Genomic DNA, 54,795 nt, shown 5'->3' with positions numbered 1-54,795 from the left:
CCTCGTGATCTGGGTTGCGGAACCCTCAGCGGCGCGGATGCTGCGGCGCTGGCTCCATGCCCCGGCCCTGCGCCACCGCAGGAAGCTCGTGGCGGCACCTGCCCTCTGGCGGGCCCGCACCGTGTTGCAGGACAAGCCGGGATCACTGCAGAAGGTCACGCAGGCCCTGGCAGCGCTGGAGACGAACATCCTGAGCATCCACGTCCACCCGGTCGCCGGCGGGGTCCTCGACGAGTTTGTGCTCTCCGCGCCGGGGGAGCTGACGGAAGGCGAACTGCTCCGGGCCCTGAAGGCCGGTGGCGGGGCCGAGCCGCACGCCTGGCCCACCACGGCCTTGGCCATGGCCGACGGACAGACCGGGGCGCTGAGCCTCGCCGCCCGGATAGCCGGCAACCCGGATGAACTGCCGCTGGCGGTCGCGGAACTGCTCCGGGCGCGGATCTGGACGGCACCGGCCTCCGGCGCCCCCGAAGCGAAGACTCCCCCGGCCAGGGACGCCACCTTCCTGCGGCTCCCGACCGCCTGGCACGGCCCCCTCACGTTTGTCAGGCCCGGCGAACCGTTTACGCCGGCCGAGTCAGCACGCGCGCACCGGCTTGCGGAGCTCGCCGAGATACTGGCCCACCGCCCGGCCGTCTCGACGGGCCCCTGATGGCAGGACGGAGGCGTCAGGCCGCCGTCATCCGGACGGCGAGAGCTCCGTGGTCTACGGAGACTTTGAGGTGCTTCGCCTTGCCGAGGTGGTCGCCGTCGAGCTGGAATTCCTGTTCGTGGTCCAGTTCGATTTCCGCGGATTTGCCCGTGAAGTACTCCACGGACTGGTTCTTCCTGCCCTTGCGGCCAAACACCCCGGCCAGGACGTTCAGCCAGCCGAGCCGTCCGATCGGAGCCAGGATCACGACGTCGAGGATGCCGTCATCGACCTTGGCGTCGGGGAAGATTTCCACACCGCCCATGATCTTGCCGCAGTTTCCGACCATCACGCTGCGGAGCCGGCGGCGCACGGGGTGCTTCCCGTCGACGCTGATCTTCGCCTTGACCGGTTTGCCGGGCAGGTGCCGGATGCCCGCCTCCACATACGCAAGCCAGCCCACACGGTCCTTGAGCCCGTCAACGGTATTTGCCATGATCGCGGCGTCATAGCCGAGCCCGGCCATGACCAGGAATAGCTGCTGCTCCTCGGCGTGGTCAAGGCTCGCCCGGACGACGTCCACCTTGACGTCGCTGCCGTTCAGGATGTCGTAGCTGGCGGCTACCGGGTCGGTGATGTCGACGCCGATGTTGCGGGCCAGGAGGTTCCCGGTGCCCAGCGGAACCAGGCCCATGGGCGTTCCGGTGCCGGCGAGGACCTCGGCCACGCAGCGGACAGTACCGTCGCCGCCGGCGGCGATGACGACGTCGACTCCGGCCTCAAGGGCCTGGCGCGCCTGGCCCAGTCCGGTGTCCTCTGCCGTGGTTTCGAGCCAGAGCGGTTCGGCCCAGCCTTCTGTCTCGCAGAGCCGGTGGAAGGCGGCCTTGAAGTCCTCGCCCGAGGATTTCATGGGGTTAATGACGACGGCGGCGCGCTTGGCCTGTGTGCTCTCAGGCGCGGGGTTGTTCTCTGTCATGGCGTCCTTCGGAGGCAAGGGGGCGGGAGGTGTCCCGAAGTGAAATCTTATCCGCAGTCCTGCGTAACTTCCGCAGCGCCGGGCCGGATCGTGGACGTTCCATCCGCGGGGTCACTAGACTGGGCATGCTTATGTACTGGAGCATGCCGGCCGCTGTTCGCGCCCGGCGGCCTGTCCGGATCATCCTGCCGGGCCCGCTTCAGACGTCGAAAGCGGGGGGCACGTGACTGAACAAGAGAAGTACTCGGCCGAGGCTGAGGCATCCAGCATGGATCCCCATGACTGGGGCAGGGCAATGGCACTGGCGGTCACTCGGCTTGCTGAACAGTTGGCGCCCGAGGACAGCGAGGACATTCACGCCTCCCTCGTCGGCAGGGATCTGCACTTGAAGATCAGTGACGATCCCGACGGGGTCACCATCAGGGTTTCAACGGGGCCGATCTCCGGGTCCTGAGCCTGGGCTCCGTAGTTAACGGCCCGAGGACAGGTCGTCGGAGATGATTTGCGCGGTGGCCACGGTGGCCCGGCGCACCGAGTCCAGGTAGGCCTCCGGGTCCGTTTGTGCTGCCACGGACTGGGCCTGCAGCGAGACGTTGATGGCCGCTACGACTTGGGACCCGTCACAGACCGGCGCCGCGATGGACATCAGCCCGAGTTCAAGTTCCTGGTCCAGCAGGCACCAGCCCTGTGTGCGGACGGTGTCCAGCTCGGCCATGAGCTCCGCCGGCGTGCCGATGGCCCGCGGGGTGAGCGGACGAATCTCGACGGCAGCCAGGTATTCCTGTAGTTTCGCGGCCGGGAGGGCGGCGAGCAGCACCCGTCCCATCGAGGTGGCGTACGCCGGGAAACGCGTTCCCACCGTGATGCCGACGGTCATGATCCGTCGGGTCGAAACGCGGGCGACATACGCGATGTCGGTGCCCTCCAGCACGGCCGCCGACGTCGATTCCCCCAGCTCGTGTGAGAGTTCCTCAAGGTGCGGCTGGGCGAGCTGGGGCAACGACAACCCGGACAGGTAGGCATAGCCGAGCTGCAGCACCCTGGCGGTCAGCGCGAAGATCTTGCCGTCCGTGCGGACGTAGCCGAGTTCCACGAGGGTGTGCAGGAAGCGCCGGGCGGTGGCCCGGGTCAAATCCGTCCGGGCAGCCACTTCTGTCAGCGTCATCTTCGGATGCTCCGTGTCGAAGGCACGGATCACGGCCAGCCCGCGAGCCAGCGACTGGACGTACTGGTCACTGGCAGGGGGTGTGCTGTTCGACGTGGCGGCCTTTGCTGCGTCAATCATTTCTCGCCTCTCGGTTCCGCATCACTGTATACGCGCGGGAGGGGGTGTCAGCTTCCGGCGGCGGAGGCGGCCCTGAGCGGCACCGGCACCATGTCCTGGAGTTCCTCAAGGGTGCAGCCGAAGGTTTCCCGGACCTCGACGCCGTCGGGGCCTGTCAGGAAGACGGCCTTGTCGGTGTAGACGCGGGTGACGCAGCCGATCCCGGTGAGCGGGTAGGTGCAGGCCTCCACGAGTTTGGACACGCCTTCGCGGGTCAGGAGCGTCATCATCACGAAGACGTCCTTGGCCCCGGTGGCGAGGTCCATCGCTCCGCCGACAGCGGGAATCGCGTCCGGGGCGCCGGTGTGCCAGTTGGCGAGGTCGCCGGTGGCGGAGACCTGGAACGCGCCGAGGACGCAGATGTCCAGGTGCCCGCCGCGCATGATTGCGAACGAATCGGCGTGGTGGAAGTAGGATGCGCCGGGCAGCTCGGTGACCGGGATCTTCCCGGCGTTGATGAGGTCTCCGTCGATCTGGTCCCCGGCGGCTTCGGGGCCCATGCCCAGCATGCCGTTCTCGGTGTGGAGCGTGATGTTCTGCTCCGGCTCGAGGTAGTTGGAGACGAGGGTCGGCTGGCCGATGCCGAGGTTCACGAAGGAGCCGGGCTTGATGTCGCGGGCCACGAGGCGGGCCAGGTCGTCGCGGCCCAGCGGCTTGTCGGCGCTCTGGATACTGGTCCGGACAGCCGCATGGTCATTTGTCGGGATGCTCATCTCAGGCCACCTTCACAATGCTGTCGACGTAGATTCCGGGAGTCACGATGATCTCCGGGTCGAGGCTGCCGGTGGGGACGATCCCCGACACCTGGGCCACGGTGTGCTTGGCCGCGGCGGCCATGATCGGCCCGAAATTCCGGGCGGTCTTGCGATAGACGAGGTTGCCCTTGCCGTCGGCCTTGAGCGCCTTGATGAGGGCGACGTCGGCGTGGATGGGGGTCTCGAAGACCTGGCCGCGGCCGTCGAGGATCCGGGTTTCCTTGCCTTCGGCAAGCATGGTGCCGTACCCCGTGGGGGTGAAGAAGCCGCCGATCCCGGCGCCCGCGGCACGGATCCGCTCGGCCAGGTTGCCCTGCGGGACGAGCTCGAGCTCGATCTCACCGGCGCGGAACTTCGCGTCGAAGTGCCAGGAATCGGCCTGCCGCGGGAAGGAGCAGATCATCTTCTTCACCCGGCCCTCCTTGATCAACAGGGCGAGCCCCTGGTCGCCCTGGCCGGCGTTGTTGTTGACCACGGTCAGGTCGGCGGCGCCGCACTCCAGCAGGGCGTCGATGAGTTCGAACGGCTGGCCGGCGTTGCCGAAGCCGCCGATCATGACGGTGGAGCCGTCCTTGATGCCGGCGACGGCCTCGCCGACCGTGTCAATGAAATTCAGCATGGCCTAGCCCTTTACTGGTTGTGCCGGCAGGTTATGCCCACGGGCGGTGGTGACGTTCTCGAGGACGACGGCCAGGCCCTGGCCGACGCCGATGCAGATCGCGGCGACGCCCCAGCGTTCACCGGAGGCCTGGAGACTGCGGGCCAGGGTGCCCAGGATCCGGCCGCCGGAGGCGCCGAGCGGGTGGCCCATCGCGATCGCGCCGCCGTGCCGGTTCACGATCGAAGGGTCGATGCCCCAGGCGCTGATGCATGCTAGGGACTGCGCGGCGAACGCCTCGTTCAGTTCGACGGCGCCGACCTGGTCCCAGCCGATGCCGGCCTTCGCGAGGGCCTTGTTCGCGGCCTCCACCGGGGCGTAGCCGAAGAACTGGGGATCGTTGGCGTGGACGCCGCGCCCGGCGATCCTGGCCAGCGGGTCCAGGCCCAGGATCCCGGCGGCGGCCTCGGATCCGAGCCACGCCGCGGAGGCGCCGTCCGAGAGCGGGGAGGCATTCCCGGCCGTGACCGTCCCGCCTTCGGCGCGGAACACGGTCTTGAGCCCGGCAAGCTTCTCCGCCGAGGACCCGGGACGGATGCCCTCGTCCCGGACCAGGTCCGTGCCCGGGACCGGTGCGACGAGGGTGTCGTAGAAACCATCGTCCCAGGCCGCGGCGGCCAGGTTGTGGGAGTTGGCGGAGAACTCGTCCTGCGCCTGGCGGGTGATCCCGTACTTTTCGGCCAGGCGTTCGGTGGCCTCGCCCAGGGAGATGGTCCACTCCGGGCGCATGGCCTTGTTCACCAGGCGCCAGCCCAGCGTCGTGGAGACCAGGGAAAGGTCCCCGGCCGGGTAGGGCTTCTCGGTCTTGGGCAGCACCCACGGCGCCCGGGACATGGACTCGGCGCCGCCGACCAGCATCAGCTCCGCGTCCCCGGTGCTGATCTGGCGGGAGGCGATGATCGCCGCGTCCAGCGAGGACCCGCAGAGCCGGTTGACCGTGGTCCCCGGGATCGAGACCGGCAGCCCGGCCAGCAGGGTGCCCATCCGGGCGATGTTGCGGTTCTCCTCACCGGCGCCGTTCGCGTTGCCGAACACCACCTCATCGATCCGCTCAACATCGAGCCCCGGCGCGCGCTTGACGGCCTCCCCAATCACATGCGCGGCGAGGTCATCCGGCCGGACCGCGGCCAGACCGGAACCGAACTTCCCGAACGGAGTCCGCACGGCGTCGTAAATAAAAGCCTGGTTCATAACTGTTCCTCAAATTTCCGTCTGGGAATCCCACCTAGCTAGCAGTTAAGGCCGTTCTGGACGTCCAAAACGGCCCCTGCTGCCAGCTAGTTGGGAGGTGTGGCTGCGTCAAACGCCGTGTTGTCCATTTCGGTGTTGTCCATGGAATGGAAGACCTGCTGGGCGGTCTTGAAAGCGGTGTTGGCCGAGGGGACCCCGCAGTAGATCGCGGTCTGCAGCAGGATTTCCTTAATTTCATCCCTGCTCAGGCCGTTGGTGGTGGCAGCGCGGATGTGCATGGCGAGTTCTTCCCAGTGCCCGTGGGCCACCATCGCGGTGATGGTGACAGCGGAGCGCATCTGCCGGCTCAGGCCCGGGCGGGTCCAGATCCCGCCCCAGGCGATCCGGGTGATCATGTCCTGGAAGTCCTCCGTGAAGGAGTCCTTCTTAGCGTTGGCGCGGTCCACGTGCGCTGCGCCCAGGACCTCGCGGCGGACGATCATGCCGCCGTCGTAGATCTCCTGGCTCGTCGCGCCGGGCTGGACCACGCCGTGGCGCTGCGGCCCGTTGAGCTCGGGGCTGCTGAGCTGGGGTCCGGTCATTCGCCCTCTCCTTGGGTCTCGGTCCAGCTGATGAGGCTCTTCAGCAGCTCGGCGACGTGGCCCGGCGCCTCGAAGGGGGCCAGGTGTGCCACGCCCTCCAGGCTGACGGCCGTGGCGGTCCCACCGCCGGAGGTGATGCCCGCTGCCACCTCCTCGGCCATCGACGGCGGGGCAACGGCGTCCAGGACGCCGGCAACGACCTGGGTGGGGACGCGGATGGTGCCGAGCTGGTCCCGCACGTCGAAGCCGGCCAAGGCCTCGCAGCAGAAGGCGTAGCTGAAGCGGTCGGCGTCCCGCAGGGTGTGCAGGAGCCGGCCGCTGAGCTCCGGCTGGCGGTCCATGAACCCCGGGGCGAACCAGCGCTCCGCGGAGCCCTGGATCATCACCGGCGTGCCCTGCGTGCGCACGGTTTCGGCTCGCTCCAGCCAGCCCTCGGGCGTGCCGATCTTCGCGCCGGCGCACTGCACGGAGAGGCTCTTGAGCCGGTCGCCGTGCTTAATGCCGAGCTGCAGGCCGGTGGCCCCACCGAGGGACACCCCGGCGTAATGGAAGCGCGCACCGGGGGCGATCGAATCGACCAGGCCGATCACGGCGTCGGCCAACTCGGCGACGGTGAATGTCTCGTGTGCCGCGGGCGAGACGCCGTGCCCGGGCAGGTCCCAGGCGACGACGTCGACGTCGACGCCCAGGATGGCGCTGGCCTGGCTCCAGAGCAGCGAGGACGTCCCGAGCGAGGGGCCCACGACGAGGAGGGGCTTGTCGCCGAGCAGGCGCTGGGGCGAGAGCAGGACTGCTTTGACGGCGGGTCTAGCCACGGGAGGCTCCGTTCTGGAGTGGGTGGGCGGCGGCACGGTCATATTCAGGTGAGGCCGGGCCGGCGGCGTAGTCCGGATACGCCGCGAGGATCCGGCGGGAGATCTCGGCGGCCTGACCGAGGTATTTGGCCGGGTCCAGAAGCTCCTCAAGCCGGGCATCGGAGAGCAGCTCCGCGGGCACGGCCGCCCGGAGCAGACGGCGGTAGGTGGCCGCCTGTTCGGCCGCCGGGGCCTGGAGCGTCTGGTCCACGACGGCCTGCAGTCGCTGCTTGCCGCTCTTGCCTGAACCGTCCGGGCTGTTCATGCCGTCGAGCAGAGGCGCCACGGCGGCGGTGACAGCCTCGGACAGCAGCAGCGGACCGGAGAGGCCCAGGTTGCGGCGCATGGCATCAGGGAAAACCTGCAGCCCCTCGGCGAGTTCGCGCAGCTGCCCGGCGGCGCCAAGGGCGAGACGGAGCAGCTGGCGCAGGGCCGGCCATTCGCTGTGCCAGGCGCCGTCGGGGCGCTCGTCATTGAAATTGGCGGCCGCCAGGTGCAGCTGTGCAGCAAGGTTTGGTGCCTGCAGGGCGGCACTGCGGACCAGCACGGACAGTACGGGATTCTGTTTTTGCGGCATGGCGGAGGAAACACCGCGGCCGGCTGCGCGCGGTTCTGCCAGTTCGGCCACCTCCGCCCGGCTGAGGAACAGCACGTCGGAGGCGATCTTGCCGGCAGCATCGGTCACGGTGGCGAGGGCATCGCCCAGGGCCGTCACGGGAAGCCGGTTGGTGTGCCACGGCGCCGGCACCGGGGCGAGGCCCAGTTCGACGGCCAGCCGGTCCGACAGGTCGAAGGGGGTGAGCGGCGAGCCTGCGGTCAGCCCGGTTCCGGCAGCGAGGGTTCCCGCCGCACCGCCGGTTTGCACCGGCAGTTCAAGGGACTCGAGCCGGCGCCCGGCCGCCGCGAGTCCGTGGAACCATTGCGCTGCCTTGAGGCCGAAGCTGAACGGCAGTGAGTGCTGGGTCAGGCTGCGGCCAACGCACAGGGTGTCCTTGTGCCGGTTGGCAAGGGCGGCGAGCGCCGCCGTCGCGGCCGAGAGCTCGGTGAGCAGTCCGCGGATGGCGCCCTGGGCCAGCAGCATGAGGGCCGAGTCGAGCACGTCCTGGCTTGTCAGCGATGTGTGCACGGCTTTCCCTGCGCCGATGCCGCCGGTATCGAGCGCCTTAACCTGCCGCCGGAGGTCAGCGAGGAGCGGAATGACCGGGTTGGCCCCGCCCTGGGCGCGCACGGCGATGTCCGCGACGTCGTAGCGGTCCACCCCGGCTGCCTCCGCCACGAGGGCTGCGGAACCGGCCGGTGCGAGGGCAGCATCCTGCAAAACCGTGGCCCAGGCGGCCTCGACCCGGAGGATGGCAGCCAGCACAGCGCGGTCCCCGGTCAGCGCCGCCACGAGGGGCGACGCCGACACGGGGCTCAGCAGACCGAAATCGCCCTGCAGGGCCGCGGCGCCGGATTCGAAGGAGGTCACTTCGAGGCATCCTCGAAGTCAAGGAAGACGGTCTCGTCCCCGCCCTGGAGCCTGATGTCCCAGGTGAGGCCGCCGTCGGGATCCCGGCGTGCGATCAGTGTCTTGCGGCGTGCCGGTTCCAAGGAGCTGAGCAGCGTGTCCTTGGCCAGGGCCTCTTCGTCTTCCGGCAGGTAGACCCTCGTGAAGAGCCGGTTCATGAGGCCGCGCGCAAACACGGCCACGGAGATGAACGGCGCGGCCCCGGGTTCAGTGGGGCCCGGGTTCACGGTGGTGAACGTGAAGACGCCCGTGTTGCCCACCGCGCTGCGGCCGAACCCGGTGAAGGTATAGCCGTCCCGGACCAGGGAGCCCGTGTGGTGGGGGACCAAGCCGTGCGCGTCGGCCTGCCAGATTTCCAGGATCGCGTCCGGGATGGGGTGGCCCGCGCCGTCGTACACGGTGCCCTGGAGCCGGAGGGAGCCCGGGGATCCGGGGGCCAGGAGCTCACGGTCCTTCGCGTAGGGCAGCGCGTAACCGTAGAAGGGCCCTACGGTCTGGCCAGGGGTGGGGGTGAGTTTACTCATGGTCATCGCCGTCTGCTCCCAAAGCCTCGTTTTCGGTCCAGGTCCGCTTGGACCCGGTCAGGACAATGTCCCAGTTGTACGCCAGGGCCCATTCGGGCTTGGTCTGTTCGTGGTTGTAGGTGGCCACGAGCCGGTCCCGCGCGTCCCGGTCCACGATCGACTGGTAGATCGGGTCCAGCGGGAAGAGCTGGTCGCCGGGGAAGTACATCTGGGTAATGATCCGCTGGGTAAATTCCTGGCCGAACAAGGAGAAGTGGATGTGGGCCGGGCGCCAGGCGTTGAGGTGGTTCTTCCACGGGTATGCGCCGGGCCTGATGGTGGTGAAGCTGTAGGAGCCGTCGGCACCCGTGATGCAGCGGCCGACGCCAGTGAAGTTGGGGTCGAGCGGCGCCGGGTGCTGGTCGCGCTTGTGGATGTAGCGGCCGGCGGAGTTGGCCTGCCAGATTTCGACGAGCTGACCGGCGACAGGGCGGCCGTCGCCGTCGAGCACGCGGCCGGAGACAATGATGCGTTCGCCCAGCGGTTCACCGTTGTGCTGGATGGTGAGGTCGGATTCGAGGGCGTGCACGTCCATGTGCCCGAACGCCGGGGAGTACAGTTCGATGGTCTCCGGGTCGGCATGGTGCAGGTCCTTGGTGGGGTGGCGCAGGACGCTGCTGCGGTACGGCGCGTAGTCCAGCCGGGGCTGGGTCTCGACCGGGGCACCGTTCTTGAGCGCCTGGGCGTAGGCCTCGCCGAGGGCTTTCATTTCGGCGCTGAGGTCCGCCTGCGCCTCCGCGGCAGTATCCAAGGCATGGCCTGCGGGCGCATACGTCTTTGGTGCGGCTCCGGTTGCGGCCTGTGGCGCCGCGTCCGACACGTCTTCGGTGATCGGGTCGGCGTTGAAAATTTCGAGGTTGATATCTTCAGGCACAGCAGCCTCCTTTCGTTGATGTTGGTGGTGCGGGATGGGTCAGCTGGTGAGATTGAGCTGGTGCAGGTGGTCGTACTGGACCGTGTGCCGCACCGGGGCGTTCGGGGCGCCATAACCGTCGTAAGCTCCGCGGCGTTCGACCATTTCGAAAAACACGCTCCCGACTGTGGCGGTGTAGAAGTGCAGGAACCCGCCGTCGGCGTCGCGGTCGTACAGCAGGTTCAGTTCCCGGAGCGTGGCCAGGAAGTCCGGCTCCAGCGCGAACCGCGCGTCAAGGTCCTCGTAGTAGTTCGCCGGGATCTGCAAGAAGTCCAGGCCGCGGTCCCTGGCGGCGCGCGCCGTGGCGACAAGATCATCCACCGCGAAGGCAACGTGTTCCTGGTACGTCCGGCACTGTCCGGCGCCGCCGGATTCCGTACCGCCGTCCTGGTGGAGGAGCGGCGCCAGGTTCAGCACGAGGCGGACGCTCCGGTCCGCCGTGAGCATCACCTGCGAACGGACCAGCCCGGTAGGGCTTGCGACTTCCGCGTACGGCTGAGGCTCCAGGGCCAGTGCGCTCGTGTAGAACAACACGGCCTCGTCGAAGTGCTGCCAGGGCTGCGCCAGGTTGACGTGGTCGATCACGGCGCCGGTACCGCCCGCAGGGCCGGGCGCTGGCGGTTCCAGCCCTTCGCCAAATTCCCGGGTCCAGGCAGCCGTGCCGTCCGGGCTGCCCTGGCACAGGAAAATCTCGGTGGAGTCAGGTGCGGCGAAGCCCTGGAAGACTTCCTCGTCGGCCTGGCTCTTGCGGGGAACCGCCGGGGCCTTGAGCTGCTGGGCGCGGGCGGCGGCAATGACGGGGGAATCGACATCGAACCCCACGGCGGAAATGGCAGGCGTGGACCCGTCCCCGGAGCTCCCGGCCGGTTCCTCATTGATGATCACGCGCGCGTGGCCCATGGTCCACAATTGCACGTCCTTGGTCCGGTGGCGCCCGTTAAAAGCGAAGCCCAGCTGGCCCAGCAAAGTTTCCAGTCCGGACGTGTCCGCGGCCCGGACCTCGGCGAAGTTGAAGCCCGCCGGTTCCGCCACCTGCGGGAGGGTGGCCAGTTCCATCGGGTAGCGACGGCGGGTGGCCCCCGAGGCGTTGCCTGCCCCGCCAGTGCCAGGCGCAGGGTTCTCCTGGAGCCAGTGGGCGCCCTGCTCTTCGAGCCAGATCAGCGACCGCATGGCATCGACGGCGGTGCGCTCGACGTCGGACTGGCGGAAGACGTCGTTGAAGACCTCGAGCGAGACCGGTCCGGCGTAGCCCGCCCGGACCACGTGGCCCATGAACTTGGCGAGGTCGAACTGCCCCTCGCCCGGGAAGACGCGGTAGTGGCGGCTCCACGACAGCACATCCATGGACAGCTTGGGGGCATCGGCCACCTGGACGAAGAAGATCTTGTCCGGGTTGAACGCCTCGATGGGCGCGGTGTCCCAGTCGCGGGACAGGATGTGGAACGAGTCCAGGCACGTGCCCATGTTCGGGTGGTCCACCATGTCCACGAGGCGATGGGCCTGTTCGTAGTCGTTGACGTACTTGCCCCAGGCAAGAGCCTCATAGGCGACCTTCACTCCGTGGTCCCCTGCGAGGGCGGCGAGCCGCGCGAGCTGGTCGGCCCGGAGTTCGTCGTCGTCAATGGTCGCGGTGCCCACGTTTGAGCAGACCAGGATGGTCTCCATGCCCAGGCGTGACATCAGGCGGAATTTGGCGTCGGCGCGGCGCAGGTTGGCGGCGAGGAGGTCCTCCGGAACGCTGTCGAAGTCGCGGAACGGCTGGTAAAGGTCCAGGCCGAGACCGAGGTCGGCGGCCAGCTTGCGGACATCTTCCGGGCTCAGCGCGGACGTGACGAGGTCCTGCTCGAAGATTTCGATCCCGTCGAAGCCGGCGGCCGCGCAGGCCTGCATCTTTTCCCGGAGCGTGCCGGAGAGGCAGACGGTGGCGATTCCGGTGCGCATCAGGCCGCCACCTCTTCCGTGGCCACGAGTTCCAGGAAGTGGGCGCGCATCCGGTCCGCGTCGGCGTCCAGTCCGGTGAAGATTCGGAAGCTGTCCGCCGCCTGCCCCACGGCCATGCGGCCGCCGTCGAGCACCTCGCAGCCCCTCGCCCGGGCACCCCTGACGAGTTCGGTGTCGATCGGCCGGTAGACGATGTCGGCGACCCAGTGCCTGGACTCGACGAGGGACATGTCCAGCGGAACTCCGGGATGGGCGGCCATACCCACCGGGGTGCAGTGCACCAGGCCGTCGGCCTGCGGCATCAGCTGCGGCAGCTCCGCCGTCGTCCGGGCCGTGATCTTCTGGTCCGGGAAGAAGCCCGAAAGTTCGGCGGCGCGTGCCGCGCAGCGGGCGGCGTCGGTGTCCACGAGGTCCAGTTCGCGGACGCCGGCGGTGAGCAGGGCGTAGGCGACGGCGGAACCGGCGCCGCCCGCGCCCAGCTGGACGACGCGGCTCAGCGCCGCGCCGGGGAGGCCGGACGCCAGTGCCGCCGCGAAGCCGGAGAAGTCGGTGTTGTGGCCGATGAAGCGGCCGTCCCGAATGACGACGGTGTTGACCGCGCCAAGGCGCCGGGCATCGGCGGTGACCTCATCCAGGTGTTCCAGGACGAGCTGCTTGCAAGGGTGGGTGATGTTGAGTCCGTTGAAGCCGAGCTGGCGGGCTCCGGCGAGGAGCGTCCCCACGGACTGGCCGGGCAGGCCGAGTTCGAGGAGGTCGATGGGCCGGTAGAGGTACCGGAGGCCCTGCACATCGCCTTCGCGTTCGTGCATGTAGGGCGTCAGGGACGGCATGACGCCGTCTCCTACCAGGCCCACGAGGAAGGACTCTGCTCGATTGCTCATCCGTTTAGCTCCTTTGACAACGGCACCTGGCAGGCCGGGACGCGCAGTGCGACGGCGGCGGGCCGGGTGATAGGAATGACAGTACAGGAAATGTTCACATGTTGCACTGATGTTCTTATTGCGAACAAGGCATGACGACGGCGGACACCGTCGCCCGCCTCGGCGGGCGTATCCGGGGCCCCACTGCCGGGCCGCTCACCGCTGGGGCAACCGCGCGGACAGCTCGGCCGCGGCCGACTGGAGCAGCGGAACCAGTGCCACGAGGGCTTCCATGCTCATCCGGAACACCGGCACGGCGGTGGCGAGGGACGCGAACGCGTGGCCCTGGGAATTGAAGACCGGCACCGCGATGGCGCGCATGCCGAGCTCGTTTTCCTCATCCATCGTGGCGTAGCCGCGGCGCCGGATCAGCCCAATCTCGGCCCGGAAGGCGTCGCGGTCGGTAATGGAGAACTCCGTCAGCGGCTCCAACTCCAGCTCTTCCTCCAGCCGGATGCGGGTGGCATCATCGGCAAAAGCCACGAGCGCCTTGCCCACGGACGTTGTGTGCAGGGCGCCCAGGTGCCCCGGATCACTCGTGACACGGAAGGTCTGCGGCCCGTCCACCTTGTTCACGGTCAGGTGGTGGTTGCCGTCGCGGACCGACAGGATCGTGGCCTCCCCCGACTGTTCCGTCACGCGCCGCAGGATCGGCAGCGCAGTGCCGGCAAAGCCGTGGTGGTTGGAGACCCGCTGGCCCAGCTGGAAGACGCGCAGCCCCAGGTGGTACCGGCGGCCGTCGGGCTCGTAGTCCACGAACCCGTCCCGCGTCAGGGAACCGAGCAGGCGGTAGGTGGTACTGAACGGCAACTCGGCCCGGCGCGACAGCTCCGCAGCACTGGCGCCGCGCGGCTCGTCACCCAGGAGGACGAGCAGGCCCAGGGCCTTGCCCACCATGTCCGTCCGGTTGTCCTCCCTGGCCGGCCTGGGCGCCTCCGGAACGGACCCGCGGGGGTGGCCGGCGGCCTCGGCAGCTTCTGTGTCTTGATTCACACTCATACGTCGATGTTCTCACATGGTGAGAGCTATTTCTAGGTGGCGATTATTTTTCTTGACAAGTGATCGCGCTCACAGCCATTATTGCTACATCGCACAAGTAGCTCCCACCATGCGGCTACTAGTCCGGGTTCGTCCACGGACTCCCGCTGTCCCGGACATAGGCCGGTGGCAGCCGGGACCTTCCCGATCCATCCGCGACAACGTCGTCACACATAAGGAACACCATGAGCCAGACACTGCCGTCCACGACGCCGGGTACCGTCACCGGCGGGACGCCAAAGAAGGCGGCCCTCGCCAGCTTCCTCGGTAGCGCCGTCGAGTATTACGACTTCTTCATCTTCGGTTCGGCGGCAGCGCTGATCTTCCCCAAGGTCTTCTTCCCCGATGCGGACACCAACGCGTCGATCATGTCCTTCGCGACCTTCGGTTTCGCCTACGTGGCCCGCCCCATCGGCGCCGTCATCCTCGGACACTTTGGCGACAGGGTGGGCCGCCGGAAGGTCCTCATGTTCACACTGCTGCTGATGGGCGCCTCCACCTTCGTGATCGGCTGCCTGCCGGACTTCAAGACCGTGGGCTGGTGGGCTCCGGTGCTCCTGGTCCTGGCGCGCGTTTGCCAGGGCCTGTCCGCAGCCGGCGAGCAGGCCGGGGCGTCATCAATGACGCTGGAGCATGCTCCGGACAACCGCCGCTCCTTCTTCACCTCCTGGACCCTGACCGGAACCCAAGGCGGCCAGATCCTTGCAGCCCTCGTCTTCATCCCGGTGCTGGCACTGCCCGACGAGGTCAAGTACGGCATCGGCTGGCGCATCCCGTTCTGGCTCAGCGCCGTCGTGGTCATGGTGGCGTTCTTCATCCGGCGCACCCTGCACGAGCCGCCGGCGTTCGAAGAAGCGCAGAAGTCCGCACAGATCGCCAAGCTCCCGGTTGCCGACCTCCTTAAGGACCACTGGCGCGACGTCCTTCGCGTCATCGCCTGTGCGTTCATCGCCGCAGTCTCCACCGTCTTCGGCACCTTGGCCATCAGCTACGCCAAGAACGTCGCCGGCGTGGACGGGACCACGACGCTGTGGCTCGTGGTCGGCGCCAACCTGGTGGCACTGGGCACGCAGCCGCTCTTCGGCAAGCTGGCGGACGGGATCGGCCGCAAGCCGGTCTTCATCTACGGCGCGCTGTCCAGTGCCGTCCTGACACCCGTGTTCCTGCTGAGCCTCGAATCCCACAGCACCCCGTTGATGTTCCTGGCCGCGATCGGCTTCTTCTCCTTCGGCTACGCGGCCTCGAACGCGGTCTGGCCTTCCTTCTACGCCGAGATGTTCAGCACGAAGGTCCGCTTCTCCGGCCTTGCGATCGGCACCCAGCTTGGCTTCCTGATGGCCGGGTTCGCACCGACGATCGTGGCAGCCATGGGCGGCATCCAGCGTGGCGGCTGGGTCCAGATCAGCGTCTTCACCGCCGTCATCTGCGTCATCGCAGCCGTCTCGGCGCTCACCGCCAAGGAAACCTTCAAGGTTCCGACCAAGGAACTCGGCCTGCGCTAAGCCGGCCGCCGCGTTCCTTCCCGCTTGCCGGCCGGATTGCCCGGTGTGTCCACAGGACACGCCGTGCTTTTCGGTGTGTCGGGGCACTCCCGGATAAGCAACCGGGAGGGAGCGCAGGGGGACCGGCCGCGCCTAAGTGCTGCCGGCCCCCAGCACCTCGGCGAGCTCGTAGCTGACCGGCTCCTCAAGCTGCCCGTAGGTGCACGAGCGCGGATCCCGGTCGGGCCGCCAACGCACGAACTGCGCCGTGTGGCGGAACCTCGGTCCTTCCATATGGTCGTATTTGACTTCCACAACCCGTTCCGGCCGGAGCGGCGTGAACGCCAGGTCCTTGCCTCCGCTCCACCTGCTGCCCTCGGCGTTCCGGGGTGTCCGGATGCCCTCCTCCTGCCGGGCTGCGGCCCAGGGATGCGCATCCGAGCCGGTGACCAGCGGCTGGAGTTCCTCGAAGAGCTCTTTGCGGCGCTGCAGCGGAAAGGCTCCCGCAACCCCCACGCTGGCGAGGCCGCCGTCCTCGTCATAAAGGCCCAGGAGCAGGGAACCGATCCGGTCCGGGCCGGAAGCGTGCACCCGGTAGCCGGCCAGGACACAGTCAGCGGTGCGCTCGTGCTTGAGCTTGAACATCGCGCGCTTGTCCGGCTGGTAGGGCCCGTCCAACGCCTTGGCCACAATCCCGTCCAGGCCCGCCCCCTCAAACTGGCGGAACCACAGCCCGGCCATGTCCCTGTTCCGGGTCGCCGACGTCACGTGGACCGGCGGGGAGCTGTGCGCGAGCACGCGCTCCAGCGTGTCCCGCCGCTCGGCGAAGGGACGGGCAGTGAAGTCCTCGTCATCGAGGGCCAGCAGATCGAAGGCGACGAAGCTCGCCGGGGTCTGTCCGGCGAGCAGCAGGACCCGGCTCGCCGCGGGGTGGATCCGCTGCTGGAGCGCATCGAAGTCGAGCCTGTCCCCCGAAGCGCCGACCAGGATGATTTCGCCGTCGAGCACACAGCGCGGTGGCAGGTTCGCCTTCAGTGCGTCCACGAGCTCCGGGAAGTAGCGGGTCAGCGGCCTGCCGTTGCGGCTGCCGATCTCCACCTCCTCCCCGTCGCGGAAGATGATGGACCGGAATCCGTCCCACTTGGGCTCGAAACTTAGCGGCCCCTCGGGCAGCGCGCTGACGGCCTTGGCCAGCATCGGCGCGATTGGGGGCATCAGAGGCAGGCGCATAGGGCCTATTCTGGCCCGGGCTCGCCCCCAAGTCGATGCCCCGGCGGGCTGAAACCTCGCCGGCCCGGAAAGCTAACCCACCCCTTACCTTGGCGAAACGCGGCCGCAACATTGGCACCGGACACTGGAAGGGCCGGCAATAGCAGGCACCAGCTCCAGCTCGGGAGGCCCGCCATGTTAAAGGAAGCCAAAGCCCATGTGACCCGTATCCGCGCCCTGGACCAGCTGCACCGCGGCGACGAGATCGAAGCCCGCCTGCGCGTGGGCCCGAACTACGACGACGTCGTGATCCGCCGCGGCCGGGTCCAGGAGACGGCTCCCGGGATCGGCGTCGTCTGGATCATGGACCGGCACTCCGGCCTGCGGAAGGCCATCAACGCGGACGAGTGCACCGTCTGGCGGGTGGCCTGAGGCGTCAGCCTCCCGCGACGGACTGGATAATCAGGACCTCCTGGCCCGGTACCACCGCTGTCTCGAGGCCCTGTAACCGCCGGATTTCATTCCCGTTGACGTATATATTCACGTAACGGCGGATGGTCCCGGTCTCGTCCCGAAGCCGCCGTGAGAGCGCCGGATAATCCCCCGTCACCGCGTCCAGCAGGCGCCCCACCGTCACGGCCTCCTCGGCGGGCGCAGTCAGCAGCGACTGCCCGCCGGCGAGTGGCTGAAGGACGCTCGGCAGCACCACAGTGATCTCTGCCCCGCTCATGCGGTCACGGAAGAACCGGAAGCACGGCAGCCGAGACCGCGGCCGCCCGGACGCACAGCACGTCCGGCAGGTGCGAGGCCACCTCGGTGAAATGTTCGCCCTCGTCGGCGCTGGCGTAGACGGTGCCGCCGCGTGTCCCGAAGTAGACGCCGGTCGGTTCCGCCGAATCGACGCAGGCGGCATCGCGCAGCACCGCGTTGTATTCGGCAGCGGGAAGGCCGGCGTCGAGCCGCTTCCAGCTGCCCCCGGCGTCATCGGTACGGTGGACCGCCAGCTTGCCGTCCGGCGGAATCCTTTCGCCGTCGGCCTTCAGCGGAATCACCCACGCCGTGCCCGCGCGGCGCGGATGCGTCAGCATCACGAAACCAAAGTCCGCGGGGAGCCCTTCGGCAATCGATTCCCAGGTCTCGGCGTCGTCGTCGCTGCGGTAGACGCCGTGATGGTTTTGGGCGTACAACCGGCCGTCAACGGCGGCATCAGCCGCGATCTTATGGACGCACTGGCCGAATTCGGGGTAGGGGTCCGGCATGAAGCGCGCGGAGATCCCCTTGTTGCGGGCCATCCAGGTGGAGCCGCCGTCGAGCGAGCGGTAAACGCCGCCGGTGCTCATCGCAATGTGCACCTTCGCCCCCGAGGGGTCCACGACGATCGAGTGGGCCGCGGCACCGCCGTAGCCCGCACCCCATTCGCTCCGGTGCGGATGGTCCCAGAGGCCCCGGTTGAGTTCGAAGTGCTCACCGCCGTCCGTGGATTTCCAGACGGAGATCGGCTCGCAGCCGGCCCACACCACGCCAGGACGCGATTCGGCGTCCGGGTAGATCTGCCAAACACGCTCCAGCGCGGATTCCGTGTCCTCGGGGAACCGGATGGCGCCCTGCTCGGGCTCATTCCACGTCCCGCCCAAGTCATCGGAGTGGAAGACGGTGGGGCCCCAGTGCTCGGAACGGACCCCGACCAGGATCCGGGTGCGGCCGCCGCGGGTGTCGATGCCGATGCTGGGGATCTCGCTCATCAGGAAATGCGGGCCGGAAAGGGACCAGACCTTTCGGTCCTGGCTTGTGGCAAGCCACAGCCCCTTTTTGGTTCCGATCGCCAGGACATAACTCTCTGCGGTAGACATGCCCCCCATGCAACCACTCCGGCACGGACGCCGCAATGGTTAATCTGCGGCAATCGTCCCGCCGGCCCGGCAGCGGAAATCAGTCCACGAACTCCGACTGCGTCTCGACGAAGTCCCAGTCGGCGTCAGTGAGCACCCCGGCGACGTTGTCCGGGTGGGGTCCCCCGGCCTCCGCGATGCCCTGCAACACCGTGAGCGGCATTTCGCTGGCGCGCAGGTTTTCGCGCAGCCACTCCTTGCACCCGAGATCCAGATCCAGCCACCACATGAAGATCTCCACGACAGCACCTCTTCCTTTGCCTTCAACGTTAGGCACCGCCCCGGAAGTCTTCAATAGCTGTCCCGCGCCCCTCAGCCTCGATGCGGAGCCGGCGGCCGCGCCACCCGCCCGAAGATCGGGAAGTATGGCCCTGTTCAGGCCCGGCAACCCGCCCAACAATTGAGTATGTCTTCAGAGCACATCGCCGGCCCGTCCCCCATAGTCGTGGGCGTGCTTCCCGGACAGCATACGGAGGTGCTGCAGACCGCGACATCGCTGGCACAAAGCCTCGCGGTGCCCATGATCTGCGCCTTCGTGGATGAGGCCAGCTACCTCGTCGAGTGGGACCCGGCGCGGTCCGCCCACCGCCTGTCCCTGCATCCGGACGCCGACGACGACAACATCCGGGCAGTGACCCAGGAGCTGCGGTCCACCATAGAGGCGGCCTGCGAAGGCTTGGGAATCGACTGGACACTCCGAACCCTGGCCGGGGACCCCGCCCGTGCGATCGGGCGCCTGGCGGCCGAGACCAACGCCGGTATGATCATCGTCGGAACCCCGGAACACGGGCTTGGACACCGCATCACGGCGGCGCTCAACGGTTCCGTGGCCGCGTGGCTGAGCCACCATCAACAGCATCCCATTTTGATTGTCCCGGCGCCCGCTACGCATCACCGCCGTGCGGCACCGGGCGACTGACCCCGCGCCCCCTGCCGGCAGGCCCCTGGCCCAGCGACGGCGTCCCCCGCCGGCCCCGGGATCGGAGTCGGGTTCCGGCACCGAACCCGGCACGGAAAAATAAAGCGAAAGTAGTTATTCGCCGTGCTGGCGCTATCCCCTTACCGCCGAGTAAGCTCGAATTCGTAAGCGAGCTTCACCGCTTACCCCATAGCTGCTCCGGAGTGCGTATCCCCCAATAACGCACTCCGGAGCTCTTTAACGTCCGGGGCGCTGCAGCCAGTTTACTCGGCGCCACTCTCCCCGGGCGCCCGGTGCGCTCCTTGAAACATACCCCTAGGGGGTATATGTTGGGGACATGAACGAGTCCAAAGCTCCCGCAGCGGAACCCGGGGACACCGAGCTGCATCATGGCTACTCCCCCAACAAGGACGCCTACCTGCTGCGCCTGAAGCGGATCGAAGGCCAGGTGCGCGGCATCGCCAGGATGGTCGGGGAGGACAAGTACTGCATCGACATCCTGACCCAGGTCGCAGCCGTCACCAAAGCCCTCCACGCCGTCAGCCTGGGCCTCGTGGAGGATCACATCGGCCACTGCGTCGTCGGTGCGGCCTCCGAGCCCGATCCGGCATTGCGGGCGGCGGCCATCGAATTCAAGGTCAAAGAGGCAACCGACGCCATCGGCCGCCTGCTGCGGTAACTGCACCCCCACACACCACCGGGCCGGTGAACCACAGCCGGCCCAACGACAAGGAGCCAGCCATGAGCACCGTTTCCACCACCGTCAGCGTTTCCGGCATGACCTGCGGCCACTGCGTGTCCTCGGTCAGTGAAGAACTCGAGGCGCTGGCCGGCGTCGACAAGGTGGACGTCGACCTCAATGCCGGCGGAATCTCCACCGTGACCATCACCTCCAGCAATGCCCTGTCGTCGTCCGAGATCGGTGAAGCCATCGCCGAGGCGGGCTACATGGTGGTCGCCAACGAAGCGTAGGAACCGGGCCCGCCACCGGCCGGCACCCCTTGAGGACAGGAGGAACCATGAGCAACGAGCAACTGCTGGACCAGGCCCGGAGCCGGGTGATTGAACTCGATATTGAGGGCATGACGTGCGCGTCCTGCGTCAGCCGGGTCGAGCGGAAACTCGGAAAGCTCGACGGTGTCAAAGCCTCCGTCAACCTGCCCCTCGAGTCGGCCCACGTCACCGTCCCCGCGGCGATCACGGACGAACAGATCACCGCAACGGTCGCCGCAGCCGGTTACAGGGCCACGGTCCGGCCGGCCAAATACGCCGGGCCGAGGGTCGGACCTGCCGAAAGTCCGGCTGGTACAGCCGCCTCCACAACGGGAACAGCCGCCATGCTGCGCCCGCGGCTGATCGTTGCCGCAGTCCTGACCGTCCCCGTATTCCTGATCTCGATGCTCCCGGCTTTCCAGTTCGCCAACTGGGGCTGGGCGGCGGGCGCCCTCGCGTTCCCAGTGGTCAGCTGGGCGGCATGGCCGTTCCACCGGGCTGCGGCGGTCAACGCCCGGCATTTCGCCTCCACCATGGACACCCTGGTGTCGATCGGCGTGACTGCGGCGTTCGTCTTCTCGGCCTGGCAACTGCTCGCCTCGCCCATGCTGACGGCCGACCCGGGCATGGCAGGCACGGAGCCGGGGGCCGGCGGCCTCTACTTCGAGGTCGCGTCGGTCGTCACCACGTTCTTGCTGCTGGGCCGCTATCTTGAGGCCAGTGCCAAGCGGAAGGCCGGCAACGCCCTCAAGGCACTGCTGGATCTCGGCGCAAAGGACGCCACTGTTCTCCGGGACGGCGGCGAGTACAAGATCCCTGCGGCCCAGCTCGGGGTGGGAGACGTGCTTGTGGTCCGTCCAGGGGAGAAGATCGCCACCGACGGCGTCGTCATCGAAGGCGCGTCGGCCGTGGACGCCTCCCTTGTCACCGGCGAATCCGTGCCGGTCGAAGTCGGGCCGGACAGCCCTGTCATTGGCGCCACCATCAACACCTCCGGCCGGCTCCTGGTCCGCGCCACGCGCGTCGGCGCCGAGACCACCCTGGCCCAGATGGGCCGGCTCGTCTCCCAAGCCCAGACCGGAAAGGCCCCTATCGCGCGCCTCGCGGACCGCATCAGCGCCGTCTTCGTGCCCGTGGTGCTGGCGATCTCCGTGGTCACCTTCGGCGCATGGCTGCTCACGGCCGGACCGGTCATCACCGACGCCGGACTCCGCGCCGCCTTCACGGCCGCCGTTGCCGTCCTGGTCATCGCCTGCCCCTGCGCCCTGGGCCTGGCCACTCCCGTGGGGATCCTCACCGGAACCGGCCGGGGAGCCGAGCTGGGAATCCTGATCAAAGGCCCCCAGGTCCTCGAAGACACGCGGACGGTGGACACTATCCTGCTGGACAAGACCGGCACGGTCACCACCGGCCACCTCGCCGTGGACACTACGCAGGCGTTCGGCACGTTCGGCCAGGACGAGGTCCTGCGGCTTGCCGGGGCCGTGGAGTCCGCCTCCGAGCACCCGATCGCCCACGCCATCACGGCGGCGCCCCGGTCCCCGGGAAGCCGGCCCGACGACGGCGGCCGCCTCCCCGTCGTCGCCGGCTTCCGCTCCGCCCCCGGCGGCGGTGTCCAGGGCACCGTGGAAGGACACCTCGTCACCGCGGGCCGCACAGGCTGGCTGCAGGAGAACGGCGTCACGCTGTCCGCGGGGCAGCAGGCTGCCTTCCGCGCAGCAGAGGACTCCGGGGCCACAGCGATCTGGGTTGCCGTGGACGGGGAAGCCGCGGGCATCATCACCCTCCGGGACACGCTCAAGCCCGGCTCGGCGGCCGCGATTGGCCGCCTCCGCCGGCTTGGGCTCCGGCCGATCCTGCTCACCGGAGACAACGCCGCAGTGGCCGCCCGGGTGGCCGCCGCCGTCGGGATCGCACCTGTTGATGTCTTCGCCGGCGTGCTGCCGGAGGCCAAGGTGGAGGCTGTACGGAAGTTCCAGGCGGCTGGCGCCATTGTGGCGATGGCCGGCGACGGCGTAAACGACGCCGCGGCGCTGGCCCAGGCCGATCTGGGGATCGCGATGGGCTCGGGCACGGATGTCGCCATCGAGGCAGCCGATCTGACAGTCATGGGCAATGAGCTCGGACAGGTGGCGCAGGCCATCGAACTGTCCCGCCGCACCCTGTCGACCATCAAGACGAACCTGTTCTGGGCCTTCTTCTACAACGCTGTGGGCATCCCCGTGGCCGCCCTGGGGCTGCTGAATCCGATGGTCGCGGGCGCCGCGATGGCCGCCAGCTCCGTGCTCGTGGTGCTTAACTCGCTGCGGCTGCGCAGTTTCGGCAAGTAGCCACCGCTTCTCCATTTGTCGACTGTCCGGCATCTTCGGGATGGGCAGGGGTGCCCATCGACACTTTTTTGCCGGGCACGGTAGCTTGGGGGCAATGGATCTTCCGGAGACGCCGGAGGCCGCTGGGGATGCCGACCTCGTTCGGGTCCGTTGACATTGAAGGAGTTATCGAATGGCTATTTGGGGTGCAGACATTGCGCAGCTGAAGACCTTGGGGACCAAGCTCCAGGCGGGCTCGTCGGAGATCGACAAGCAGAAGTCGCTGCTGACCAAGGTCCTTGCGGGCACGGAATGGCGGGGCCCGGATGCGGATAAGTTCCGCAGCGAGTGGAACGGCCAGCACGTCGCGGCGCTGGCGAAGGTCTCCCAGGCGCTGCAGGAGGCCAGCCGGCTGGCCGGCCGCAATGCCACCGAACAGGAAAGCGCCTCCCGCTGAGCGCCCCCGCACATTCTCAGGACCGGCCCGGACGCAGCAGCGTCCGGGCCGTTCCTGTGTAAGCCGTTAAGGCACGGGTTCGACGTCGTTCGCGTGATCCAGCGAAGCCGGCACAACCGCCGTGCGCAGTTCATCCACGCGGACCAGCACCACCCCGCCGACAATCAGGAGCCCGCCCACAAGCTGGATGGGTCCCGGCAGTTCGCCGAGCAGGATCCAGGCCCAGAGGACGGCAAAGAGCACTTCCGTCAGCGACACGAACGACGCCACCTTCGATCCCAAGGCCCGCGCCGCCACAATGCCGGAGACATAGGCAACGACAGTGGCAAGGACAACGAGCCCGCCCAGCGCCACCCACCAGGGCGCCACCCACGGGCCCAGCCTGGTATCGGCCGCGCTGAACGCCATCGGCAGCAGCCCGGTGGCAGCCGCGAGCCACATGACGACGGCGCCGACCATCAGGCCTCCGGATGCCAGGACCATCGGCGGGAGCGTGTCATTTTGCCTCGCTGTGATGAAGAAATAGACGGCGAGACACACCGCAGCAGCGATCCCCCACAACACGCCGATCAGGTCGATCGTCACGGCACCTGTGAGGTCCAGGACCAGGACCAGCCCGCCCAGGGACAGGAGGGTGCCCGCGATGGTGAGCGGCCTGGGCCGTTTCCTGCTCGCCGCCCAGAGCCAGAGCACGATCAGAACGGGCGCAAGGTACTCCAGCAGGAGTGCGACGCCGACCGATAGCCGGGACACAGCGTTGAAGTAGAACAGCTGGCAGGCCGCGACGCCAACAAGGCCGAAGAGGACGATGGTCAGCCGGTTGTCCTTGAGCTGGTGCCAACGCCCTCGCAGTGCCCGGACGGCCGGGACCGCCAGGATGAGTGCAGCGCCGGTCAGGCGGGCGGTCACCGCGGCGCCGGGGGTCCAGCCGGACTCCAGAAGTGCCTTGGCAAACGAGCCGGACAGCCCGAACACGGCAGAGGAAAACAGGGCGACACCCAGACCGGAAGCCATGAAGCCGGACGCGGCCTGGACCTGCGTGGCGCCCGGCCTTGCGGCAAGATCAGCAACCTGGGCTTCGGTGTGGTGGCGTGCGGCAGACACGGGCTGCCTCCTGTCAGGAGTAAAGTGGGTTTATGGTCATGACAGTACGCCCGGGCAAGGTAAGGAGTCAAGATGGTTTTTGCCCCTGACACGGAAATTGCCTTGCGTTCGGTGGTGAACCTGATCAACACCGCGGCCAACGGTGAAGAGCATCTGGCCACGGTGGACGACCTGGACCGTTTTCTTGCGGCCGAGGGATTCTCGGGCTGGCGGGCGCGGGATGTGGACGAACTGGCCAGCGTGCACCGGCTCCGGGAACAGCTCGCCAGGCTCTGGCTCGCCGATGAGAACAGTGCCGTGGAGACCGTCAACCGGCTGCTCAGGGACGCCCGCGCGCTCCCCCAGCTGGTCAAGCATGACGAGTGGGACTGGCATCTGCATGCCACCACGCCGGAGGCTCCGCTGGCGGACAGGATGAGCACCGAGGCGGCAATGGCTCTCGTCGACGTCATCCGCAGCAAGGAGATGGACCGCCTGCTGGTGTGCGCAGCCGACGACTGCGACGCCGTCGTGCTGGACCTCAGCCGCAACCGCTCGAAGCGGTACTGCGACATCGGCAACTGCGCCAACCGCGCACATGTAGCCGCCTACCGGGCCCGGAAAGCCGCTTCGTAACGACGCACGCTACTAGCGGCGGCTACCGGCGGCGGCAGGCCCCGGCGGCGGACAGGCCGGACTAGCGCGCGTCGTCGGGAGTCCCGTCAGGGGCGCCGTCAGCTCCGGTGCCGCGCTGCGCGGAGTAGCCGCCGTGACCGGAAGACGGGCGCTTGGAGCTCAGGTTGACCCCGGATCCCTTGCCCAGGTGCTCGGCGTTGTCCTTGTAGCTCATCGAGAGCATGGCGGCGATTACGAGCGTCACGATGAATGCGATACCAGCGCCGGTGAAGGCGAGGTCGAACCGGGGCGAGCGTGAGCTGCCGCCCGAGGCGAAGATCAGGACGCCGAAAAAGGCGAGCACTGCCCAGAACGCGGAGAACATGAGCGGTCCCTTGACCGAGGTCCGCAGGCTGCGCGGTTCTCCGGATTTCTGCTGTGCCAAGGTACATTCCTCCTGCAGCCAGCGCCCGGCAGGCGTGGCAGTAATGATGCCGCAATTGTTCTACGCAGGGTAGAACCTGTCGGTACTAGTTTACGGCCTCCACGGATTCGCCCCGCCCATCGTGCCGCAGGGTCAGTCCGGCGAGCATCCACAGCACGCCGCCGATGATGGCGCCGCCGCCCATGACGCCCAGGAGCGCGTGCGCCCTCAGGCCGATGAAGAACGGCAGCGCTATCGCAGTGCCGAGTCCGATCACGCCGGAGTAGATCCAGTCACGCGCCAGCACGGAACGGCCGCGGCCGGCGATGCCCGCACAGACCTCGGCCGCGCCCGCAACGCCCAAACCCACGGCCCCTATGGTTCCGAAGACAAGGGCGCCGGGGATCAAAGCCGCTGCCGCGCCGGCTCCCGCCAGAACGGCACCGCCGGCGGCGAGGGCCCGGCCCGGGAACGCCCCGGGGTGGAGTCCGGCCTTTTTGAGGCTCCAGATCAGCACCACGCCGGTGGCCAGCAGGTAGAGTCCGCCGGACCAGCCCATTCCCGCCTCGGAGGGAGCGGCCCAGAACACCGTCACGGCACCGAATACCAGCGCAACGGTGGCGCGGACAAGCACGGGCTTCCAGAGGTCCGTCGCGGCGGGCAGGACAGGGGACGCGTCAGGGGCTGCGGGAAGAGTCACCCGTCCAGTTTAGTGTGCGGCGGATCCGGTGCGGGCCGCCCGTCGGCACCCGAAGCCAGCGGATCCGACTCCAGCACGCGCCCCGGTCAATGGGAACCAAGCACCATCCACCGGTCTGTTCGGGCCCGGAGGCCCAGTGTGAGCGCCCTGGCCAGCATGTAACCGAGCGAGAATGCCGCCCACAGCCACAGCAGCCCCGCGCCTCCCTCGGCGCCGGAGAGGCGGACAGCCAGCAGCAGCGGCAGGTAGACGGCCAGGTTGACGACCCCGGCGATGGCCAGGTAGCGCGCATCGCCGGCGCCGATCAGGACGCCATCGAGGACGAAGACATATCCGGCGATCGGCTGGCCGGCGGCGAGGACCCAGAGTGCGAGCGTCAGCGCAGACCCGACCCCGGCGTCGGAAGTGAACACCGGCCCGACCCACGGGGCCGCCAGTGCCAGAAGGAGTCCGGCGAGGGCCCCAAAGCCGACGCCCCAACGGATCATGGTGCGCGTCAGCGCCCGGGCCATGTCCGGATGGGCGGCGCCCAACTCCTTACCGATCAGCGCCTGGGCGGCCACCGCGAGGGCATCCAAGGCGAACGCGAGGAACGTGAAGATGGTCATGGCGAGCTGGTGGGCGGCCAGGTTGACGGGCCCCTGGGCGGTGACGACGGCGACCGTGGCGAGGATCGCAATGCGCAGGCTGAGCGTCCGCAGCATCAGCCATGAACCGACCTTCGTCATGGCGCGGATGCCGCTCCAATCCGGCAGCAGGGAAACGTTGTGGCGCCGGGCGTTGCGCTGGACCATCACGACATAGACGAGCGCCATGGCCCACTGGGCGATGCTGGTGCCGCCGGCGGACCCGGTAACGGACCAGTGGAATCCGTAGACCAGAACCAGGTTCAGCACGATGTTCAGCGTGAAACCGGCAGCAGCAACGGCCAGGGGGGTCCGGGTGTCCTGGAGTCCCCGCAGCACGCCGGTCCCGGCGAAGATGAGCAGCATTGCCACCAGCCCGGGCATGGACCAGCGCAGGTAATCCACGGCGTAGACCCGCACCGTGCCGCGCGCTCCCATCAGGTCCAGGAGCGGCTCCGCGGCGAGGAACCCGGCCACGGCCAGGACGGTTCCCAACAGGAGGGCCAGCCAGACGCCGTCGCGCCCGGCCGCGAGGGCTTTGGGGAGCTGGCCGGTGCCGATGGCCCGGGCGACGGCCGGCGTTGTGGAATAGGCAAGGAACACCATGAGCCCCACCGCCGTGTGAAGCACCGCGGACGCGAGTCCGACGCCGGCCAGCTGGGCTACTCCGAGATGTCCGACGATCGCCGAATCGGCGAGCAGGAACAGCGGCTCCGCGATCAGGGCGCCCAGGGCCGGCACGGCGAGGCGCAGGATTTGCCGCCTGTGGCCGGCGAAGGCAGGCAACGTCACTGGGGGCGGAGAAGATGCGTGCACGGACCAACCCTAACGGGCCGGGCAGCGCTGCACCGGCACACAACCCAACGTCATTTAGTTGACTATTCAACTAAATGACGGAAAACTCGTAGTTGAACCTACAACTTGTTTCCTTCCGGGGCCCTGCCCCGGCAGTACCCCGACTCCTGGACGGCACATCACATGAATCAGCCCGCACTCACCACCTCGGCGCGCACCATCCTGCGCGTGATCACCGGATTCCTGTTCGCTGCCCACGGCTGGCAGAAATTCAACGAATTCACCATCGCCGGAACCCAGGCCGCGTTCTCACAGATGGGCGTTCCGGCCGCCCAAGTGGCGGCGCCGGTCATCGCCACGCTCGAACTGCTCGGCGGGCTCGCGCTGATCCTGGGTGTGCTCACCCGGGTCTTCGCCGTGCTTCTCGCCGCGGACATGCTGGGGGCCTTGTTCCTGGTCCACGCCTCCGCCGGCGTCTTCGTCGCAACCGGAGGCTACGAACTCGTACTGCTGCTGGCCGCCGCAGCCCTGGCCGTTGCACTCGTCGGCGCCGGAACGTTGTCCGCAGACCGCGCGCTCTTCGGCCGCGCCACTTCCAAGCTCAGGATCCTTGCCTAGCCGCCGGCTTCAGCGACTCTGCTGACCCGGACGCCGTCCCGGACCGCATATGGCGGCCGGGGCGGCGTTTGTGTCCTTCCCCGCCACGCCGCGCGCGGCGTGTCAGTAAACTCACAGCATGAGTGAGACCTCCGCCAATTCCGTGACCCTGCGCTTCCTGGCGGCCCCCACCGACGTCGGCCACAGCGGGTCGGTCGATGCCGGCACAGTGCTGGAGTGGGTGGACAAGGCCGCCTATGCCGCGGCTGTCGGCTGGGCCAAGTCCTATTGCGTCACCGCGTACGTAGGGAACATCCACTTTGCCGATCCGGTCAACAGCGGCGACATGGTCGAGGTCACGGCAACGATCGTCTACACAGGTCGCTCATCGATGCATATCCGCACCGTGGTCTCCTCCAGCGATCCGAAGGGAGGCCCGGCCACCATGCGCAGCCAATGCATGGTGATCTTCGTGGCAGTAGCTGAGGACGGCAGGCCCATTCCGGTGCCGCAGTTTGAACCGACCACTGCCGGGGAGATCGAGCAGCGGGACCATGCGCTGGCGCGGATCAAGGTCCGCGAGGACATCGTCAAGGCCATGAGCAGCCAGGAATATACCGGCGCCGGCACCGCCGAGCGCGTGGTCCTGCGGTTCATGGCCGCCCCGACGGACGTCAACTGGGGTGGAAAGGTCCACGGCGGAATTGTCATGAAATGGATCGACGAGGCCGCCTACGTGTGCGCCTCGCGCTATTGCGGGAGGGACACGGTGGCCGTCTTTTCCGGCGGCGTCCGGTTCTACCGGCCGCTGCTGATCGGCCATGTGGTGGAGGTCGAGGCGCGGCTGGTCTACACCGGCACCAAGGGCATGCACATCGCCGTCCACGTCCGATCAGGCGATCCAAAGGGTCGCCAACTTGACCTCACCACGTACTGCCTGACCGTGATGGTGGCCCGCGATGCGGGCGGCAACTCGATCCCGATCCCGCAATGGGTTCCGGTATCGGAGGAGGACAAGCGGCTGCATGCCCACGCCCGCGAGCTGCTGGAAATCCGCGGCCGGGCGCCAGGGAACAGATTGCCCACCCACCTGCTGGCGGCGGGCAGACACCAGCCTGGTTCGCTACCGGGGATCGGCTAGAAGCCGCCGCCACCGGCGTCGGCTGCCATGTTGGCAAACCGCGAGTAATGGCCCTGGAAAGCCACCACAATGTCCTTTGTCGGGCCGTTGCGGTGCTTGGCGATCAGGATGTCGGCCTCACCGGCACGGGGCGATTCTTTGTCATAGACGTCCTCACGGTGCAGCAGGATCACCATGTCGGCGTCCTGCTCGATGGAACCGGATTCGCGGAGGTCCGAGACCATGGGCCGCTTGTCCTGGCGCTGTTCCGAACCACGGTTCAGCTGCGAGAGCGCAATGACGGGCACCTGGAGTTCCTTGGCCAGCAGCTTCAGCGCACGGGAGAATTCGGAGACTTCCTGCTGCCGTGACTCGACTTTCTTACCCGAGCTCATCAGCTGCAGGTAGTCAAGGATCACCAGTTTGAGGTCGTGCTGCTGCTTCAGGCGGCGGCACTTGGCCCGGATTTCCATCAGGGACATGTTGGGGCTGTCGTCGATGAACAGCGGGGCATCATTCATGCGGCCCATCGTCGTGGCGATTTTCGACCACTGCTCGTCCTTGATGGTGCCCTTGCGCAGATCCTGGAGGCCGATCGTGGCCTCTGCGGACAGCAGGCGCATCGCGATCTCGTTCCGGCCCATTTCCAGCGAGAACATGACGGTGGCGAGGTTGTTCTTGATCGCGGCGGAGCGGGCGAAGTCGAGCGCGAACGTGGACTTTCCGACGGCGGGACGGGCGGCAATGACGATCATCTGCCCCGGATGCAGGCCGTGCGTCAGCTCGTCGAGCTCGTAGAAGCCCGTAGGGACGCCCACCATGCCCTCGCCGCGGTGGCCGGATGCTTCGATCTCGTCCACTGTGGCCTCCATGACGTCCTTGAGGACCACGTAGTCTTCAGCGGTGCGGCGTTCTGCTACGGCGTAGACCTCGGCCTGGGCCTGGTTGACCAGGTCCTCGACCTCGCCGTCCTGTCCGTAGCCGAGCTGGACGATTTTGGTGCCGGCGTTGACGAGGCGGCGCAGGATCGCACGCTCTGCGACAATTTCGGCGTAGTACCCGGCGTTGGCAGCGGTGGGGACGGTCTGGATGAGCTCGTGCAGGTAGGCGGGGCCGCCGATCCTGTTGATTTCACCGCGCTTGGTCAGTTCATCCGAGACGGTTACGGCGTCGGCCGGCTCGCCGCGGCCGTAGAGGTCGATGATGGCCTCGTAGATGGTCTCATGGGCCGGCCGGTAGAAGTCCTGGCCGCGGAGGATTTCGACGACATCGGCGATGGCGTCCTTGGAGAGCATCATGCCGCCCAGCACAGACTGCTCGGCGGGGATGTCCTGCGGCGGCTTGCGGCTGCCTTCGGATCCCCGCGTGCCCTCGATCGAGTCCAGATGCGTAACTGACAAAACTGCCGTCCTCCATTGTGTGCCGCGGCGGATCACTCTTCGCCGCAGCGCGTAAGCCATGTGCCTTGGTGGCCATTAGCGTCAAACCAGGCCCACCGTCCGCCTAATTACTATCAGCCGGCACCGACAGGATCCGGCCGCGCTGTGTGAAATCATCGTGCAGCTACGAGCGCATTTCCGTATCCGGAGCTCGATACCCAGCTACGCTATCCCCCGAGTCCGCTGACACCAACCCGGTCGGCGCGCCCCCTTGTGGATAACCTGTGCACTAGTGCGTGCTGCTTGTGCACAGCCTGTGGGAACACCTGTGGATAGAAAAATAATTCACCGCGAAATCCGCGGTTGACCTGCGGATACACACGATCGACCTTGTGGACACAAAACTATTTTGGCAGACGTTCATCCACAGCCTCTGGCGCGAAGCTGGGGATACCGGCGCGGATCGCGGCCACATCTTCTGCGAAATTGCCGCATTTTATGACCGTCATCACGGGCGGCGGGCAATATTGACTACTGGCGTGTACCGCTGTATGGCATCATCGGAACATGCTGTGGATAACTGCTATCGGGCATAAGCTCTAGTCATGGGCGATGTACTGCTGGTCATCTTTCCTGCCCTCGTTCTGACGGCAGTTCTGTGGGGGTTCGCCACGGCACTCAAGCCACGGGATTTTGGCATCTCGGACGCTGAGCGGTATCAACAGGAACTGGCTGTGCGGTCCCAGGCCCACTACGCAGCACAGGTCCAGGCCGCAACGGCAGCGCGGGCCCGCGTCGATGCGGCCACACGGCCCAGCCAGAACGAACAACAGCAGTCACAGCAAGCGGATCATGCCCGTGCGGCCCTGCGGGCCCAGGGCGCCTCCTCGCCTGCTGCAGGGCAGCCCGGCTACCAGGGCGCGGTATTGCCCGGCGGGACGCTGAACCCCCAGTTCGCCCTCCAACTTCAGTCGCTGGCGCGGAGCGGCAAGAAACTCCAGGCCATCAGGCTGCTGCGCCAGGCAACCCGTTCAGATCTTTTGACCGCCAAGAATTACGTAGATCGGCTGTAGTACATGGAATCCCTGCTCATTCCCATCCTGATCCTGGCACTCGTCGCCGCCGGTGTGCTGATGGCGGCCAGGGCCTGGGGCCGCCGTCGCGACCGGCCACGGACCGAAGCCATGCCGGAACCGGGGCGGGACCCCGGCGAGCTCGCCCGCACCGCGGCGGCCAAACTGAACCAGGAGCAGCACCGCCGCCTGTACGCGTTGATCGCCCAGGGACAGGCCATGGCCGCCATCAAGCTCTACTTCGAGGCCACCGGGGAGGGCCTGCGCGCCTCCCGCGACGCCGTCGGCGCCCTCGCAGCGCACCCGCAGACCTTCCGCACACCGGAGGCCCCCGAGCCCGACACGAGCGACGACGACGACACCCCGCAGCGTTTCCCCTACCGCTACCGCGCGATCGCCAGCAAGGGGGATGTCACCCGGGAAGTGAGCAGCAACATGCTCAACGACGAGATCTACGGCCGGATCCGCACCCTCGCCAAGAGCGGCGACACCGAGGCGGCCGCAACAGCGCTCACCCGCCACTCGGATATCTCCATTAAGCAGGCCAGGGAATTCATCGCGCTGCTCGACGACTAGGGCAGTTCATGTCGGTATCCCCGACGACAGGCCCGGGCTACTGCCCGCCCGATATCCCGGCGAGCAGCTGTTCGAAGGGCAGCGACTCCAACGCCGCCGTCTTCTGCTGCGGCTGTGCGTCCTGCAGCAGGCGGACGAACTCCCCCGACGCGCGGTCGATCCTCACCGAGAGCGGCGAGCCGCCGCCGTCGTTGTTTCCCCAGTCCTGGGCGCCGGCAAAGACCGCGGTGGCCGCGATGCGGGTGCGCAGGTAGGTGAACAGGGGCCGCATGGCGAAGTCCAGCACCATCTGATGACGGTCCGTGCCGGCTGTCGCTCCCAGCAGCACAGCCTTGCCTTCCAGGGACTTAGGGTCCAGGACATCGATGAACGACTTGAACAGACCGCTGTAGGAGGCGCTGAACACGGGGCTGACCGCAATGATGCCGTCCGAGGCGTCCACGCCGGCGATCACTTCCGCCAGCCGCGGGGCGGCGTAGCCGGCCACGAAGTTGTTGGCAATGTCCACTGCGAGGTCCCGCAGTTCCACGACGTCGATCGTCACGGCGTAGCCGGCTGCCGCGAGCTGGCGTTCGGCAGAGGCTGCCAGCTGGTCCGCCAGCAGGCGGCTCGACGACGGGACGCCGAGTCCGGCGGAGAGGACGGTGATGCGGCGGGATTCCACGGAGTGCTCCTAGTGTCAGGCATATCTAACAGTAATACATGCATTTGCATCTACCTGTAGAAGCGGGGACCGGCGTCCTTTATTCCCGCCGCATTCCCGCCGCTTCCCCCGCCCGTTGTGCTATCACGTCCGGTCCTTAAATTGTCCCCAAACGGCTCGAATGACAAACACAGGACAGCGGTCTTAACGCAGAGGGCCCCCATCTCCGGTTCCTTGAAAGGAATCCGAAGGCGGGGGCCCTCGAGCAGTTCAGGACTGCGCAGCCGGTAAGGGCTACTTGCCTGCGACTACGTCGAGTTCGATCACTGCGGCAACGTCGTCGTGAAGACGGACGTTGGCCTGGTAGGAACCGACCGACTTGATGTGTGCCGGCAGTTCAACCTTGCGCTTGTCGATGCGGCCAAGGCCAGCGGCCTCAACTGCGTCGGCCACGTCGGCCTGCTTGACGGTGCCGAACAGGCGTCCGGTCTCGCCAGCCTTGACGACGAGCTTGACCGGCTTGGCGGAGAGTGCAGCGGCCTGCTTCTGAGCGTCTTCCAAGGAAGCGTGCTCGCGGGCAACGCGGGCAGCCTTGATGGACTCAACCTGCTTCTCGCCGCCCTTGGACCAGGTCAGGGCGAAATTGCGGGGCAGCAGGTAGTTACGTGCGTAACCGTCCTTGACCTCGATAACGTCGCCAGCAGCACCGAGACCGGTTACTTCGTGGGTCAGAATGAGCTTTGCCATGTTAGTTAATCCCTTCCTTAGCCGCGGCCAGCGCCGGAGTAAGGCAGCAGAGCAACTTCGCGGGCGTTCTTGATTGCCTGGGCGATCTTGCGCTGTTCCTGCACCGTGACGCCAGTGACGCGACGGGCGCGGATCTTTCCGCGGTCGGAGATGAACTTGCGCAGCAATGCTACGTCCTTGTAGTCGATGACAGTGATGTCAGCGGCCTTCAAGGGGTTGGACTTTGGTTTGGGCTTACGGAGTTCAGCCTTAGCCATCGTGGAGCTCCTATTCGATGGAGCCCGTGGATATTGATCCACGGGATGGTGGTGATCCGACGTCGGTCTGCACCCGTCCGCCTTGCAGCGTCCCGGCGGTTCCGTCAATCGAACCTTAGATGTTGTTTAGAAGGGAGGTTCGGAGTCCGGGCCGTTGCCCCAGCCGCCACCTGCATTGCTGACACCGGGCGTGGCCCAGGGGTCATCCTGCTGTGCGGGCTGGTTGCCGCCCCAGGTTCCACCGGAGTTGCCGCCCTGGTTTCCACCAGAGCCGCCACCGAAGCCGCCACCGCTGTTGCCGCCGCCGAAGCCGCCCTGGGCGCCGCTGCCGGCACCCCCACCGCCGGAGCGCTGGGTGCGGTTGACCTTGGCATTGGCGTAGCGCAGGCTCGGGCCGATTTCATCGACCTCGAGCTCGATAACGGTGCGCTTCTCGCCTTCTTTTGTTTCGTAGGTACGGCTCTTCAGGCGACCGGAAACGATCACGCGCATGCCCTTTGTCAGGGACTCGGCGACGTTCTCGGCTGCTTCCCGCCATACCGACGCGCGGAGGAACAGGGTTTCCCCATCCTTCCACTCGTTGGACTGGCGGTCGAAGGTGCGGGGCGTAGAAGCGATGGTGAAATTCGCTACTGCCGAACCTGACGGTGTGAACCTCAGTTCGGGGTCATTGGTGAGATTACCGATGACCGTAATAGTGGTTTCGCCTGCCATCTACTGCCTCCTTGTTCGTTCCTGCGGGGATGAAGAGTGAAAATCGAAGCTGAAATTACTCAGCAACAACTTTCTGTACTTCGGGGCGGGTGATCTTGGTGCGCATGATGGTCTCATTGAGACTCAGCTGGCGGTCAAGTTCCTTGGCGGTAGCCGGCTCAGCGGTGAAGTTCACCACGGCGTAGATACCTTCAGACTTCTTCTGGATTTCGTAAGCCAGGCGACGACGGCCCCAGATGTCAACCTTTTCGATGGTTCCACCATCGTTGGTGATGACACTCAGGAACTTCTGAAGCGTTGGCTCAACGGTACGCTCTTCGACCTCGGGGTCGATGATTACCATCAATTCATAAGGACGCATATGTGAACCCACCTCCTTTGGGCTAAGCGGTTACGGCATTTCCGTAACAGGAGGTTCATTTGCGGTGCCGCGCGTTGCCCGGCCACCGGAACGGGGACAGGGCGCAGCACAGACTTCAATATCCTAGTGCATCCGGGCCCATTTCGGCGATTCCGTGCCTGTCCACGGTAGGCGCCGCCGCCGACGGGCGGGAAGCTGCGCAGGCCTCCATGTGGATAACCCGGACCGGCGTGTCCGGAGCACGGATGTCCGGTGCGCGGGACACGGGCCCGCTCTGTGCCATGATCGGGGAATGAACTCCGGATCACCGCGCCTTGGCACCGTCCGCACCCGGCGGAGCCGCCTGCGTTTTGCCGTGATGCTGCTCGCAGGGGTGCTGGCAGCAACGGCGGCGGCCCTGAGCGGTCACTTGGTGCAGGCTCCGGCGATTGGCTGGAGCAGCGCCGCCTTGACGTACATGGTCTGGGTCTGGCTGGTGATCGGGCGGCTGGAACCCCCGGCGACCCGGTCCCACGCCACTGCCGAGGACCCGTCCCGCAGCACCACTGACCTGCTGATCCTGGGCGCTAACGTCGCCAGCCTGGCCGCGGTGGCGGCCGTCGTCGTCGACTCCCACAGCAATACCGACGGCGCGTCCCGGCTCGGCGGCGGGCTGCTGGCGCTGGCCTCGGTGGCCCTGTCGTGGATGCTGGTCCAGACCCTCTTCACGCTCCGCTACGCCCAGCTCTACTACAGCACCGGCCCGAAGGCCGGCGCCGAGGTCGGCGGCATCGACTTCAACCAGACCCGGCCGCCGCAGTACACCGACTTCGCCTATCTGGCCACGAGTCTCGGAATGACGTACCAGGTCTCGGACACCGCCCTGAAAAACCATGGCATCCGTGCGGAGGCACTTAAGCACAGCCTGCTGTCCTACGTCTTCGGCACAGTCATCCTGGCCGCAACCATCAACCTCGTGATTGGACTGACCGCCTAGGGCTCGCGCCGCGCCTACGCCGCTGTCCGGAAGAAGTGCTCCGCCACCGTGGCCAGCCGGTGGGGGTCCTCCACCCCGCACAGTTCGCGGGCTGAGTGCATGGACAACAGGGGCACGCCGACGTCGACCGTCCTGATGCCCAGCCGGGTGGCCGTCAGCGGGCCGATGGTGGAGCCGCAGGGCATCACATTGTTGGACACGAATTCCTGGTACGGGATGCCGGCAGCGGAGCACAGACGCGCCCAGAGGGCCGCGCCTGGAGCGTCGGTTGCGTAGCGCTGGTTTGCGTTGATCTTCAGCAGCGGGCCGCCGTTCAGTGCCGGACGGTTGGCCGGGTCATGCCGCTCGGCGTAGTTGGGGTGCACGGCGTGGCCGGCGTCGGCGGAGACGCAGAACGACGCCGCGAAGGCCTGCCGCCGCTGGCTCGCCGAGGCCCCCAGCCCGTCCGAGATGCGCACGAGGACATCCTCAAGCATCGGTCCGCAGGCACCTGAACGGGAACCCGAGCCGATTTCCTCGTGGTCGAAGGCTGCCAGCACCGCGATCGGGGCGCCGTCGGGCAGCGGCCTTGAGGCGTGGGCGATCAGCGCCGTCAGCCCGGCGTGTGTGGCGGAAAGGTTGTCCAGCCGGCCCGAGGCGAAAAACTCGCCCTTGGCGCCGAAGACCCCGGGAGCCTGGGTGTCCGCGATGACGATGTCATAGCCGCCGATCTGCGCGGGATCCACGTCCGCGCCCCGGACGTGCCCGGCGAGCAGGCCCAGCAGGTCGGCCCCGGCCGGGTCGCCGAGCCCGAAGACCGGGTTCATGTGCTGTTGTTTGTCCAGAGCCAGTCCCTCGTTCACGGCCCGGTCCAGGTGGATTGCGAGCTGGGGGAACCGCAGCAGCGGACCCGTGGCGGTCAGGTGTTGCGTACCGTCGAGCATCACCAGGCGCCCGGCCAGCTGGAGTTCGCGGTCCAGCCACGAGTTCAGCAGGGGTCCGCCGTAGACCTCGACGCCGGCCTGGAGCCAGCCGAACTTGCCGGTCGTCGGCTTCGGCTTAAGTTTGAACGACGGCGAGTCCGTGTGGGCGCCCAGGATGTTGAAGGCGGTGGTGGGCCCGGCCTCCGCCGGCGTGACCCAGGCGATGAGGGCGCCGTCGCGGATGACATAGTGCTTGCCGGCCGCCGCGGCGCTGCCCGCGGTCCCGTCCCACGCCTGCAGCTCGTCCAGGCCGGTGAAACCCGCCTCGTCCAGCCGCCGGGCCGCCTCGTGCACTGCGTGGAAGCTCGACGGCGACGCAGTGACATACGCGCCGAGGTCATGGATGTGGTCTGCGGCGCTGGTCGGTGTTGGCATGGCTCCGAGTCTAGCCCCGCCCAGGTCTTGCACCGGGCCGCACCCGGACATGCCCTCCCCCGGCGTCGGGGCGTGGACATAGTGCCACTATGTCCATCCCTGGGCGCCGGAGGAGGGCATGTCCCGTGGGAATTACGACGCCGGACGGCCGGCGGCGGCGGTTTCTTCGAGATCGGTTTCGGCGGCGTCGGGCGCGGCAGTGCGTCCCGTGACAGGCATGGCGGAAGCGGTGCCGGTCTTGGTGTCCGGCGCGGCCGGACCGGTGCCGGACGTGACAGGCATCCCAGGCGTGGCGGCAGCGCCGACGGCGGCCTTCGTGCCGTGCTTGCGGTACCGCCAGAGGCCGATCCCCACCACGACGGCGCCGAGGGCCATCGAGAGCAGCAGGGATTCGCGGGTCGACTCCAGGATGACCATGCCGATCAGCAAGGCAACGATGCTGATGATGGCCACCCACGTCAGGTACGGGAAGAGCCACATCTTCAGCTCCAGGTCCTTGGCGGCCGCGCCCATGCGGCGGCGCAGGATCAGCTGGGAGCCTGCGATCACGAGCCAGACGAACAACGCGATGGCGCCGGAGGTGTTGACGAGGAACAGGAAGACCGTGTCCGGGGCGATGTAGTTCAGGCCGACGGTGATGAAACCGACCACTGTGGAGGCGAGCACTGCGGCGGCCGGCACGCCGCGCTTCGAGATCCGCATCCAGGCCCGGGGAGCGTCGCCGCGGCGCGACAGGGAGAAGAGCATACGGCTGGCAGTGTAGAGGCCGGAGTTCAGGCAGGAGAGCACGGAGGTCAAAACGACGATGTCCATGATGGTGCCGGCGCCGGGGATGCCGAAGAGCTCGATCACCGCGACGTAGGGGCTCTTGGCGACGGTGGCGGAGTTCCACGGAAGCAGGGTGACCACAATAGCGATGGAACCGATGTAGAAGACGAGGATGCGCCAGACGGTGGACTTCACGGCCTTCTTGACGGCGTCGACGGGGTTCTCGGATTCGCCGGCGGCAATCGTGGCGATTTCGGCGCCGAAGAAGGAGAAGACGACGACGAGGATGCCTGCAAGCACCGCACCGGGGCCGTTGGGCATGAACCCGCCGTTTTCGATGAGGTTGCTCAGGCCGGGTGCCGGCACGCCGGGAATGAGGCCGAGGATCGCGGCCACGCCGAAGATCAGGAACAGCACGATCGCCGCGACCTTGATGGAGGCGAACCAGAATTCAAACTCGCCGTAGGACTTCACGGAACCGAGGTTGGTCAGGGTCAGCAGGATCATCAGGGCGAGGGCCCAGACCCACTGGTCGATGCCCGGCACCCAGCGGTGCATGATGGCGGCGCCGGCCGTGGCCTCAATGCCGAGCACGATGATCCAGAACCAGGCGTAGAGCCAGCCGATGCTGAACCCTGCCCAGCGGCCCAGGGCCTTGTCGGCGTAGGTGGAGAAGGAGCCGGTCTCGGGGTTGGCCGCGGCCATTTCGCCCAGCATTCGCATCACCAGAATGACCACGAGTCCTGCCGCGGCGTAGGCGACGAGGATGCCCGGGCCGGCCTGCTGGATGGCGGCACCGGACCCGACAAACAGGCCGGCGCCGATCACGCCGGCGATGGCGATCATGGAAAGATGCCGTGGTTTCAGGGATTTTGAGAGCTGCTGGTCAGCGTGCATGGAAGCGCCGTCCTTCGGGGGATTGTCTGGGCAGGCCTGTGCGGTGAGGCGTGGCCCTCGTGTCTACAGCGGGCCGTGTGCCGCGCCACATCGTCGTCTCACACTAGACCGGCACACCACGGCCGCCGTTGTGCATTCCCACAAATGACGCCGTTCCATTCAGGGCGGGACTCTAACGCGGCACAGTAAGGCGCAACGGAAGTTGACCCTGGGGCAATTTTGTAATGTGCCTGAAACCACTGCTTCAGGGCTACCGGTCAGTACTCCGTGCTGCTGGGGACCACCAGCACGGCCTCATCCATCACCCGCGGATGCAGGAACAGATACCGCCGGGGCCTGCCCCGGCGGCGGGCGGCGATTTCAGCGAAGGACGCGTCACCCTGGCTGGCTGGCGCGTCCTTCACGGGCAAGGCGTGCTCTGAGCCTAGGCGGTGGGCTTCTGGTCCGGCCTAGACATCGCGCCTCTTCAACAGGAAGCCGGCGAGCAGGAGCGGAAGGACAACCCAGGCGCCCAGGACGAGGGCGGCCTGCCAGGCTTCCAGGGTGTCAGGCACGTGTTCCGCCGCGGTGAGGGGGCTGACCGTGTTCCCGGGCAGGTACTTCCGTGCTTCCACGAAGAAGTCGCCCGGAATCAGCTGGAACGCGATCGGGGCGACGAAGAACAGGCCCACCAGGCTCATGATGCCGCCTGCCGAATTGCGGATCAGGGTGCCCAGGGACATCCCGATTGCGGCGACCGCGGCGACGTAGATGCTGTTGACGATGAGCAGTTTGACCGACTGCGGGCTGCCCAGATCCAGCGTGAGGTTGTAGTTGTCGAGGATCGGGACGGAGACGAGTCCGGCGAGCAGGGTGGAGAAGCCCGTGATGACGAACGAGGTCAGCACAACGACGAGCAGCTTGGCCGCAAACGCCGGAATGCGCTTCGGCACTGCGGCGAAAGTGGACCGTGCCATGCCGGTGGTGAACTCGGAGCTCATCAGCAGCACGCCAAGTGAACCGAGGATCAACTGGGCAAAAGCGATGCCGGAGGTCGGCACGCTGACCGCGAGGTCGCCGCCCTGGGCCGCGATCCTGGCGGCGGCCTGCGGGTCCCTGCCTGCCGCCTGCGAGAACTGGCCCGTTCCCCAGGCGGAAAGGGCGCCGAAGCCCACCATGACAAGGACAGTGGCGCCGAGCAGGATCAGCGTGGACAGCAGGGTCCGGAACTTAATGAATTCGGAGTTGAGTACGCGCAGGAAGCTGGGTCCGGGACCGGAGCTGCTGCCGTCGCCGGAGCGTTCGGGGCGGACATCGGTGCCGGCGTGCGCGCCGCGGCGCGAAGGTGTGGGTTCGAGAGTAGTGGAGCTCATGGCCTAGTTGCCTCCGGACTGGACGGGAGCGGCGGCACCCGAGGTGATCAGCGAGTGGTATTCGACTTCATCCTTGGTCAGTTCCATGTAGGCCTCCTCGAGGCTGGCCTGAAGCGGGGTGAGTTCGTAGATCATGACATGGCTATCGAGAGCGGTGCGGGCAATCTGCCGCGGATCCAGGCCCTTGACCTCCAGCAGTTCGTTCTCCTGGACCTCAACAGAGGCTCCGGTCCCGGCCAGCAGATTCATGAGCCGGTCAGGCTGGTCGGTGCGGACGCGGGTGCGGCTCTGGCCCTTGCCGGTGATGATCTCCTGGATCGGCGCATCGGCGATGATCCGTCCGCGGCCGATCACGATCAGGTGGTCCGCCGTGACGGCCATTTCACTCATGAGGTGGCTGGAGAGGAACACCGTGCGTCCCTCAGAGGCGAGGTATCTGACGAGGTTGCGGACCCAGACCACACCCTCCGGGTCGAGGCCATTGACGGGCTCGTCCAGAATGATGGTCTGCGGATCGCCGAGCAGCGCGGCGGCGATCCCCAGCCGCTGGCCCATGCCGAGCGAGAAACCCTTGACCTTTTTCTTGGCCACGTCGGCCAGGCCGGTCATGTCGATGACCTCGTGCACGCGCGTCTTGGGGATGCTGTGCGTTGCCGCCATGGCGAGCAGGTGGTTGTACGCGGACCGGCTGGTGTGCACGGCCTTGGCGTCGAGCAGGGCGCCGACGTCGCGCAGCGGAGCGGCGTGACGGGCGAAGGGGGAGCCGTTGACGGTCACCGAGCCCGACGTCGGCCGGTCCAGCCCCATAATCATGCGCATGGTGGTGGACTTGCCGGCCCCGTTGGGACCCAGGAAGCCGGTGACGCGGCCGGCTTCGACCGTGAAATTGACGCCGGCAACGGCGGTCTTGTCGCCATAAACTTTGGTCAGGCCTCTTGCTTCGATCATGGAAGCGTTCCTTTGCGTAGCAGGGGATTTCCGGACCGCCGTGATCAATGGTCCGGGCTACACCCCACGCTACAGACGCAGCCCGTGCATTTCGACGGTCTCAGGGATGATTCAGGGGCGAGGTCAGGGTAGTCCGGGAGGATGACTCGGGAGCAGACTCAGGGTGCCGGCGAATAGTACGTCAACTCCCCGCGCCGGACCGTCAAGTCGACTCGCCGCACGCCGGGCATGACCTCGCCGTCCACAGCCAGGACCATGGTCGAATTCCCCGGCTCCACGGTGATCTTGTCCGTTTCGGTCAGGTGCATGATCTTGGAGGTGGCCACGGTCCCCGTCAGCACCGCCCAGAGCAGGCGAAGCCGCGCAAAGGACTCGTCGGCCGTGATCATCCGCAGGTCCAGGACGGCGTCGTCCAGCACGGGACGCACGAGCGGGGCGTGGTCGCGCGGGTAGTACCGGCCGCGGCCGATGTACATGATCCAAAGCCTGTGCCGGACGCCATTGACGATCAGCGTAGTGGGGGTGCCTGCGGCGAAGGTCCTGAACATCGCCACCACACCGGCCAGGGGCTTACCCAGCGCCGGCTGAAGCTGCTCCCGGCGCCGGACCAGATTCGGGTAGAGGCCGATGCTGGCAGTGTTGAGCATGGTCAGCTCGAGGTGTTCGGGGCTGTCGGGAAGGCCGCGTTCGACGGCCACGTGCCCCACGTCGGCCAGCGCGGCTTCACCCCGGGAGGCCGCTGCAACGGCAGCCTCCAGCGTGGGCGTTCCGGCATCGCGGGCAAAGTGGTTCAGCGTTCCGCCCGGCAGGACGAGCAGCGGAAGGGAGTGCTCGACGGCGGCAGCAGCGGCAGTACCGACGGTCCCGTCGCCGCCCCAGACGCCGAGGGCCACGATGCCGGGCCGGGTTGCCACGCCGGCGATTCCCGTAGCGACGTCCTCGTCCTGGGCGATCTCCTTAATATACGCTTTGGGGAATACTTTCTGGAGGGCATCCGCGGTCTCGTCGGCGTAAGAACCACCGAGGGTGTTCACGGCGATGCCCAGCCCGTGCCCGTCGGGCAGCTCGACCGTCCGGACGGCGGTGCGGCGGGTGTCCGGGAACGGGGGGCGGACCGGCCACCACTTTCTCGTCACCATCGCGGCCCCCGCGCCGATCGCCGAGCCGAACAGTACGTCGGAAGGCCAATGCGCTCCGGTGTGGACCCGGGAGTAGGCGACACCCGCGGCGGCGGGTGCCAGTGCGACCCCCAGGGCCGGGCGCACCATTCCGACGCCGAGCGCGAAGGCGACGGCTGAAGCGGAGTGGCCGGAGGGCATGGACGAACTCGTGGGCTGCGGGTGGACGAACCGGAAGGTTGGCAGGTGCTCTGGAAGGGGGCGTGCCCGGGGCAGCAGGGACTTGAAAACCAGATTTGTGACACCGGACGCCACACCTTGCGCCAGGACGCCGTGGAGGGCAGCTCGCCGGGTCTTCCCCGGCACCAGGGCCAGGACGCCGGCAATCCCGAGCCACAGTTTCCCGTTGGTCGCGGCCGCGGACAACGCCCGGAAGAACTCGTCGTGGCTACCGCCCGGCAGGGCCGACACCGCCCGCACCAGTCTGCGGTCGAACTTCTCGAGCCGGCCCGGCGCTTTCCTCAGCATGCTTCGCATCTGTCCACCTTACTGCCCGGCCGGGGGGCGCGGCCGGTGGATGGGGGGGCGATCACCCCGAGTGCTGGCCCCTCAGCGATTCCCCGCGGCTCCTCATCCGGCGCGCAGGGGCTTCGCGGCGCCGGCGAGCAGCAGCGCAACCAGAATCGGGACCCCGATAGCTAGCAGGGCCAGCCTGATTCCGTTCGCATCGCCAAGGTAGCCGAGCAACGGCGGACCGGCGAGGAACGAAATGTAGCCCAGCGTCGAGACGACCGACACGCGGGCGGCGGCGTGCCTGGGCTCGTCCGCTGCTGCCGACATGCCGACCGGGAACGCGAGGGCTGCTCCCACTCCCCACAGCACGGCTCCGGCGGTGGCCAGCCAGATGTTACCCGCAAACACGAACAGCCCCAGCCCTGCCGCGGCCGCGGCCATGCTGGCGCGGAGGACCGCGACACGGCCATAGACGTCGATCGCGCGGCCGCCGAAAAAGCGCATGGCCGTCATCGCCAGCACGAAGGCTGCAAACAGCAGAGCACCCGTGGACTGCGAGGCCCCGAGCCCGTCTACAGACGCCTTGGCGATCCAGTCGTTGCCGGCGCCCTCTGTCAGTGTGGCGCCGAGGACCACGACGCCGATCAGCAGGGTACGGCCATCCCGCCAGGCCGCCCCGGCCGTGCGCGCAGTCTCATCTCCCGACGCCGGAGGGGACGCCGGGACGTGCGGCAGGAAGTACCTCGGAGCCACGGCGGTCAGCACCGCAACCACCGCCGCGATGGCAAGCAAGTGCACCGGCAGCCCGACGCCCAAACCGGACAAGCCCGCGCCGATGAGGGCGCCCAGGAAGGCTCCGCCGCTGAAGGCCGCGTGGAACTGCGGCATGATGGTGCGCCCGAGCCGGTGTTCGACGTCGGCCCCTTCGATGTTCTGGGAAACGTCCCACAGGCCGATTCCGATCCCGAAGAAGAACAGCGCGATTGCCGTCCCCGGAATGGATGCCGCCAGCAGCGAGAGGGCCACTCCCACGCCGGCCGCGGCCGCCAGCAGACCGGCGGTCCGTACCGCGTTGGCCGTTCCAATCCGGCCCACCACATGCCCTGCGGTGGGCAGCGCAATCAGCGAGCCGACGGCCACGCACAGCAAGAGGGTTCCCATCTGCCCCGAGGTGATGCGCAGGATGTCCGTGACCGCCGGGATGCGTGCCGCCCAGCTGGCGAAGACGAGTCCGTTGATGCCGAACACCAGAAACGTCGCCCCTGTCGCGGACTTGAGCTGAAGGTCTGTCGCGGTTTTGGTCATTCGATCACTGCTTCCGGCGGGTGTCGGGCAAGTTGGGCCAGTTGTGCATCTAATCATCTGCTGCGCAGCGACTCGGGGTCATTCCGCGCCCAAGAACGGCCGCGGACTGGGCGGTATGTGACCCCGCGTTGCTGGGAAGGCTGCGTTGCTGTGGGTCAGCGGGCGCGCTCGACGCGTTTTTCGTCCCAGACGGGCTCGGCGGACTCATAGACCTTGCCGTCGGAGCCGAAGACCAGGAAACGGTCGAAGGTGCGGGCAAACCAGCGGTCGTGCGTGACCGCCAGGACGGTGCCCTCGAAGTGGTCGATGGCCCGTTCCAGGGCCTCGGCCGAGTGCAGGTCCAGGTTGTCGGTCGGCTCGTCCAGGAGCAGGAGCGTTGCACCGGAGAGCTGCAGCAGCAGGATCTGGAACCGGGCCTGCTGGCCGCCGGAGAGGGATTCGTACTTCTGTTCCGACTGCGAAGCGAGTCCGTAGCCGTCCAGGGCTCCCGCAGCGGCTTCCCGGCCCAGCCCGGAGCGGTGCTCGTCGCCGCGGTGCAGGATTTCCAGCAGGGTCTTGCCCAACAGATCGGGCCGGACGTGGGTCTGGGCAAAGAAGCCGGGCCGGATGCGGGCCCCGAGCTTCACGGTGCCTTCGTGCGGCACTTCGGCGATATCGACGTCGGACACGGGCAGGTGCTCCCGCTCCGGGTCGGTGCCGCCGGTGGCAAGCAAGCGCAGGAAGTGGCTCTTGCCGGAGCCGTTGGAGCCCAGGACGCCGACACGGTCGCCAAACCAGACCTCCGTGGAGAAGGGCTGCATGAGTCCGGTGAGTTCCAGCTTTTCGGCCACGATGGCGCGCTTGGCAGTGCGCCCGCCCTTGAGCCGCATCTGCACGTTCTGCTCGATCGGCAGGGCCTCGGGCGGCCCGGCTTCGAGGAACTTCGCCAGTCGGGTCTGCGCCGCATGGTAGCGGTTGGCCATGTCGGAACGGAACGCGGCCTTGTTCTTGTACATGTTGACGAGTTCTTTGAGCTTTACGTGCTCCTCGTCCCAGCGTTTGCGCAGTTCCTCGAAGCGGGCGTTGCGGTCCGCGCGGGCGTCGACGTACGAGCCGAAACCTCCGCCGTGGATCCATGCCCCGGCGCCGTTGATGCCCGGCTCCAGGGTGACGATCCGCCCCGCGGCGTTGTTCAGCAGCTCTCGGTCGTGGCTGATGAAGAACACGGTCTTCTTCGAATCGTTGAGTTTGGCCTCAAGCCAGCGCTTGCCGGGGACGTCGAGGTAGTTGTCCGGTTCGTCCAGGAGCAGCAGCTCGTCCGGGCCGGCGAAGAGCGCCTCGAGCACCAGCCGTTTCTGCTCGCCGCCGGAGAGGCTCGACGCCGGGCGGTGCTGTGCGCGGTCGAAGGGCACCCCGAGCGCGGCCATGCAGACCTCGTCCCAGACCGTTTCGACGTCGTAGCCGCCGGCGTCGCCCCAGTCCACGATCGCCTGGGCGTAGGCCATCTGGGTGGGTTCGTCGTCGTGCTCCATCATGGCGAGTTCGGCCTCGTCGACGGTCCGCGCGGCAGTGGCCAGCGCGGGCGGGGCAGCAGAGACCAGCAGGTCGCGGACCGTGGAGTCGTCCCGGACCTGGCCCACGAACTGGCGCATGATGCCCATGTTGCCGGAGCGGCCGATCACGCCTTCATCCGCAACGAGGTCGCCGGAGATGATCCGGAACAGCGTCGTTTTGCCGGTACCGTTGGGCCCGATCAGCGCCGTCTTGGTGCCGTCCGGGACCTTAAAGGTCACCCCGTTCAGGAGCTGGGTGCCGTCGGAGAGGAAGTAGTCGATGCCGGAAACGTCAATATGAGCCACGCAGTCAATCTTCCCACGTGCATCTTCCCGCGACAGCGGACGCTCCTCACGGGCGTGCGGGAGCGTCCGCCGATTCGCTACCGGAACTGCGGGAGCGTCCGCCGATTCGCTACCGGAACTGCGGGAGGGTCCGCCGATTCGCTACCGGAACTGCGGGAGGGTCCGCCGATTCGCTACCGGAACTGCGGGAGGGTCGGCTCAGCCGGCCTGGGTGAGGAACTGCTTCAGCAACGGCCCGGAGGTCGTGGCACCCAGGCCGCCGTCGTCCACGAACACCGCGACGGCGAGGTCTCCATGCACTGCCACGATCCAGGCGTGGGTCTTCGGCGGGTCATCCGTGCCGAATTCGGCGGTGCCGGTCTTGGCACCCACCGGCGCGCCCGGCACGGAGGCAAGGAAGCCGGCGTGGCCGGAAGTCACGACGGCGCGCATCATGTCCGTCAAATAGGCCGCTTCCGCGGCCGTCACCGGCGTGCCGGAGGTCTTCGCGGGGGCGGGTGGGGACGTTGACGCGTCGCCGGCCGCTGTTGGCGAGGCCGGTGGCGAGGCCGGGGCCGAGCCTGTCGCCGCGGGGCTGCCGGGCGCGGGGGGCTGGGCGCCGGCGGAGGCGTTCGGATTCAGCACCAGCTGCGCCGAAACGGGCGCTCCCTTGGCGACCGAGCCGGCCATGATGGCGGCCGCGAGCGGGGAGAGCAGGACCTTGCCCTGCCCGATCATGGAGGCGGCGTGTTCGGTGCCCTCGGCCGCGCCCGGGACGGAACCGAGGAAGGCCGCGGCACCCAGTGCCGGCGCCTCGACGGCGACCCCGAGGGAGGTGGCGGCGGCTTCCAGCTGCGCCTGGGTGACCTTGTCGCGCGCATTGATGAAGGCGGTGTTGCAGGAATGCGCGAAAGCCTCGCGGAGGGTCACTGAGCCCAGCGAGGACGCGGGGTACCCCTCAGCGTTCTTGAACGTCCGCCCGTCCACCGTCAGGGTCGGGGTACATTCGACCTTGGAGTCAGGGGTCATTCCGTTGCGGAAGAGCGCCAGGGAATCCACCATCTTGAAGATTGAACCCGGCGCGTACTGGCCAAGCATGGCCGTGTCGTAGCCGTTGCTGCCGGGCCCGGAAGCGGCCGCGAGGACGGCACCGGTCGACGGGCGGAGCGCCACGATGGCCGAGGCCGGACCGACCTTGCCCAGGACGTCCTCCGCCAGCTGCTGGAGCTTCGGATCGAGCGTGGTCTTCAGCGGGGTCCCGGGCTTGATCGGCTCCTGGAAAAGGATCCGGCGCGGGTCAGCGGCCGCCGCCTTGATCTCCTCTGCCGTCAGGCCGGACTTCTGGGCCCGGATCACGATGCCCTCGGAACCGCGCAGCTGCGCGTCATATTGCTGCTCGAGGCCGCCGTTGCCGGTGGTGTCCCCGGGCTTGAGCGCGCCGCCGGACTTCTCGATCTGTTCCGCGCTGGCCTCGGCGGCAGTTCCCAGCAGGGCCCGCGCGAACGTGCGGGTGGGGGCCAGCGGCAGCATGTCGTTGATGGCCCGGCCGCCGGGAACCGCTGCGATCTGTTCGTCGGTGATGGTCCGGCTGCCGTCTTCGCGCAGCGTAATGGCGGGAACGAACGCCTGGGCCCCGGCTGCCGCCACCTGCTTGGAGTACGCGGCCGCGTCCACGCCGACCAACTGGGCGAGCTTGGTCGCGGAGTCCGCGGCATCGGCCCCGCCGAGCTGGGGCTTGTCGATGCCGACGTTCACCACCGGCCGGTAAGTGACCAGCGGGACGTCTCCCGCGCCGAGGATGGGTGCCCGCTGTGGTGTCTCGGTGGATGCGCTGAGGACTTCCCCGTCGGCCAGGTCCGGCACCAAAATGGCTGGATTCCAGACGGTGAGCCATTTGTCGCCCGCCTTCTTCAGCTGGGCGGAAACAGTGTATTTCCACTCGTCGGCGCCCACCTTCCAGGTGTAGTTGAGCGGGACCTTAGCCGTGTCGGCATCCAGTTTCAGCTCTCCGGCCTCCACCGACGGCTTGGCCGGATCGAGCGCCTTGAACACCTCTTTGAGCTGGTCGTTTGCCGCCCCGGAGTCCTTGCCGTCAAAAGCGACGGAGCCGATGTCGAGCGCGGCTACCCCGGAAGCGAGCTTCTTCGCGGCGTCCTGGGCGCCGGAGCGCCCGTCATCGCAGGCCACCAGCGAGGCGCCAAGAACGAGACCCACAAGGGCGAGTGAAAGTTTTGATGAGTTCCCCATCGCGCCATTATGCACTGAGCTGGGGACAACTCCCTTGTCACATGACGCAGGCACATGATGCAGGCACATGGCGCAGGCACATGATGCTGGGCCGCCGCCAGCGGGTAACGGGGCTCAGGTCCGCCGGATGACCCGGCGCTGCGTCGCGACGGAGATCGCCGCGGTGCGGTTGTCCACGCCGAGCTTCCCGTAAATGTGCACCAGGTGGGTCTTGACCGTGGCCTCGGAGATAAACAGCTGCTTCGCAATGGCCCGGTTGCCCATGCCGGTGGCCAAGAGTTCCAGGAGCTGGATCTCGCGGGCGGTCAACGCCGGCTCCGGATTCCGGATCCGGCCCATGAGCCGCGCGGCCACTTCGGGTGCCAGGGCCGTCTGGCCGGCAGCGGCGGAGAGCACCGCCTGGCGGATCTGTTCCGGCGGCGCGTCCTTAAGCATGTAGCCGCTGGCGCCGGCTTCCACGGCGGCGAGGATGTCCGCGTCGGAGTCGTACGTGGTCAGGATGAGCGCGGTCGGGGCCGGCTGTCCCGCTTCGCCGGCCTTGATCCTGCCGGTCGCCGTAACGCCGTCCATGCCGGCACCCATTTGCAGGTCCATCAGCACGACGTCGACCGGCTCACCGAGGGTGCGGAGCCTGGCCAGCTCTGCCAGCGCCGCACCGCCGTCGGAGGCCTCAGCGGCAACCCGGATGCCCGCAAAATCGCTCAACATGGCCCGCAGCCCGGCCCGCACCACCGGGTGGTCATCCACAAGGAGCACCCGGATGTCGTTCACTGGCTTGCCTTGTCTGCAGCCGGGTCGGCGCCGGCCCCGGTTCCGAGCGGCAGGCGGATGGCCACCACAGTGCCCTCGCCCTCGGTCGATTCGATGTCCAGGCTGCCGGCCGCACGGCGCTGCGCCGCGAGAAGATCGGGATCATCTTCCAGCAACCGAACCTCCTGCCGTCGCTGACCGCGGTGGAGCAGCTCGCGATTGGTGACCACCTCCGCGGGAAGCCGGCCTCGGGGGCGTCCTGTCGAAACGGCCGCACCAGCTCTCGGGCGGGCAGCGTCAGCGCGTCAACATTCCCCGCGCACTCATGGGCAGCCCCGCGCTGCTGCTCGTCGACGAGCCGACGGCGGCCCTGGACCACGAACGTGGCGAGGCCATCGTTTCACTGCTGCGGCAGGTCACCGACGAATTCAATGTCGCAACGGTCATGGTTACCCACGAGACGGAGTTTGTCCGGCTGACGGACGCGAGGGCGATCATGCGGGACGGCCGGCTCTCGGCAGCGCGGCTGGTGGGCTCTTAGGGTTCGAAGCCCAGGTCCGGCACGGGCAGACCGAACATGTCTTTAAGGGCATGCCTCGCCGCATGGTAGCCGGGCATCCCGGTGACGCCAGGGCCCGGCGGCGTCGAGGACGAGCACAGGTAGACGCCCGGCAGGGGCGTCCGCCACGGCACCGGACCGACGACCGGACGCCGTAGCAGGCCCGGGACGTCCATCACGCCGGCACTGAAGTCCCCGCCCACGTAGTTCTCGTTGTACGCCGCCAGCCCGGCCGCCGTCGTCACCTTGAACTCGACGATGATGTCCCTGAATCCGGGAGCGAAGCGTTCAAGCTGGGCGATGACGGCCTCGCCCATGTCCACGGCGGAACCGGCCGGAACATGGCAGTAGCTCCAGAGCACCTGCCGGCCGGCCGGAGCACGTCCGGGATCGAAGCGTGACGGCTGGGAGACCAGGACGAACGGCCGGGCTGGGTGCCGGCCCGCCGCCACCTGGTTTTCCGCCTCGGCCATCTCATGCCTCGTCCCGCCCACGTGGACTGTCCCGGCGTCCGCCAGTCCGGGGGCCGCCCACGGTACGGGGCCGGAGAGGATGAAGTCGACTTTGCAGGCTGCGTTCCCGAACCGGAAGGATTCCAGCGCCCGGCGGTAGCGTGCCGGAAGCCGTCCCTCCGCGAGCCGCAGGAGCCCGGGAGGGGCAACGTCAAGCAGGGTGGCTCTCGCGGGGGGCAAATCGGCCAGGGATCCGATCCGGTTTCCGGTCTCGACGACGCCGCCATGGGCTTCGAGGTCCGCGATGAGGGCCTGCGCGATTGCGGCCGATCCGCCCTGCGGAATGGGCCAGCCCGCGGCATGGCCCAGCGCGCCCAGCACCAGGCCGGCGGCTGCCGCAGCCAGGGCAGGCAGCCGTCCGACGGCGTGGGCTGCGGCGCCGGTGAGCAGGGCCGGGGCCAGTTCCTCCCGGAACCGGGCACCCCACAGCGGCGAACCTTGCTCCAGCGTCCTGAGGCCGAACACGCCGGCGGCCGCAGGGTCCCTCGGTACCCGAAGGAGCTGATTCAGGGCCACGTCCGTGATGCCTTCCACGCGTCGGACCAGGGGCGCCATCAGTCGGCCATAGGCAGCGCCGTCCCGCCCCAGCCCGGCAACTGTCCGGTCGAGGGAACGGTAGGCCAGTGCTGCCCGGCCACCGTCGAGGGGGGAGCCGTACGAGACCTCGGGCGCGCTGAGGATGATGCGTCGGGAGAGTTCGAACTCCCGGAAGAAGGGGGACGCGAGTGCCATCGGATGCACTGCAGAGCAGACGTCGTGGAAATGGCCCGGCTCCATCAGTTCGGCGGTGCGAAGGCCGCCTCCGGGCGTGGGGGCGGCCTCGTATACGTGCACGTTGAGCCCGGCCCGCGCCATCGTCACTGCTGCGGCCAGCCCGTTCGGGCCGGAGCCGACGACGGCGACGTCAGGCATCGGCCGTCGCCTTCCGCCAGGGCAGCAGGGAAGCCGAGGGCCGCAGGGGATCCAGCCGCAACCAGTCCGGGGCACGGTCGAAGGGGCCCCCGTGGGGATCATCCATGTCATGGCGGCGGATGACGTCATAGCCGGGGTCCCAGATGTCCCAGGCCACACGGACCATCAGGTATACGGTGGCGAGCATGTGGAAGGCCACGGCAAGGACGTAGTACGGCATGTCGATGTTGTGTTGGGCCGCGCCGCCGCTCGTCACCTGCCCCAGGTACATCCAGACGGCAGCCCAGTGCAGCCCTTCGACGGCCTGCCAGAGAAGGAAGTCGCGCCAGCGTGGACGGGCGAGGGCGACCAGGGGGATCAGCCATAGGACAAACTGCGGGGAGTACACCTTGTTGGTGAGGATGAACGCCGCGACGATCAGGAAGGCCAGCTGCGCGAGCCTGGGGCGCCGGGGTGCCGTGAGGGCGAGCACGCCAACCAGGATGCAGGCCAGCAGGAACACGTTTAACGCCGCGGAGTTGATGGCTTCAGCCTGCAGCGGTGTCCAGCCCAGGCGCCCGGCCACCAGGTTGTAGGCGAACCACAGGGAGCTGTAGCCCGCAGGCCGTTCCTGGGTGAACTGGTAGAAGTACTTCCAGCCGTCCGGGTTCAGGGCGGCTACCGGAAGGTTGATCGCCAGCCAGGCGGCTGCCGCCGCACCGGCGGTGACCAGGACCGCCCGGAAGCGGCCGGTCCGCAGGGACAGCAGCAGGATGGCGCCCAAGATCAGCAACGGGTAGAGCTTCATCGCCGTGCCGAGGCCGATGAAGATCCCGGCAAGGACCAGCTTGTTGCGGGAAAAGAAGTACATCCCGGCGGCCAGCAGGCCGACAGCCCACATGTCCCAATTGATGACGCCCGCCAGGACAATTCCGGGGGCGAGGGCCACCATGGCGGCGTCCCAGGGCCGCCGGCGCGTCATCCGTGCCGTGGCGAGGACCGTGACGATCCAGACTGCCGCGATCAGCGTGGCGTTGATATCGAAGTAGGCCAGGGCGCGCGGGCTGCTGGCGCCGGTGCCCGGGACCAGCAAGGCTGTGGCGCCGGCGATGAACCCCATGAGCACGGGATATTCAAAGAAGCTGCCGTGCGTGATGAAGGGGAAGGCGCCGTCGGCAAGTCCGCGGTTCCGGAACAGCTCCGGGAAGTCGGAGTAGCACGTGGCGTAGAACTGTCCGGGGGATTCCCAGCCGTTGATGCGGCAGTAATTCTTGACCAGGATCCCCGTCAACGCGGCCAGGACGGTGAGCAGGACCAGAACCCGTTCCACGGTGAAGAATCCCGGCGAGACAATGCCCGGTGCCGAGCGGTGGCCCATGGGACCGCCGATTAGCTCTGTGAAGTTCCGTAGCAGCAGGTCGCTGCGGCTCGGGATGACCAGTCGGGCCCGTTTGCGGTGCTCCGGCGGCTTTGTCTCCTGCATGCCCTTGAGCTTACCGGGGCTGCCGCTGCCGGTCGCGCTTCGGCCGGGCCCGGAAGGTCGATTCGCCGCCGGCGCTTAACTGCGGGAGCCCACGCGTCGCCGCGTGGGCTCCTTGCAGACCGGTTCCGATGTCAGCCATCAGATCCTCCTTCGCTGAGCACAGTCCTGCTGAGGCACGTTTCCGCGCGCTGATGGTGCGCGGCGGCGGAAGCCCGTCGCTCAGCGGAGCAGGCCGATCTCGCGCATTGCGGCGAAGACGTCCTCGCGTTTCTGGTCGAGCAGCGCTCCGTTGAAACGGGTAGCTTCCCTGCGCGCCGGCTTCCTCGAAAAGATCAGGACGTCGTGGAGCTTTTTCATCATGGTTGTCACCTCCCGTCGGTGGCTTGGCTTGGGCGACAGCGGCAGCGCCTCTGTCCGGCCGGGGCTGGTGTTGGTGGCGATCGACACGATGGACCTTTCTTTGGGCGGTGTTGTGTCTTTAGCCAGTGCTGCGCCTTAGTGCAGCACTGCTGCAATGAATAGAATTGGGCATGGCAAATAAAGCCCTATTCATCAGAAGAACAACGGTTTTTCGGGTACGGCAATTAGCGTCCACTAATGGGGCAATAACTGGTCCGTAAATGCCCGGCAGCGGGATATGTTTCGCCGGAGCGAGGAATGGCCCCTGGCCGCGGTAGCGCGATGAACCCCAACAAGAAGCTGGGTTCCGAACTATGGGGTGCTGCGCAACCGCGAGGGTCCGCTTGTCCGGGCTGCTGCATAAGGACCTTCCTCATGGGAGGTCCCGCCTGTCACCTGGGCTCCGCCGGCCTGGCGGTGACGCCTAGACGGGGAGCGGGTGAATCAGGAGGCAGTCATTCCGGGAATCGGGCGCGGTTCAGCGACAGTGGCCGGGGAAGAGGCAGAGGTGACTTTCCATCCGCTAGTCAAAGTATTCATTTTCCCAACCTCCTTTTCCGTCCTGCCGTGGCTCCGGCTGACTGGCCGGGCGACGCGCGCCATGTCCCCGGCAAGACGCTCTGGGGACAGAAACAAAACTACCCTACGAATACAGCAGGTGACTACTGAATTCATAAAGTTTTTTGGAAGTTCTTTCCTTGAATGTATTTACAGGCCCCAGCGGACGATCGCCGGCGTTTTCTTATCCCAACCCAGGGTGCAGACTTTGGCGGTACCCAGCACAAAGTGCCGGCCCTCGCGGGGATCGAGTCCGAGCCACCTGGCGGTCAGGATGCGGGAGAAATGTCCGTGCGCGACGATCAGCACGTTATCCAGGCCGGATTCCAGCACCCGGGCCACGATCTTGTCGGCCCGCGCGGCGACGTCGTCGAGCGCTTCACCGTTGGGGACGCCGTGCGTCCAGATCAGGTATTCGGGGTTGTCCTTGCGGATGAGGTCTGAGCTGATGCCCTCGTAGTCGCCGTAGTCCCATTCCACCGCCAGCGGCTCCAGCTGGGCATCGGGGTAGCCGGCGAGCTCGGCGGTCCGGCGTGCGCGGCGCAGGGGGGAGGTCAGCACGAGGTCAAAGTCGACAGTCTCGAGAACCTTGCGCGCCTCCACGGCCTGCTGCTCGCCCTCCACCGTGAGCGGCATGTCGGTGAGCCCGGTGTACTGCCCGCTCTTGGACCACTCGGTTTCACCATGCCGCAGGATCCACAGCTGCGGACGCGGGCCGTTGGAAGGTGCAATCACTTAGGGCTCCTCAGTGGTGGACAGTTCGACGGCGGCTGAAGACTCGGGCTGAGCTGCCCACCATTCTCGAATTTTAGCCTCCGCCACGGCGGGATCAAGCGGGCCGTGCTCCATTCGTTCTTCCAGCAGGAACTTGTAGGCGCGGCCCACGACGGGCCCGGGTTTGAGTCCAAGGAGTGCCATGATCTGCCCGCCGTCCAGGTCCGGGCGGACGGCTTCAAGGGATTCCCGCTCCCGCAGGGCCGCGATCCTGGCTTCCAGGTCGTCATAGGCGAAGGATAGACGGTCCGCCTTGCGCTGGTTCCGGGTGGTGACATCAGAGCGGGTGAGCCTGTGGAGCCGCTCCAGCAGGGGGCCGGCGTCAGTGACGTACCGCCGGACGGCGGAATCGCTCCAGCCCGCCTCGCCGTAGCCGTAAAACCGCATATGCAGCTCCACGAGCCTGCCGACCGCCTTAATGGTGTCGTTGTCGAAACGGAGTGTCTTCATCCGCTTGGCGGTCAGTTTGGACCCCACCATGTCGTGGTGGCGGAAGCTCACCGCGCCGCCGGGTTCGAAGCGTCGCGTAGCCGGCTTGCCGACGTCGTGCATGAGCGCCGCAAACCGCAGCACAAAATCAGGGCCGGGAACGTCGCCGTCCGCGCCCGTTTCCAGTTCCGCGGCCTGCTCCAGGACCTGGAGCGAATGCTGGTAGACGTCCTTGTGGCGGTGGTGCTCATCGGATTCGAGGCGCAGGGCCGAGACCTCGGGCAGGACAAACTCCGCGAGCCCGGTGTCCACCAGCAAGTCCACACCGGCGCGGGGATGGGCG

General features: G+C 67.5%; 58 protein-coding genes and 1 pseudogene (2 of these 59 cut by a window edge). 16 read left to right on the top strand and 43 right to left on the bottom strand.

Translation table 11 applies throughout. The features are described from left to right. Positions 1–652: the 3' portion of an ACT domain-containing protein gene (locus AC1DCZ_RS07945; RefSeq protein WP_476974095.1), read on the top strand. 215 nt of this gene lie to the left of the window's left edge; the window shows 652 of its 867 coding nt (coding positions 216–867); its start codon lies beyond the left edge, outside the window; it ends in the stop codon at positions 650–652. Between the two features lie 16 nt (positions 653–668). Here the strand turns inward: AC1DCZ_RS07945 and AC1DCZ_RS07940 are convergent, their stop codons facing one another. After that, positions 669–1,607, bottom strand: a complete 939-nt coding sequence (locus AC1DCZ_RS07940) for a diacylglycerol/lipid kinase family protein (protein WP_476897071.1) — start codon at positions 1,605–1,607, stop codon at positions 669–671. 223 nt (positions 1,608–1,830) lie between these two features. Here AC1DCZ_RS07940 and AC1DCZ_RS07935 point away from each other — a divergent pair, with 223 nt between their 5' ends. Then, positions 1,831–2,061 (top strand): hypothetical protein, encoded by a 231-nt coding sequence (locus tag AC1DCZ_RS07935; RefSeq protein WP_476974094.1) that lies wholly within the window; start codon positions 1,831–1,833, stop codon positions 2,059–2,061. Positions 2,062–2,076: 15 nt separating this feature from the next. Here AC1DCZ_RS07935 and AC1DCZ_RS07930 read toward each other — a convergent pair whose 3' ends face one another. The 12 genes from AC1DCZ_RS07930 to AC1DCZ_RS07875 all read right to left on the bottom strand — a co-directional run bounded on the left by AC1DCZ_RS07930 (position 2,077) and on the right by AC1DCZ_RS07875 (position 13,813). Beyond that, positions 2,077–2,892 carry an IclR family transcriptional regulator domain-containing protein gene (locus tag AC1DCZ_RS07930; protein WP_476974093.1) on the bottom strand — a complete coding sequence of 272 codons (816 nt, stop codon included), beginning with the start codon at positions 2,890–2,892 and terminating at the stop codon, positions 2,077–2,079. 47 nt (positions 2,893–2,939) lie between these two features. Continuing rightward, entirely contained in the window at positions 2,940–3,644 is a 705-nt protein-coding gene (locus AC1DCZ_RS07925; protein WP_476974092.1) for a 3-oxoacid CoA-transferase subunit B, read from the bottom strand. A gap of 1 nt (position 3,645) precedes the next feature. Beyond that, entirely contained in the window at positions 3,646–4,305 is a 660-nt protein-coding gene (locus AC1DCZ_RS07920; protein WP_476974091.1) for a 3-oxoacid CoA-transferase subunit A, read from the bottom strand. Between the two features lie 3 nt (positions 4,306–4,308). Continuing rightward, a complete protein-coding gene (locus tag AC1DCZ_RS07915; RefSeq protein ID WP_476974090.1) occupies positions 4,309–5,535 on the bottom strand; it encodes a thiolase family protein in 1,227 nt (408 codons plus the stop codon). Between the two features lie 86 nt (positions 5,536–5,621). Further along, positions 5,622–6,116: a 4-carboxymuconolactone decarboxylase gene (gene pcaC, locus AC1DCZ_RS07910; RefSeq protein ID WP_476974089.1), complete on the bottom strand. Its 495-nt coding sequence runs from the start codon at positions 6,114–6,116 to the stop codon at positions 5,622–5,624. After that, positions 6,113–6,931: an alpha/beta fold hydrolase gene (locus tag AC1DCZ_RS07905; protein WP_476974088.1), complete on the bottom strand. Its 819-nt coding sequence runs from the start codon at positions 6,929–6,931 to the stop codon at positions 6,113–6,115. Before AC1DCZ_RS07905 ends, pcaC begins: the two co-directional genes overlap by 4 nt. Next, positions 6,924–8,438, bottom strand: a complete 1,515-nt coding sequence (locus AC1DCZ_RS07900) for a lyase family protein (protein WP_476974087.1) — start codon at positions 8,436–8,438, stop codon at positions 6,924–6,926. Before AC1DCZ_RS07900 ends, AC1DCZ_RS07905 begins: the two co-directional genes overlap by 8 nt. Beyond that, positions 8,435–9,001, bottom strand: a complete 567-nt coding sequence (gene pcaG / locus AC1DCZ_RS07895; RefSeq protein ID WP_476974086.1) for a protocatechuate 3,4-dioxygenase subunit alpha — start codon at positions 8,999–9,001, stop codon at positions 8,435–8,437. The genes AC1DCZ_RS07900 and pcaG overlap by 4 nt, the downstream gene beginning before the upstream one ends. Next, positions 8,994–9,914 (bottom strand): protocatechuate 3,4-dioxygenase subunit beta, encoded by a 921-nt coding sequence (pcaH, locus tag AC1DCZ_RS07890; protein WP_476974085.1) that lies wholly within the window; start codon positions 9,912–9,914, stop codon positions 8,994–8,996. Before pcaH ends, pcaG begins: the two co-directional genes overlap by 8 nt. A gap of 39 nt (positions 9,915–9,953) precedes the next feature. Beyond that, positions 9,954–11,894: a bifunctional sugar phosphate isomerase/epimerase/4-hydroxyphenylpyruvate dioxygenase family protein gene (locus AC1DCZ_RS07885; protein WP_476974084.1), complete on the bottom strand. Its 1,941-nt coding sequence runs from the start codon at positions 11,892–11,894 to the stop codon at positions 9,954–9,956. Then, the gene (locus AC1DCZ_RS07880) at positions 11,894–12,775 is read right to left on the bottom strand and encodes a shikimate dehydrogenase (protein ID WP_476974083.1); all 882 of its coding nucleotides are present in this window, start codon (positions 12,773–12,775) and stop codon (positions 11,894–11,896) included. The genes AC1DCZ_RS07885 and AC1DCZ_RS07880 overlap by 1 nt, the downstream gene beginning before the upstream one ends. Before the next feature lie 195 nt (positions 12,776–12,970). Continuing rightward, entirely contained in the window at positions 12,971–13,813 is an 843-nt protein-coding gene (locus AC1DCZ_RS07875; protein WP_476974082.1) for an IclR family transcriptional regulator, read from the bottom strand. Between the two features lie 224 nt (positions 13,814–14,037). Between AC1DCZ_RS07875 and AC1DCZ_RS07870 the strand changes: the two genes are divergently transcribed. Next, positions 14,038–15,354: an MFS transporter gene (locus AC1DCZ_RS07870; protein WP_476974081.1), complete on the top strand. Its 1,317-nt coding sequence runs from the start codon at positions 14,038–14,040 to the stop codon at positions 15,352–15,354. A gap of 132 nt (positions 15,355–15,486) precedes the next feature. On the opposite strand, the gene AC1DCZ_RS07865 is transcribed toward AC1DCZ_RS07870, so the two are convergent. Continuing rightward, complete coding sequence (locus AC1DCZ_RS07865) at positions 15,487–16,563, bottom strand: ATP-dependent DNA ligase (RefSeq protein ID WP_476974080.1); 1,077 nt, start codon at positions 16,561–16,563, stop codon at positions 15,487–15,489. A gap of 174 nt (positions 16,564–16,737) precedes the next feature. Between AC1DCZ_RS07865 and AC1DCZ_RS07860 the strand changes: the two genes are divergently transcribed. After that, complete coding sequence (locus tag AC1DCZ_RS07860) at positions 16,738–16,974, top strand: hypothetical protein (protein ID WP_476897087.1); 237 nt, start codon at positions 16,738–16,740, stop codon at positions 16,972–16,974. Positions 16,975–16,978: 4 nt separating this feature from the next. Here the strand turns inward: AC1DCZ_RS07860 and AC1DCZ_RS07855 are convergent, their stop codons facing one another. The 3 genes from AC1DCZ_RS07855 to AC1DCZ_RS07845 all read right to left on the bottom strand — a co-directional run bounded on the left by AC1DCZ_RS07855 (position 16,979) and on the right by AC1DCZ_RS07845 (position 18,672). After that, on the bottom strand, positions 16,979–17,272 hold the full coding sequence (locus AC1DCZ_RS07855; protein WP_476897088.1) for a MoaD/ThiS family protein: 294 nt from the start codon (positions 17,270–17,272) through the stop codon (positions 16,979–16,981). Between the two features lie 4 nt (positions 17,273–17,276). Beyond that, positions 17,277–18,401 (bottom strand): WD40/YVTN/BNR-like repeat-containing protein, encoded by a 1,125-nt coding sequence (locus AC1DCZ_RS07850; protein WP_476974079.1) that lies wholly within the window; start codon positions 18,399–18,401, stop codon positions 17,277–17,279. 70 nt (positions 18,402–18,471) lie between these two features. Further along, positions 18,472–18,672 (bottom strand): hypothetical protein, encoded by a 201-nt coding sequence (locus tag AC1DCZ_RS07845; RefSeq protein WP_476974078.1) that lies wholly within the window; start codon positions 18,670–18,672, stop codon positions 18,472–18,474. Positions 18,673–18,837: 165 nt separating this feature from the next. Here AC1DCZ_RS07845 and AC1DCZ_RS07840 point away from each other — a divergent pair, with 165 nt between their 5' ends. From AC1DCZ_RS07840 to AC1DCZ_RS07820, 5 genes are all read left to right on the top strand, one after another. Beyond that, the gene (locus AC1DCZ_RS07840; RefSeq protein WP_476974077.1) at positions 18,838–19,350 is read left to right on the top strand and encodes a universal stress protein; all 513 of its coding nucleotides are present in this window, start codon (positions 18,838–18,840) and stop codon (positions 19,348–19,350) included. A 337-nt stretch (positions 19,351–19,687) separates the two neighbouring features. Continuing rightward, positions 19,688–20,029, top strand: coding sequence for a metal-sensitive transcriptional regulator (locus AC1DCZ_RS07835; RefSeq protein WP_476974076.1), 342 nt, complete (start codon positions 19,688–19,690; stop codon positions 20,027–20,029). A gap of 62 nt (positions 20,030–20,091) precedes the next feature. Beyond that, positions 20,092–20,322 carry a heavy-metal-associated domain-containing protein gene (locus AC1DCZ_RS07830; RefSeq protein WP_476974075.1) on the top strand — a complete coding sequence of 77 codons (231 nt, stop codon included), beginning with the start codon at positions 20,092–20,094 and terminating at the stop codon, positions 20,320–20,322. Positions 20,323–20,369: 47 nt separating this feature from the next. Further along, a complete protein-coding gene (locus AC1DCZ_RS07825; protein WP_476974074.1) occupies positions 20,370–22,673 on the top strand; it encodes a heavy metal translocating P-type ATPase in 2,304 nt (767 codons plus the stop codon). 172 nt (positions 22,674–22,845) lie between these two features. Further along, positions 22,846–23,109, top strand: a complete 264-nt coding sequence (locus AC1DCZ_RS07820; RefSeq protein WP_476897286.1) for a hypothetical protein — start codon at positions 22,846–22,848, stop codon at positions 23,107–23,109. A gap of 66 nt (positions 23,110–23,175) precedes the next feature. Here AC1DCZ_RS07820 and AC1DCZ_RS07815 read toward each other — a convergent pair whose 3' ends face one another. Next, a complete protein-coding gene (locus AC1DCZ_RS07815) occupies positions 23,176–24,123 on the bottom strand; it encodes an EamA family transporter (protein WP_476974130.1) in 948 nt (315 codons plus the stop codon). Between the two features lie 162 nt (positions 24,124–24,285). Here AC1DCZ_RS07815 and AC1DCZ_RS07810 point away from each other — a divergent pair, with 162 nt between their 5' ends. Further along, positions 24,286–24,828 carry a CGNR zinc finger domain-containing protein gene (locus AC1DCZ_RS07810; protein WP_476974073.1) on the top strand — a complete coding sequence of 181 codons (543 nt, stop codon included), beginning with the start codon at positions 24,286–24,288 and terminating at the stop codon, positions 24,826–24,828. Between the two features lie 61 nt (positions 24,829–24,889). On the opposite strand, the gene AC1DCZ_RS07805 is transcribed toward AC1DCZ_RS07810, so the two are convergent. The 3 genes from AC1DCZ_RS07805 to AC1DCZ_RS07795 form a co-directional block, all read right to left on the bottom strand. Next, positions 24,890–25,252, bottom strand: a complete 363-nt coding sequence (locus AC1DCZ_RS07805) for a hypothetical protein (RefSeq protein WP_476896842.1) — start codon at positions 25,250–25,252, stop codon at positions 24,890–24,892. Between the two features lie 85 nt (positions 25,253–25,337). Then, complete coding sequence (locus AC1DCZ_RS07800; RefSeq protein WP_476974072.1) at positions 25,338–25,931, bottom strand: hypothetical protein; 594 nt, start codon at positions 25,929–25,931, stop codon at positions 25,338–25,340. A gap of 86 nt (positions 25,932–26,017) precedes the next feature. Further along, positions 26,018–27,373, bottom strand: a complete 1,356-nt coding sequence (locus AC1DCZ_RS07795) for an MATE family efflux transporter (RefSeq protein ID WP_476974071.1) — start codon at positions 27,371–27,373, stop codon at positions 26,018–26,020. Positions 27,374–27,535: 162 nt separating this feature from the next. On the opposite strand from AC1DCZ_RS07795, the gene AC1DCZ_RS07790 reads away from it, so the two are divergent. Together AC1DCZ_RS07790 and AC1DCZ_RS07785 are read left to right on the top strand one after the other, a co-directional pair. Then, a complete protein-coding gene (locus AC1DCZ_RS07790; RefSeq protein ID WP_476974070.1) occupies positions 27,536–27,970 on the top strand; it encodes a DoxX family protein in 435 nt (144 codons plus the stop codon). 118 nt (positions 27,971–28,088) lie between these two features. Continuing rightward, positions 28,089–29,090 carry an acyl-CoA thioesterase gene (locus AC1DCZ_RS07785; protein WP_476974069.1) on the top strand — a complete coding sequence of 334 codons (1,002 nt, stop codon included), beginning with the start codon at positions 28,089–28,091 and terminating at the stop codon, positions 29,088–29,090. On the opposite strand, the gene dnaB is transcribed toward AC1DCZ_RS07785, so the two are convergent. Beyond that, entirely contained in the window at positions 29,087–30,469 is a 1,383-nt protein-coding gene (gene dnaB / locus AC1DCZ_RS07780; protein ID WP_476896847.1) for a replicative DNA helicase, read from the bottom strand. The two genes, AC1DCZ_RS07785 and dnaB, sit on opposite strands and share 4 nt — an antisense overlap. Before the next feature lie 584 nt (positions 30,470–31,053). Here dnaB and AC1DCZ_RS07775 point away from each other — a divergent pair. Continuing rightward, entirely contained in the window at positions 31,054–31,521 is a 468-nt protein-coding gene (locus tag AC1DCZ_RS07775) for a hypothetical protein (protein ID WP_476974068.1), read from the top strand. 3 nt (positions 31,522–31,524) lie between these two features. Beyond that, positions 31,525–32,097, top strand: a complete 573-nt coding sequence (locus tag AC1DCZ_RS07770) for a hypothetical protein (protein WP_476974067.1) — start codon at positions 31,525–31,527, stop codon at positions 32,095–32,097. A gap of 37 nt (positions 32,098–32,134) precedes the next feature. Here AC1DCZ_RS07770 and AC1DCZ_RS07765 read toward each other — a convergent pair whose 3' ends face one another. The 5 genes from AC1DCZ_RS07765 to rpsF form a co-directional block, all read right to left on the bottom strand. After that, on the bottom strand, positions 32,135–32,761 hold the full coding sequence (locus AC1DCZ_RS07765) for an FMN reductase (protein ID WP_476974066.1): 627 nt from the start codon (positions 32,759–32,761) through the stop codon (positions 32,135–32,137). Positions 32,762–33,034: 273 nt separating this feature from the next. Continuing rightward, positions 33,035–33,487 (bottom strand): 50S ribosomal protein L9, encoded by a 453-nt coding sequence (gene rplI, locus AC1DCZ_RS07760; RefSeq protein ID WP_476974065.1) that lies wholly within the window; start codon positions 33,485–33,487, stop codon positions 33,035–33,037. Positions 33,488–33,504: 17 nt separating this feature from the next. After that, a complete protein-coding gene (gene rpsR, locus AC1DCZ_RS07755; protein WP_003800144.1) occupies positions 33,505–33,744 on the bottom strand; it encodes a 30S ribosomal protein S18 in 240 nt (79 codons plus the stop codon). A 126-nt stretch (positions 33,745–33,870) separates the two neighbouring features. Then, complete coding sequence (locus tag AC1DCZ_RS07750; RefSeq protein ID WP_476896852.1) at positions 33,871–34,458, bottom strand: single-stranded DNA-binding protein; 588 nt, start codon at positions 34,456–34,458, stop codon at positions 33,871–33,873. A 55-nt stretch (positions 34,459–34,513) separates the two neighbouring features. Continuing rightward, positions 34,514–34,819 carry a 30S ribosomal protein S6 gene (rpsF, locus tag AC1DCZ_RS07745; RefSeq protein WP_232084085.1) on the bottom strand — a complete coding sequence of 102 codons (306 nt, stop codon included), beginning with the start codon at positions 34,817–34,819 and terminating at the stop codon, positions 34,514–34,516. Positions 34,820–35,111: 292 nt separating this feature from the next. Here rpsF and AC1DCZ_RS07740 point away from each other — a divergent pair, with 292 nt between their 5' ends. Next, the gene (locus tag AC1DCZ_RS07740) at positions 35,112–35,795 is read left to right on the top strand and encodes a DUF1345 domain-containing protein (protein ID WP_476974064.1); all 684 of its coding nucleotides are present in this window, start codon (positions 35,112–35,114) and stop codon (positions 35,793–35,795) included. 14 nt (positions 35,796–35,809) lie between these two features. Here AC1DCZ_RS07740 and AC1DCZ_RS07735 read toward each other — a convergent pair whose 3' ends face one another. From AC1DCZ_RS07735 to AC1DCZ_RS07685, 11 genes are all read right to left on the bottom strand, one after another. Next, positions 35,810–37,132, bottom strand: coding sequence for a M18 family aminopeptidase (locus AC1DCZ_RS07735; protein WP_476974063.1), 1,323 nt, complete (start codon positions 37,130–37,132; stop codon positions 35,810–35,812). A 132-nt stretch (positions 37,133–37,264) separates the two neighbouring features. Further along, complete coding sequence (locus tag AC1DCZ_RS07730) at positions 37,265–38,797, bottom strand: amino acid permease (RefSeq protein ID WP_476974062.1); 1,533 nt, start codon at positions 38,795–38,797, stop codon at positions 37,265–37,267. A 257-nt stretch (positions 38,798–39,054) separates the two neighbouring features. Further along, positions 39,055–39,201, bottom strand: a complete 147-nt coding sequence (locus AC1DCZ_RS07725) for a hypothetical protein (RefSeq protein ID WP_476974061.1) — start codon at positions 39,199–39,201, stop codon at positions 39,055–39,057. A 45-nt stretch (positions 39,202–39,246) separates the two neighbouring features. Next, a complete protein-coding gene (locus AC1DCZ_RS07720; protein ID WP_476896857.1) occupies positions 39,247–40,149 on the bottom strand; it encodes an ABC transporter permease in 903 nt (300 codons plus the stop codon). Between the two features lie 3 nt (positions 40,150–40,152). Next, on the bottom strand, positions 40,153–41,097 hold the full coding sequence (locus AC1DCZ_RS07715; RefSeq protein ID WP_476974060.1) for an ABC transporter ATP-binding protein: 945 nt from the start codon (positions 41,095–41,097) through the stop codon (positions 40,153–40,155). Positions 41,098–41,255: 158 nt separating this feature from the next. Then, positions 41,256–42,752, bottom strand: a complete 1,497-nt coding sequence (locus tag AC1DCZ_RS07710) for a bifunctional phosphatase PAP2/diacylglycerol kinase family protein (RefSeq protein ID WP_476974059.1) — start codon at positions 42,750–42,752, stop codon at positions 41,256–41,258. A 93-nt stretch (positions 42,753–42,845) separates the two neighbouring features. After that, positions 42,846–44,033 carry an MFS transporter gene (locus AC1DCZ_RS07705; protein ID WP_476974058.1) on the bottom strand — a complete coding sequence of 396 codons (1,188 nt, stop codon included), beginning with the start codon at positions 44,031–44,033 and terminating at the stop codon, positions 42,846–42,848. A 155-nt stretch (positions 44,034–44,188) separates the two neighbouring features. Beyond that, on the bottom strand, positions 44,189–45,871 hold the full coding sequence (locus AC1DCZ_RS07700; RefSeq protein ID WP_476974057.1) for an ABC-F family ATP-binding cassette domain-containing protein: 1,683 nt from the start codon (positions 45,869–45,871) through the stop codon (positions 44,189–44,191). A gap of 198 nt (positions 45,872–46,069) precedes the next feature. Further along, on the bottom strand, positions 46,070–48,097 hold the full coding sequence (locus AC1DCZ_RS07695; RefSeq protein WP_476974056.1) for a penicillin-binding transpeptidase domain-containing protein: 2,028 nt from the start codon (positions 48,095–48,097) through the stop codon (positions 46,070–46,072). A 114-nt stretch (positions 48,098–48,211) separates the two neighbouring features. Then, a complete protein-coding gene (locus AC1DCZ_RS07690) occupies positions 48,212–48,868 on the bottom strand; it encodes a response regulator (protein ID WP_476974055.1) in 657 nt (218 codons plus the stop codon). Then, positions 48,865–49,023, bottom strand: a complete 159-nt coding sequence (locus tag AC1DCZ_RS07685; protein ID WP_476974054.1) for a hypothetical protein — start codon at positions 49,021–49,023, stop codon at positions 48,865–48,867. The genes AC1DCZ_RS07690 and AC1DCZ_RS07685 overlap by 4 nt, the downstream gene beginning before the upstream one ends. Here AC1DCZ_RS07685 and AC1DCZ_RS07680 point away from each other — a divergent pair. Then, positions 48,964–49,388 (top strand): annotated as a pseudogene (locus AC1DCZ_RS07680) (ATP-binding cassette domain-containing protein); the annotation flags it as partial. The gene AC1DCZ_RS07685 and the pseudogene AC1DCZ_RS07680 sit on opposite strands and share 60 nt — an antisense overlap. Here AC1DCZ_RS07680 and AC1DCZ_RS07675 read toward each other — a convergent pair. From AC1DCZ_RS07675 to AC1DCZ_RS07655, 5 genes are all read right to left on the bottom strand, one after another. After that, complete coding sequence (locus AC1DCZ_RS07675) at positions 49,385–50,830, bottom strand: phytoene desaturase family protein (RefSeq protein ID WP_476974053.1); 1,446 nt, start codon at positions 50,828–50,830, stop codon at positions 49,385–49,387. The pseudogene AC1DCZ_RS07680 and the gene AC1DCZ_RS07675 overlap by 4 nt on opposite strands. After that, positions 50,823–52,292, bottom strand: coding sequence for a glycosyltransferase family 87 protein (locus tag AC1DCZ_RS07670; RefSeq protein ID WP_476974052.1), 1,470 nt, complete (start codon positions 52,290–52,292; stop codon positions 50,823–50,825). The genes AC1DCZ_RS07675 and AC1DCZ_RS07670 overlap by 8 nt, the downstream gene beginning before the upstream one ends. A 219-nt stretch (positions 52,293–52,511) precedes the next feature. Continuing rightward, complete coding sequence (locus AC1DCZ_RS07665) at positions 52,512–52,739, bottom strand: hypothetical protein (protein WP_476974051.1); 228 nt, start codon at positions 52,737–52,739, stop codon at positions 52,512–52,514. Positions 52,740–53,399: 660 nt separating this feature from the next. Continuing rightward, entirely contained in the window at positions 53,400–53,984 is a 585-nt protein-coding gene (locus AC1DCZ_RS07660; RefSeq protein WP_476974050.1) for a histidine phosphatase family protein, read from the bottom strand. Beyond that, positions 53,985–54,795, bottom strand: partial view of a CCA tRNA nucleotidyltransferase gene (locus tag AC1DCZ_RS07655; RefSeq protein WP_476974049.1) — the 3' portion only. Its footprint extends 665 nt past the window's final position; the window shows 811 of its 1,476 coding nt (coding positions 666–1,476); the start codon falls outside the window, past its right edge — the gene reads right to left on this strand; it ends in the stop codon at positions 53,985–53,987.

Source organism: Arthrobacter sp. 10N418 (genome assembly GCF_056394725.1).
The sequence above is the reverse complement of the archived record's forward strand: the minus strand, read 5'-3'. Positions and strand labels throughout refer to the sequence as shown.

What these genes read in the sequence shown, in the direction of transcription:
- AC1DCZ_RS07940 (WP_476897071.1), bottom strand. Translation starts at nt 1,607, where the DNA reads ATGACAGAGAACAACCCCGCGCCTGAGAGCACACAGGCCAAGCGCGCC.
- AC1DCZ_RS07930 (WP_476974093.1), bottom strand. Translation starts at nt 2,892, where the DNA reads ATGATTGACGCAGCAAAGGCCGCCACGTCGAACAGCACACCCCCTGCC.
- AC1DCZ_RS07925 (WP_476974092.1), bottom strand. Translation starts at nt 3,644, where the DNA reads ATGAGCATCCCGACAAATGACCATGCGGCTGTCCGGACCAGTATCCAG.
- AC1DCZ_RS07920 (WP_476974091.1), bottom strand. Translation starts at nt 4,305, where the DNA reads ATGCTGAATTTCATTGACACGGTCGGCGAGGCCGTCGCCGGCATCAAG.
- AC1DCZ_RS07915 (WP_476974090.1), bottom strand. Translation starts at nt 5,535, where the DNA reads ATGAACCAGGCTTTTATTTACGACGCCGTGCGGACTCCGTTCGGGAAG.
- pcaC (WP_476974089.1), bottom strand. Translation starts at nt 6,116, where the DNA reads ATGACCGGACCCCAGCTCAGCAGCCCCGAGCTCAACGGGCCGCAGCGC.
- pcaG (WP_476974086.1), bottom strand. Translation starts at nt 9,001, where the DNA reads ATGAGTAAACTCACCCCCACCCCTGGCCAGACCGTAGGGCCCTTCTAC.
- AC1DCZ_RS07885 (WP_476974084.1), bottom strand. Translation starts at nt 11,894, where the DNA reads ATGCGCACCGGAATCGCCACCGTCTGCCTCTCCGGCACGCTCCGGGAA.
- AC1DCZ_RS07880 (WP_476974083.1), bottom strand. Translation starts at nt 12,775, where the DNA reads ATGAGCAATCGAGCAGAGTCCTTCCTCGTGGGCCTGGTAGGAGACGGC.
- AC1DCZ_RS07875 (WP_476974082.1), bottom strand. Translation starts at nt 13,813, where the DNA reads ATGAGTGTGAATCAAGACACAGAAGCTGCCGAGGCCGCCGGCCACCCC.
- AC1DCZ_RS07870 (WP_476974081.1), top strand. Translation starts at nt 14,038, where the DNA reads ATGAGCCAGACACTGCCGTCCACGACGCCGGGTACCGTCACCGGCGGG.
- AC1DCZ_RS07865 (WP_476974080.1), bottom strand. Translation starts at nt 16,563, where the DNA reads ATGCGCCTGCCTCTGATGCCCCCAATCGCGCCGATGCTGGCCAAGGCC.
- AC1DCZ_RS07860 (WP_476897087.1), top strand. Translation starts at nt 16,738, where the DNA reads ATGTTAAAGGAAGCCAAAGCCCATGTGACCCGTATCCGCGCCCTGGAC.
- AC1DCZ_RS07855 (WP_476897088.1), bottom strand. Translation starts at nt 17,272, where the DNA reads ATGAGCGGGGCAGAGATCACTGTGGTGCTGCCGAGCGTCCTTCAGCCA.
- AC1DCZ_RS07850 (WP_476974079.1), bottom strand. Translation starts at nt 18,401, where the DNA reads ATGGGGGGCATGTCTACCGCAGAGAGTTATGTCCTGGCGATCGGAACC.
- AC1DCZ_RS07840 (WP_476974077.1), top strand. Translation starts at nt 18,838, where the DNA reads ATGTCTTCAGAGCACATCGCCGGCCCGTCCCCCATAGTCGTGGGCGTG.
- AC1DCZ_RS07835 (WP_476974076.1), top strand. Translation starts at nt 19,688, where the DNA reads ATGAACGAGTCCAAAGCTCCCGCAGCGGAACCCGGGGACACCGAGCTG.
- AC1DCZ_RS07830 (WP_476974075.1), top strand. Translation starts at nt 20,092, where the DNA reads ATGAGCACCGTTTCCACCACCGTCAGCGTTTCCGGCATGACCTGCGGC.
- AC1DCZ_RS07825 (WP_476974074.1), top strand. Translation starts at nt 20,370, where the DNA reads ATGAGCAACGAGCAACTGCTGGACCAGGCCCGGAGCCGGGTGATTGAA.
- AC1DCZ_RS07820 (WP_476897286.1), top strand. Translation starts at nt 22,846, where the DNA reads ATGGCTATTTGGGGTGCAGACATTGCGCAGCTGAAGACCTTGGGGACC.
- AC1DCZ_RS07815 (WP_476974130.1), bottom strand. Translation starts at nt 24,123, where the DNA reads ATGGCTTCCGGTCTGGGTGTCGCCCTGTTTTCCTCTGCCGTGTTCGGG.
- AC1DCZ_RS07810 (WP_476974073.1), top strand. Translation starts at nt 24,286, where the DNA reads ATGGTTTTTGCCCCTGACACGGAAATTGCCTTGCGTTCGGTGGTGAAC.
- AC1DCZ_RS07790 (WP_476974070.1), top strand. Translation starts at nt 27,536, where the DNA reads ATGAATCAGCCCGCACTCACCACCTCGGCGCGCACCATCCTGCGCGTG.
- AC1DCZ_RS07785 (WP_476974069.1), top strand. Translation starts at nt 28,089, where the DNA reads ATGAGTGAGACCTCCGCCAATTCCGTGACCCTGCGCTTCCTGGCGGCC.
- AC1DCZ_RS07775 (WP_476974068.1), top strand. Translation starts at nt 31,054, where the DNA reads ATGGGCGATGTACTGCTGGTCATCTTTCCTGCCCTCGTTCTGACGGCA.
- AC1DCZ_RS07770 (WP_476974067.1), top strand. Translation starts at nt 31,525, where the DNA reads ATGGAATCCCTGCTCATTCCCATCCTGATCCTGGCACTCGTCGCCGCC.
- rplI (WP_476974065.1), bottom strand. Translation starts at nt 33,487, where the DNA reads ATGGCAAAGCTCATTCTGACCCACGAAGTAACCGGTCTCGGTGCTGCT.
- rpsR (WP_003800144.1), bottom strand. Translation starts at nt 33,744, where the DNA reads ATGGCTAAGGCTGAACTCCGTAAGCCCAAACCAAAGTCCAACCCCTTG.
- AC1DCZ_RS07750 (WP_476896852.1), bottom strand. Translation starts at nt 34,458, where the DNA reads ATGGCAGGCGAAACCACTATTACGGTCATCGGTAATCTCACCAATGAC.
- rpsF (WP_232084085.1), bottom strand. Translation starts at nt 34,819, where the DNA reads ATGCGTCCTTATGAATTGATGGTAATCATCGACCCCGAGGTCGAAGAG.
- AC1DCZ_RS07740 (WP_476974064.1), top strand. Translation starts at nt 35,112, where the DNA reads ATGAACTCCGGATCACCGCGCCTTGGCACCGTCCGCACCCGGCGGAGC.
- AC1DCZ_RS07735 (WP_476974063.1), bottom strand. Translation starts at nt 37,132, where the DNA reads ATGCCAACACCGACCAGCGCCGCAGACCACATCCATGACCTCGGCGCG.
- AC1DCZ_RS07730 (WP_476974062.1), bottom strand. Translation starts at nt 38,797, where the DNA reads ATGCACGCTGACCAGCAGCTCTCAAAATCCCTGAAACCACGGCATCTT.
- AC1DCZ_RS07720 (WP_476896857.1), bottom strand. Translation starts at nt 40,149, where the DNA reads ATGAGCTCCACTACTCTCGAACCCACACCTTCGCGCCGCGGCGCGCAC.
- AC1DCZ_RS07715 (WP_476974060.1), bottom strand. Translation starts at nt 41,097, where the DNA reads ATGATCGAAGCAAGAGGCCTGACCAAAGTTTATGGCGACAAGACCGCC.
- AC1DCZ_RS07710 (WP_476974059.1), bottom strand. Translation starts at nt 42,752, where the DNA reads ATGCGAAGCATGCTGAGGAAAGCGCCGGGCCGGCTCGAGAAGTTCGAC.
- AC1DCZ_RS07705 (WP_476974058.1), bottom strand. Translation starts at nt 44,033, where the DNA reads ATGACCAAAACCGCGACAGACCTTCAGCTCAAGTCCGCGACAGGGGCG.
- AC1DCZ_RS07695 (WP_476974056.1), bottom strand. Translation starts at nt 48,097, where the DNA reads ATGGGGAACTCATCAAAACTTTCACTCGCCCTTGTGGGTCTCGTTCTT.
- AC1DCZ_RS07675 (WP_476974053.1), bottom strand. Translation starts at nt 50,830, where the DNA reads ATGCCTGACGTCGCCGTCGTCGGCTCCGGCCCGAACGGGCTGGCCGCA.
- AC1DCZ_RS07670 (WP_476974052.1), bottom strand. Translation starts at nt 52,292, where the DNA reads ATGCAGGAGACAAAGCCGCCGGAGCACCGCAAACGGGCCCGACTGGTC.